At 58.1% G+C, this 57,671-nt stretch carries 51 protein-coding genes, 1 pseudogene and 2 riboswitches (1 of these 54 running past the window's edge); of the genes and pseudogenes, 11 read left to right on the top strand and 41 right to left on the bottom strand.

Going from position 1 to position 57,671, the window contains the following annotated elements; translation table 11 throughout:
• From glnA to liaF, 9 genes are all read right to left on the bottom strand, one after another.
• On the bottom strand, nucleotides 1-99 hold the start of the coding sequence (gene glnA / locus RWM61_RS01165; RefSeq protein ID WP_313996478.1) for a type I glutamate--ammonia ligase. 1,326 nt of this gene lie to the left of the window's left edge; the window shows 99 of its 1,425 coding nt (coding positions 1-99); the start codon lies at nucleotides 97-99; its stop codon lies beyond the left edge, outside the window.
• 268 nt (nucleotides 100-367) lie between these two features.
• Complete coding sequence (gene aroF / locus RWM61_RS01160; protein WP_313996476.1) at nucleotides 368-1,432, bottom strand: 3-deoxy-7-phosphoheptulonate synthase; 1,065 nt, start codon at nucleotides 1,430-1,432, stop codon at nucleotides 368-370.
• A gap of 374 nt (nucleotides 1,433-1,806) precedes the next feature.
• Nucleotides 1,807-2,760, bottom strand: coding sequence for a 4-hydroxy-3-methylbut-2-enyl diphosphate reductase (locus tag RWM61_RS01155; RefSeq protein ID WP_313996474.1), 954 nt, complete (start codon nucleotides 2,758-2,760; stop codon nucleotides 1,807-1,809).
• Nucleotides 2,761-2,796: 36 nt separating this feature from the next.
• Nucleotides 2,797-4,305 carry a HAMP domain-containing sensor histidine kinase gene (locus tag RWM61_RS01150; protein WP_313996472.1) on the bottom strand — a complete coding sequence of 503 codons (1,509 nt, stop codon included), beginning with the start codon at nucleotides 4,303-4,305 and terminating at the stop codon, nucleotides 2,797-2,799.
• Entirely contained in the window at nucleotides 4,305-4,997 is a 693-nt protein-coding gene (locus RWM61_RS01145) for a response regulator transcription factor (protein ID WP_313996470.1), read from the bottom strand. The genes RWM61_RS01150 and RWM61_RS01145 overlap by 1 nt, the downstream gene beginning before the upstream one ends.
• An 85-nt stretch (nucleotides 4,998-5,082) precedes the next feature.
• A complete protein-coding gene (locus RWM61_RS01140) occupies nucleotides 5,083-6,675 on the bottom strand; it encodes a trypsin-like peptidase domain-containing protein (RefSeq protein WP_313996468.1) in 1,593 nt (530 codons plus the stop codon).
• 230 nt (nucleotides 6,676-6,905) lie between these two features.
• On the bottom strand, nucleotides 6,906-7,571 hold the full coding sequence (locus RWM61_RS01135; RefSeq protein WP_313996466.1) for a response regulator transcription factor: 666 nt from the start codon (nucleotides 7,569-7,571) through the stop codon (nucleotides 6,906-6,908).
• Nucleotides 7,549-8,604 (bottom strand): sensor histidine kinase, encoded by a 1,056-nt coding sequence (locus RWM61_RS01130; RefSeq protein WP_313996464.1) that lies wholly within the window; start codon nucleotides 8,602-8,604, stop codon nucleotides 7,549-7,551. Before RWM61_RS01130 ends, RWM61_RS01135 begins: the two co-directional genes overlap by 23 nt.
• 7 nt (nucleotides 8,605-8,611) lie before the next feature.
• Nucleotides 8,612-9,661: a cell wall-active antibiotics response protein LiaF gene (gene liaF / locus RWM61_RS01125; protein WP_313996462.1), complete on the bottom strand. Its 1,050-nt coding sequence runs from the start codon at nucleotides 9,659-9,661 to the stop codon at nucleotides 8,612-8,614.
• 291 nt (nucleotides 9,662-9,952) lie between these two features.
• Between liaF and RWM61_RS01120 the strand changes: the two are divergent.
• Nucleotides 9,953-11,007 (top strand): annotated as a pseudogene (locus RWM61_RS01120) (ammonium transporter).
• 110 nt (nucleotides 11,008-11,117) lie between these two features.
• Here RWM61_RS01120 and RWM61_RS01115 read toward each other — a convergent pair.
• From RWM61_RS01115 to metA, 9 genes are all read right to left on the bottom strand, one after another.
• Nucleotides 11,118-11,489, bottom strand: a complete 372-nt coding sequence (locus RWM61_RS01115; protein ID WP_313996460.1) for a hypothetical protein — start codon at nucleotides 11,487-11,489, stop codon at nucleotides 11,118-11,120.
• 315 nt (nucleotides 11,490-11,804) lie between these two features.
• Nucleotides 11,805-12,320 (bottom strand): RNA polymerase sigma factor, encoded by a 516-nt coding sequence (locus tag RWM61_RS01110; RefSeq protein WP_313996458.1) that lies wholly within the window; start codon nucleotides 12,318-12,320, stop codon nucleotides 11,805-11,807.
• 116 nt (nucleotides 12,321-12,436) lie between these two features.
• Nucleotides 12,437-13,147: a 3D domain-containing protein gene (locus RWM61_RS01105; RefSeq protein WP_313996456.1), complete on the bottom strand. Its 711-nt coding sequence runs from the start codon at nucleotides 13,145-13,147 to the stop codon at nucleotides 12,437-12,439.
• A gap of 190 nt (nucleotides 13,148-13,337) precedes the next feature.
• A complete protein-coding gene (gene thrS, locus RWM61_RS01100; RefSeq protein WP_313996454.1) occupies nucleotides 13,338-15,275 on the bottom strand; it encodes a threonine--tRNA ligase in 1,938 nt (645 codons plus the stop codon).
• Between the two features lie 345 nt (nucleotides 15,276-15,620).
• A complete protein-coding gene (locus tag RWM61_RS01095) occupies nucleotides 15,621-16,553 on the bottom strand; it encodes a putative sporulation protein YtxC (protein WP_313996452.1) in 933 nt (310 codons plus the stop codon).
• 210 nt (nucleotides 16,554-16,763) lie between these two features.
• Nucleotides 16,764-17,900, bottom strand: a complete 1,137-nt coding sequence (gene mqnC, locus RWM61_RS01090; protein ID WP_313996450.1) for a cyclic dehypoxanthinyl futalosine synthase — start codon at nucleotides 17,898-17,900, stop codon at nucleotides 16,764-16,766.
• Between the two features lie 104 nt (nucleotides 17,901-18,004).
• Entirely contained in the window at nucleotides 18,005-19,198 is a 1,194-nt protein-coding gene (locus tag RWM61_RS01085; RefSeq protein WP_313996448.1) for a MalY/PatB family protein, read from the bottom strand.
• 6 nt (nucleotides 19,199-19,204) lie between these two features.
• Nucleotides 19,205-20,362 (bottom strand): PLP-dependent transferase, encoded by a 1,158-nt coding sequence (locus RWM61_RS01080; RefSeq protein WP_313996446.1) that lies wholly within the window; start codon nucleotides 20,360-20,362, stop codon nucleotides 19,205-19,207.
• Nucleotides 20,363-20,413: 51 nt separating this feature from the next.
• Entirely contained in the window at nucleotides 20,414-21,331 is a 918-nt protein-coding gene (gene metA, locus RWM61_RS01075; RefSeq protein ID WP_313996444.1) for a homoserine O-succinyltransferase, read from the bottom strand.
• 114 nt (nucleotides 21,332-21,445) lie between these two features.
• Nucleotides 21,446-21,549: riboswitch (SAM riboswitch) on the bottom strand.
• A gap of 519 nt (nucleotides 21,550-22,068) precedes the next feature.
• Here metA and corA point away from each other — a divergent pair.
• Nucleotides 22,069-23,004 carry a magnesium/cobalt transporter CorA gene (corA, locus tag RWM61_RS01070; protein WP_313996442.1) on the top strand — a complete coding sequence of 312 codons (936 nt, stop codon included), beginning with the start codon at nucleotides 22,069-22,071 and terminating at the stop codon, nucleotides 23,002-23,004.
• Between the two features lie 420 nt (nucleotides 23,005-23,424).
• On the opposite strand, the gene RWM61_RS01065 is transcribed toward corA, so the two are convergent.
• Nucleotides 23,425-24,705, bottom strand: coding sequence for an MFS transporter (locus tag RWM61_RS01065; protein WP_313996440.1), 1,281 nt, complete (start codon nucleotides 24,703-24,705; stop codon nucleotides 23,425-23,427).
• Between the two features lie 180 nt (nucleotides 24,706-24,885).
• Here RWM61_RS01065 and RWM61_RS01060 point away from each other — a divergent pair, with 180 nt between their 5' ends.
• The 3 genes from RWM61_RS01060 (at nucleotide 24,886) to RWM61_RS01050 (ending at nucleotide 27,850) form a co-directional block, all read left to right on the top strand.
• Nucleotides 24,886-25,788: a LysR family transcriptional regulator gene (locus tag RWM61_RS01060; protein WP_313996438.1), complete on the top strand. Its 903-nt coding sequence runs from the start codon at nucleotides 24,886-24,888 to the stop codon at nucleotides 25,786-25,788.
• A gap of 40 nt (nucleotides 25,789-25,828) precedes the next feature.
• Nucleotides 25,829-26,638, top strand: a complete 810-nt coding sequence (locus RWM61_RS01055) for a histidinol-phosphatase (protein WP_313996436.1) — start codon at nucleotides 25,829-25,831, stop codon at nucleotides 26,636-26,638.
• Nucleotides 26,639-26,911: 273 nt separating this feature from the next.
• On the top strand, nucleotides 26,912-27,850 hold the full coding sequence (locus tag RWM61_RS01050) for a cation diffusion facilitator family transporter (protein ID WP_313996434.1): 939 nt from the start codon (nucleotides 26,912-26,914) through the stop codon (nucleotides 27,848-27,850).
• 83 nt (nucleotides 27,851-27,933) lie between these two features.
• Here RWM61_RS01050 and RWM61_RS01045 read toward each other — a convergent pair whose 3' ends face one another.
• Complete coding sequence (locus RWM61_RS01045; protein WP_313996432.1) at nucleotides 27,934-28,335, bottom strand: DoxX family protein; 402 nt, start codon at nucleotides 28,333-28,335, stop codon at nucleotides 27,934-27,936.
• A 179-nt stretch (nucleotides 28,336-28,514) separates the two neighbouring features.
• Between RWM61_RS01045 and RWM61_RS01040 the strand changes: the two genes are divergently transcribed.
• A complete protein-coding gene (locus RWM61_RS01040) occupies nucleotides 28,515-28,823 on the top strand; it encodes a helix-turn-helix domain-containing protein (protein ID WP_313996430.1) in 309 nt (102 codons plus the stop codon).
• A gap of 96 nt (nucleotides 28,824-28,919) precedes the next feature.
• Here RWM61_RS01040 and RWM61_RS01035 read toward each other — a convergent pair whose 3' ends face one another.
• The 5 genes from RWM61_RS01035 to RWM61_RS01015 form a co-directional block, all read right to left on the bottom strand.
• Nucleotides 28,920-30,590, bottom strand: coding sequence for a glycerol-3-phosphate dehydrogenase/oxidase (locus tag RWM61_RS01035; RefSeq protein ID WP_313996428.1), 1,671 nt, complete (start codon nucleotides 30,588-30,590; stop codon nucleotides 28,920-28,922).
• 57 nt (nucleotides 30,591-30,647) lie between these two features.
• Entirely contained in the window at nucleotides 30,648-32,150 is a 1,503-nt protein-coding gene (glpK, locus tag RWM61_RS01030) for a glycerol kinase GlpK (RefSeq protein WP_313996426.1), read from the bottom strand.
• A 499-nt stretch (nucleotides 32,151-32,649) separates the two neighbouring features.
• On the bottom strand, nucleotides 32,650-33,426 hold the full coding sequence (gene sdhB / locus RWM61_RS01025) for a succinate dehydrogenase iron-sulfur subunit (protein ID WP_313996425.1): 777 nt from the start codon (nucleotides 33,424-33,426) through the stop codon (nucleotides 32,650-32,652).
• A 2-nt stretch (nucleotides 33,427-33,428) separates the two neighbouring features.
• On the bottom strand, nucleotides 33,429-35,186 hold the full coding sequence (gene sdhA, locus RWM61_RS01020) for a succinate dehydrogenase flavoprotein subunit (protein ID WP_313996423.1): 1,758 nt from the start codon (nucleotides 35,184-35,186) through the stop codon (nucleotides 33,429-33,431).
• Between the two features lie 24 nt (nucleotides 35,187-35,210).
• On the bottom strand, nucleotides 35,211-35,891 hold the full coding sequence (locus RWM61_RS01015; protein WP_313996421.1) for a succinate dehydrogenase cytochrome b558 subunit: 681 nt from the start codon (nucleotides 35,889-35,891) through the stop codon (nucleotides 35,211-35,213).
• Nucleotides 35,892-36,085: 194 nt separating this feature from the next.
• On the opposite strand from RWM61_RS01015, the gene RWM61_RS01010 reads away from it, so the two are divergent.
• Entirely contained in the window at nucleotides 36,086-36,988 is a 903-nt protein-coding gene (locus RWM61_RS01010; protein WP_313996419.1) for a LysR family transcriptional regulator, read from the top strand.
• 11 nt (nucleotides 36,989-36,999) lie between these two features.
• Here the strand turns inward: RWM61_RS01010 and RWM61_RS01005 are convergent, their stop codons facing one another.
• Together RWM61_RS01005 and RWM61_RS01000 are read right to left on the bottom strand one after the other, a co-directional pair.
• Nucleotides 37,000-37,671 (bottom strand): TrkA family potassium uptake protein, encoded by a 672-nt coding sequence (locus tag RWM61_RS01005; protein ID WP_313996417.1) that lies wholly within the window; start codon nucleotides 37,669-37,671, stop codon nucleotides 37,000-37,002.
• 17 nt (nucleotides 37,672-37,688) lie between these two features.
• Nucleotides 37,689-39,026 (bottom strand): TrkH family potassium uptake protein, encoded by a 1,338-nt coding sequence (locus RWM61_RS01000; protein ID WP_399537610.1) that lies wholly within the window; start codon nucleotides 39,024-39,026, stop codon nucleotides 37,689-37,691.
• A gap of 72 nt (nucleotides 39,027-39,098) precedes the next feature.
• A riboswitch (cyclic di-AMP (ydaO/yuaA leader) is annotated at nucleotides 39,099-39,287 on the bottom strand.
• A gap of 258 nt (nucleotides 39,288-39,545) precedes the next feature.
• Here RWM61_RS01000 and RWM61_RS00995 point away from each other — a divergent pair.
• The gene (locus RWM61_RS00995; RefSeq protein ID WP_313996415.1) at nucleotides 39,546-41,246 is read left to right on the top strand and encodes a CPBP family intramembrane glutamic endopeptidase; all 1,701 of its coding nucleotides are present in this window, start codon (nucleotides 39,546-39,548) and stop codon (nucleotides 41,244-41,246) included.
• Here the strand turns inward: RWM61_RS00995 and uvrC are convergent.
• Nucleotides 41,218-43,059, bottom strand: coding sequence for an excinuclease ABC subunit UvrC (uvrC, locus tag RWM61_RS00990; RefSeq protein WP_313996413.1), 1,842 nt, complete (start codon nucleotides 43,057-43,059; stop codon nucleotides 41,218-41,220). The genes RWM61_RS00995 and uvrC overlap by 29 nt on opposite strands.
• Nucleotides 43,060-43,307: 248 nt before the next feature.
• Here uvrC and RWM61_RS00985 point away from each other — a divergent pair, with 248 nt between their 5' ends.
• Nucleotides 43,308-43,454 (top strand): YqzM family protein, encoded by a 147-nt coding sequence (locus RWM61_RS00985; protein ID WP_313996411.1) that lies wholly within the window; start codon nucleotides 43,308-43,310, stop codon nucleotides 43,452-43,454.
• A gap of 90 nt (nucleotides 43,455-43,544) precedes the next feature.
• Here the strand turns inward: RWM61_RS00985 and RWM61_RS00980 are convergent, their stop codons facing one another.
• The 9 genes from RWM61_RS00980 to RWM61_RS00940 all read right to left on the bottom strand — a co-directional run bounded on the left by RWM61_RS00980 (nucleotide 43,545) and on the right by RWM61_RS00940 (nucleotide 52,051).
• Entirely contained in the window at nucleotides 43,545-43,754 is a 210-nt protein-coding gene (locus RWM61_RS00980; RefSeq protein WP_313996409.1) for a YezD family protein, read from the bottom strand.
• 33 nt (nucleotides 43,755-43,787) lie between these two features.
• Complete coding sequence (locus RWM61_RS00975) at nucleotides 43,788-44,855, bottom strand: ABC transporter ATP-binding protein (RefSeq protein WP_313996407.1); 1,068 nt, start codon at nucleotides 44,853-44,855, stop codon at nucleotides 43,788-43,790.
• Nucleotides 44,852-45,745: a sulfate ABC transporter permease subunit CysW gene (gene cysW / locus RWM61_RS00970; RefSeq protein ID WP_313996405.1), complete on the bottom strand. Its 894-nt coding sequence runs from the start codon at nucleotides 45,743-45,745 to the stop codon at nucleotides 44,852-44,854. Before cysW ends, RWM61_RS00975 begins: the two co-directional genes overlap by 4 nt.
• Nucleotides 45,746-45,757: 12 nt before the next feature.
• Nucleotides 45,758-46,594 (bottom strand): sulfate ABC transporter permease subunit CysT, encoded by an 837-nt coding sequence (cysT, locus tag RWM61_RS00965; RefSeq protein ID WP_313996403.1) that lies wholly within the window; start codon nucleotides 46,592-46,594, stop codon nucleotides 45,758-45,760.
• 31 nt (nucleotides 46,595-46,625) lie between these two features.
• Complete coding sequence (locus tag RWM61_RS00960) at nucleotides 46,626-47,768, bottom strand: sulfate ABC transporter substrate-binding protein (RefSeq protein WP_313996401.1); 1,143 nt, start codon at nucleotides 47,766-47,768, stop codon at nucleotides 46,626-46,628.
• A gap of 294 nt (nucleotides 47,769-48,062) precedes the next feature.
• Entirely contained in the window at nucleotides 48,063-49,016 is a 954-nt protein-coding gene (gene dnaI / locus RWM61_RS00955; RefSeq protein WP_313996622.1) for a primosomal protein DnaI, read from the bottom strand.
• 72 nt (nucleotides 49,017-49,088) lie between these two features.
• Nucleotides 49,089-50,597: a helicase DnaB gene (locus RWM61_RS00950; protein ID WP_313996620.1), complete on the bottom strand. Its 1,509-nt coding sequence runs from the start codon at nucleotides 50,595-50,597 to the stop codon at nucleotides 49,089-49,091.
• Between the two features lie 201 nt (nucleotides 50,598-50,798).
• On the bottom strand, nucleotides 50,799-51,680 hold the full coding sequence (locus tag RWM61_RS00945) for an alpha/beta hydrolase (protein ID WP_313996399.1): 882 nt from the start codon (nucleotides 51,678-51,680) through the stop codon (nucleotides 50,799-50,801).
• Between the two features lie 65 nt (nucleotides 51,681-51,745).
• A complete protein-coding gene (locus RWM61_RS00940) occupies nucleotides 51,746-52,051 on the bottom strand; it encodes a YuiB family protein (RefSeq protein WP_313996397.1) in 306 nt (101 codons plus the stop codon).
• 196 nt (nucleotides 52,052-52,247) lie between these two features.
• On the opposite strand from RWM61_RS00940, the gene hemQ reads away from it, so the two are divergent.
• Nucleotides 52,248-52,994 carry a hydrogen peroxide-dependent heme synthase gene (gene hemQ, locus RWM61_RS00935; protein WP_313996395.1) on the top strand — a complete coding sequence of 249 codons (747 nt, stop codon included), beginning with the start codon at nucleotides 52,248-52,250 and terminating at the stop codon, nucleotides 52,992-52,994.
• Between the two features lie 48 nt (nucleotides 52,995-53,042).
• Here hemQ and RWM61_RS00930 read toward each other — a convergent pair whose 3' ends face one another.
• Together RWM61_RS00930 and RWM61_RS00925 are read right to left on the bottom strand one after the other, a co-directional pair.
• Nucleotides 53,043-53,303 (bottom strand): hypothetical protein, encoded by a 261-nt coding sequence (locus RWM61_RS00930; RefSeq protein WP_313996393.1) that lies wholly within the window; start codon nucleotides 53,301-53,303, stop codon nucleotides 53,043-53,045.
• Nucleotides 53,303-54,499, bottom strand: a complete 1,197-nt coding sequence (locus tag RWM61_RS00925) for an NAD(P)/FAD-dependent oxidoreductase (protein ID WP_313996391.1) — start codon at nucleotides 54,497-54,499, stop codon at nucleotides 53,303-53,305. The genes RWM61_RS00930 and RWM61_RS00925 overlap by 1 nt, the downstream gene beginning before the upstream one ends.
• Before the next feature lie 319 nt (nucleotides 54,500-54,818).
• On the opposite strand from RWM61_RS00925, the gene RWM61_RS00920 reads away from it, so the two are divergent.
• The gene (locus RWM61_RS00920; RefSeq protein WP_313996389.1) at nucleotides 54,819-55,820 is read left to right on the top strand and encodes an NAD(P)/FAD-dependent oxidoreductase; all 1,002 of its coding nucleotides are present in this window, start codon (nucleotides 54,819-54,821) and stop codon (nucleotides 55,818-55,820) included.
• A 381-nt stretch (nucleotides 55,821-56,201) separates the two neighbouring features.
• On the opposite strand, the gene RWM61_RS00915 is transcribed toward RWM61_RS00920, so the two are convergent.
• Together RWM61_RS00915 and RWM61_RS00910 are read right to left on the bottom strand one after the other, a co-directional pair.
• Nucleotides 56,202-56,342 carry a sporulation histidine kinase inhibitor Sda gene (locus RWM61_RS00915; protein ID WP_313996386.1) on the bottom strand — a complete coding sequence of 47 codons (141 nt, stop codon included), beginning with the start codon at nucleotides 56,340-56,342 and terminating at the stop codon, nucleotides 56,202-56,204.
• A 251-nt stretch (nucleotides 56,343-56,593) separates the two neighbouring features.
• A complete protein-coding gene (locus tag RWM61_RS00910) occupies nucleotides 56,594-57,265 on the bottom strand; it encodes a YheC/YheD family protein (RefSeq protein WP_313996618.1) in 672 nt (223 codons plus the stop codon).
• Between the last annotated feature and the right edge of the window lie 406 nt (nucleotides 57,266-57,671).

The raw sequence follows: 57,671 nt of genomic DNA, 5'->3' as shown, positions 1-57,671 counted from the left end.
CGTAATGTGATGCGCGCGGCCCGAGAGATCCACGAAACGGAAGTCGACAAATTGAATGTTGTTTTCCTTGATTTTGTCCAAAACACTTTGAACTGACATCTAAAATTTCCTCCATTTCCGAACATTAACGGTAGTTAGAACGCCGAACGTTCTACTTTTTCTTTTTAAACTGTCACTATTATAGAACTCGTCACTTTACACCGTCAATACTTATGTCAGATATTTTTTACGGAAGTGTCAGCTATGCTAACAAAAGTTCACATTTTGTAGAAAGCCTTATTATATAACGAAAAAACAGCCTCTTGTCGAAGGAAAAATCATCCTTCGGGGAGGCTGTTTGATTCTGCCGTATCGGCATTTCCGAATGTTAGACCACTTTCCAGGCCGCGAATTTCTCCTTCGGCTCTTTGTTCGTATTAAAGGTTTTGCCGACGACGCCGGCGATCACTTCAAGCTCCTTCAGCAGCGCCGCGAATTGGTCCGGGAAGAGCGACTGGACGCCGTCGCCGGTCGCCGAATTGTCGGGATCGGTATGCATTTCGATGATCAGTCCGTTAGCGCCGGCGGCCACCGATGCTTTGGCCATCGGCTCCACCAGCTCGCGGCGGCCCGTGCCGTGGCTCGGGTCGGAGATGACCGGCAGATGGCTCAGGCTTTGCAGCACCGGAATCGCCGCCAGGTCAAGCGTGTTCCGCGTATATGTTTCGAAGGTGCGGATGCCGCGCTCGCACAGCATGACGTTCGGATTGCCGCCGGCCAGAATGTATTCCGCCGCATTGAGGAATTCGTCGTAGGTGGCGCTGAATCCCCTTTTCAACAGCACCGGCGTCTTGATCGTTCCGAGCTTGCGGAGCAGATCGAAATTCTGCATGTTGCGCGTGCCTACTTGCAGAATGTCGGCATACTCGGCGCAAACATCCACATATTCGGGCGTCATGACCTCCGTAATCGTGAGCAGCCCGTGCTTCTTGCCGGCCTCCGCCATCATGGCGAGTCCCTCAACCCCGATGCCCTGGAAGCTGTAAGGCCCGGTTCTCGGCTTGAACGCTCCGCCCCGCAGCACCTGACCGCCGGCCGCTTTCACCAGACGCGCGATCTCGTCGATCTGCTCCGGCGATTCGACCGCGCATGGGCCGCCCATCACGACAAGGTTTGGGCCGCCGATTTTCACACCCTTGATCTCGATGATCGTGTCATCCGGATGGAAATCCCGGCTCGCCAACTTGTACGATTTCGAAATTTTGATCACGTTCTCGACATGCTTCATGGAACGCAGATGCTCGGCGAGCGCCGGGTCGGCCTTGCCGATAATCCCGATCACCGTGCGGTCCGTGCCGCGCGATACGTGCGCCTGCACGCCCGCTTTCTCGATATGCCGCACGATCTCCTGGATTTTGTCTTCCGTTGCATCCGGCTTTGTAATGACGATCATCGTTGTTATCCCCTTTCGCACTTCAACGCTTATATGCTTTTAAGCTTTTACGCTTTTAATCATTAAAGCAATCATACGGGATAATGCGCGTCGCCGTCAAGAACAAAATATCTGACCTGCGTTTTGCAGGTTGCACGGCGGTGAAGAGCTACTCGGCTGTAATTAAGCGACGTTCGGACGCACTTTAAAAAGGTTGGCGGGAGATTGGAGGACAGCTATAGGACCGTAGGTGGCGAAGTTTTGCCGCATAATTAGCGGCGGTCGGCGGATCGGCGAAAGAGCTATAATTGTCCACGCGAAAAAGGCCGTGAACGTTTTCCGATCAGGGCCTTTCATTAAAGCTTGCTACCCCGGCCGCCGGCATCCAACCGCCGTCAAGACGTGGCCGACTTCTCCCGTACCGTCGGCAGCAGCTTGTTCATGTTGACTGTCCGGTTGACGTCCCAGGTTTCGGGCCGGTCATGGTCGTATTGCTCCAGATACGCGATCACTTCCTTCGTGATCGGGGTCGGCGTCGAAGCGCCGGACGTGACCGCAACCCGGGTGATGCCCTTCAGCCATTCCCGCCGGATCTCCGTAACGTCGGCCACGCGGTACGCCTTGACGCCGGCGATCTCCTCGGACACCTGCGCCAGCCGGTTCGAGTTGTTGCTGCGCGGGTCGCCGACGACGATGCAGAGCTGGGCCTGGCCGGCCTGCTCAGCTACCGCCTCCTGGCGCACCTGCGTCGCCAGGCAAATCTCGTTATGGATCTCCGCCGCGGGAAACCGCTCAAGCAGCCTGGCGATCAGATGCTTGATATCCCATTGCGACATCGTCGTCTGGTTCGTAATGATGATTTTGCCGGACGGCACCCGCAGCTTGTCGATTTCCTCTTCGCGTTCGATCAGATGCACATGCTCCGGGGCAATGCCGATCGCGCCCTCCGGCTCGGGATGCCCTTTCTTGCCGATGTAGACGACCTCATAGCCGTCGGCCACCTTCTCACGGATCAAATCGTGCGTCTTTGTGACGTCCGGACAGGTCGCGTCGACGACAGCGAGCCCTTTCTCCCGCGCTCTGAGGCGCACCTCGGGCGATACGCCGTGGGCTGTAAAAATAACAGTGCCTTTATCGATCTGATCGAGGATGTCCAGCCGGTTGGCGCCGTCAAGCGTAATGACGCCCTCCTTCTCGAACGCATCGGTCACATGCTGATTGTGCACAATCATGCCTAAAATATAAATGGGCCGCGGCAGCTCCAAATTTTTGGCCGTCTGCAGGGCCAGCACCATGGCGTCGACGACGCCGTAGCAATAGCCGCGCGGCGATATTTTAACGATTTCCAACGTGCCACCCGCTTTCTGGCCGGCATTCTGACAGGCTTATCCGTCCAGCCGGCCCGGTTGTTCCATTATACCCGAATCGTCCCGGGGAGGAAAGAATTCCGGCAGCCAGACGATGAACGTCGTGCCTTCCCCTTCCCGCGTTTTCACTTCAACCGAGCCGTTGTGCTCGTCAATGATCCATTTCGCGATCGAAAGGCCGAGTCCGGTGCCGGCCGTTTTGCCCCGCGACAGGTCGGCCCGGTAAAAGCGCTCGAAAATATAGGGAATTTCCTCGCTGTTCATGCCGATGCCCGTGTCCCGCACGACAATGCCGGCCTGGCCGTCGACCTTGATCGCCTTCAGCTCCACCTCGCCGGAGGTTGTGTACTTAAACGCGTTCTCGATGAAAATGAACACAAGCTGCCGCAAATAATCCGGGTTGCCGTTCACCATAAAGCCCCGCAGGGACGACAAATCGCCGACCAGCCATTCCGCCTTGCGCGGCAGCAAATGGGCCCGGCGGGCCACCTCCTCGACAAGCGGCAGCAGCTCCACCGGCTGCTTCTCCATCTCGTACCCGGCATCCGCGCGCGCGAGCGACAGCATATCCGCCACAAGCCGGCTCATCCGCTTCGCTTCCTCCGATATGTCACGCATCGCTTCCAGCGACAGCGCGGCCCGCTCGGGCTCCAGAATCAGGGAGACGCTTCCGGCCGAACCGGCCTCGATCGCCTTCAGCTCCTGCCGCCACATTTTCTCGAGCAAATCGATGTTGCCGCGGATGGTGGTCAGCGGGGTTCGCAGCTCATGCGAAGCGTCCGAAACGAACCGCCGCTGCGCCTTGTACGCATCGTCCAGCTCGTTATAGGTCGTCTCGATCCGCGCCAGCATGCCGTTGAGCGTATCGGTGAGCAGACCGATCTCGTCGTTCGGATCTCCTCTGGGAATGCGCATGCCGAGATTGGCGCCGTTCTCGATCCGGTTGGTCGCCAGAATGACGTCCTCGATCGGCCGCAGCGCCTTCCGGGCAATGAACAACCCGAGCGTGAACGCCAGAAAAATGACGACGATCGACGTGAAAATCAGGATCGTGCGCAATCCTTCGAGAAAGCGGTACTCGCGCTCGGTGCTGGCGGCGACCTGCAGCAGACCGATAACCTGATTGTTTTCTTCCAGGACGAGCGGCGTTTGATAGACCAGGAAATGAGTACCGTTCACCGTCATTTCCACGAAACCCGGTTTCGGGTTGCTCTGTAAAGAAGGGTAGGGCAGCCGGATTTTCGCTTCCCGAAGATTGCTGGACGGGACAACCGAATCGGTTACATAATTGACGATCTGCGCGTACATGCCTTCATAGCCGATCCGCACGGTCGGATTGATTTTGAAATTATTGAAATAATCGATGGATGAGCTTACGTCGATTCTGCGGACCTGATTGTGAATCTGCTGCTTCGTATCGCTGAACGTATTGTACCGGACGAAAAAATAAATCCCGCTGCCGAGCACGATCATCGTCACGGCCAGCAAGCAGGAGTACCATAACGTCAGTCTTAGCCGGATGGACATTACCCGTTCTCTCCCTTAAGCACATAGCCGGTGCCCCGGACGGTTTGAATCAGCCTCCGCGCGCCGCCTTCCTCCGTTTTCTGGCGGAGCATGGCGATATAAACCTCGAGCACGTTCGATTCCCCGCTGTAGTCGTAGCCCCATATTTTCTCCATAATCGTCTCGCGGGTAAGCACACGCCTCGGATTCTGCATGAACAGGTGAAGCAGATCGAACTCCTTGCTGGTCAGATCGAATACGCGCCCCGAACGGATCGCCTCGCGGGAGTCGAGATCGAGCACGAGGTCGTCAAAAACCAGCCGCGCCGCGCCGCCTTCGCTCTTCTCGCTTTTCCGCCTCAGCAGCGCGCGCACGCGCGCCAGAAGCTCCTCCAGCGCGAACGGCTTCACCAGATAATCGTCGGCGCCGGTGTCGAGCCCTTTGACGCGGTCTTTGATTTCATCCTTTGCCGTCAGCATGAGAACCGGTACGCTGCTGCCTCCCTCGCGGATGCGCCGGCACACCTCCCAGCCGTCGACATGCGGCATCATCACGTCGAGAATGACCAGGTCCGGCTCGGCCGCGAGCATCGTCTTCAAGCCTTCCAGGCCGTTCGCCGCCGTCGTCACCTCATAGCCTTCAAACGCCAGGCTGCGCCGCAGCAGCGACGTTATTTTCTCATCGTCGTCCACGACCAATATTTTTTGTCTCACCGACGTTCCCCCTTCAGCTACCACCATGGAAAAGAGCGCAGACGGCCGGCGGCCTGCCTGCGCTCCGCGTGCGAACAGCGTGCGGTTACTGCACCACGTTGAAATCGTTCTTGTTGCCGATTGTAATGACTACATCGATCGATTTGCCGTTGCGGATCACATTCATGGTTACTTTATCGCCTACTTTTTTCTTCTGGATGGCGGCGATCAAATCCTCTTTATTATTGTATTTTGTCCCATCCATGCCGACGATCACGTCATATTGGCGCAGATCCGCTTTGAATGCCGGCGAATTGTACGTAATATTGTAGACGATGGAGCCGTTCGTGTCGGCCAGTCCCAGCTGGGAAGCCATCTCCTCGGTAATATCCGACAGCGTTGCCCCGATGAACGGCGACGGCGCCTTCGGAACTTGCTTGTTCGCCTCAAGCGTGTCCAGGACTTCCTTGATCGTGGTGGTCGGAATCGCGAACCCGATGCCCTGCGCCTGCGTGCTGACCGCGGTGTTGATGCCGATGACTTCACCGTTCAAATTGATCAGCGGACCGCCCGAGTTGCCCGGGTTAATCGACGCATCGGTTTGCAGCAGGTTTTCATAGTTGCGTGTGCCTTGCGCATCCGGTATGGAGATCGGACGCCCCTTGGCGCTCAGTACGCCGACCGTCACCGTATGGTCGAAGCCGTTCGGGTTGCCGATCGCGACCACCCATTCGCCGACGTCGATCTCCTCCGAGTCGCCGATCGGAAGCGTCGGGAAGCCATCGCCTTCGATTTTCAGAACCGCCAGGTCCAGATTATAATCGTTGCCCAGAAGCTTCGCTTCAAACGGCTTATCGTAGCCTTGCACGGTCACCTTGATTTGGTCGGCATCCCCTACGACATGCTGGTTGGTCAGAATATAGCCGTCTTTCTTGTACAGGAATCCGGAACCGAGCCCGTTCGGCATCAGCTGGCCGCCGCCGTTCCCGCCTTGGTTCGGCGTCGGCGCGCTGAAATCATCCCCGAAAAACTGGCGGAAGAACGGATCGTTGAAAAGTCCGTCTCCGCTGCCGCCTCCGTTGCCGCGGCTCCGTACATAGGTCTCGATCTTGACGACCGCCGGGCTGGATTGCTCGAAAATTTTGGCGATATTGTTCGGACGCACAATGTCGAGCGCGTTGGAAACGGGCTCGGAGCCGCCATTCTTCGCCGTCGCCGCCGAAGAATTGCCGCCGCTTGCCGACTGCCCCTGAGACGCCAACGCCTGATCGGATGAAAACCAATTCATTCGATCGGACGCGACCGTCAGGCCGCCGAGCACGAGCACGCCGGCCATGAACGACGCGAACATCGCCTTGAACGAGGTCCGCTTTCTTTCCCGCACCTGCCAGTTTTTCGTCGCCGCGTGCGACGGCTGGACAGGCGAATACACCGGTACGGCCTTCGGCGGCGTGATGTCGACCGGCCCTTGGGAAACGACCGCATGGCCGTTCTGGCGCTCCTGCTCCGCGCGCCCTCCCGGCGCCGTCCCCTCTTGCTCTACATGCGAGGACTTAAAAGGCCCGTAAGAATAGTAATAGGACGGCTTTTGCGTGTCATCCGTTTCGTCCCGTCCGTTCGTATCGCGCTCTCCGTTAGCCTGGGAGCTTTGCTTCCCGAAGAAATCGTCGAACGGATTTTTTTTGTTCTGATCGTCCATGCCGCTCTCCTCCTTGACTTGTATATGAACATCGCTGGTCGACTGATCGACTGATCGCTAAAACTATCATGCACAATCTACATTAAACCAATCTTAAAAAAATTATAAACGGAAATAAAAAAAGGGAAACCCGTTTCTTGTCGACACGGGCGCCGTCTCCTTGCCGCGCGTTGTCTTTTGCAGGTTTGCCCGTTGCCTTTCGATTATGTATGAAAAAGTTCTTTGCACGCTCAGCTCGAGCGTACCCAACCTTTGCGGTGGGCATGAACGGCGAGCTGTGTCCGATCCTCCAATTCGCACTTCATCAGCAGGTTGCTGACATGCGTTTTCACGGTTTTGATGCTGATATGCAGCTCTTCGGCGATTTCTTTGTTGGAGCGCCCCTCCGCGATCAGATACAGCACTTCCTTCTCGCGCTCCGTCAGCCCTTCGTCCGCGCCTTGCGCCGTACGCCGGCGAAGACCGCGCGTCAACGCCTGCGACACTTCGCCCGTCATCACCGGCATGCCCTTGACGGCGCCGTTCAACGCATAGATCAGCTCCTCCGCCGATACGGTCTTGAGCACATAGCTGACCGCGCCGGCTTCGATGGCCGCAACCACCTTTTCGTCCTCCAGAAAGCTCGTGAGCAGCACGATCTTCATGCCGGGCTCCTCCTGAAGCACCGCGCGCGCCGTCTCGACGCCGTCCATCTTCGGCATCATCAAATCCATCAGAATGACATCGGGCTTTTCCTCCGGCGACATGCTGCGCAGCAGACGCATCGCTTCTTCGCCGCTGCCCGCCTCGGCCGAGACGCGGAACTTCGATTCCAGCATCAGATAGGTTCGCAAACCCGCCCGCACCATATCGTGATCGTCCACGATCATAATTTTATATTGATCCGCTGCGCTCATTGTCTTCCTTCTCCTCTTTCGCCAATTTCGGAATCGTCACTTTCACCCGCGTTCCCGCGCCCGGCTTGCTGATGATTTCCCCGTCTCCGCCGAGCTTCCGTGCCCGCTCCCGCATCGTGGACAAGCCGTAGGAACCGGCCTTGACCTGATCGGCCCTGAAGCCGGTTCCGTCGTCCTGCAGCGTCATCACATACTGCCTTTCCGTCTCCGCGAGGAGCAGCGACGCTTTCTTGGCCCCGGCATGCTTGACGACGTTGGCCATCGCCTCCTGGATAATCAGAAACAGCTGATGCTCCTTCGCATCGGACAGCGTGCCCGCAACGCGCCAGCCGAGCTCGCCCTGGATGCCGTTCAGCCGGCAGTAATCCGGAAACCACTTATCGAGCGCCTCGTGCAGGGAACGGCCTTCCAGCTCGAGCGGTCTCAGCTGGGCGATCAAGCCGCGCATCTGCTTCTGGGCCATCGCCGACATATGAATAAGCTGTTCCATGACGCTTTCCGCCCGCTCCCGGTTCATTTCGAGCAGCTTGGGCAGCGAGGAAGCCGACATATGAATGGCGAACAGATGCTGGCTGACCGTATCGTGAAGATCTCGCGCCAGCCGCTTCCGCTCTTCGAGCACGGCCGCCTCGTTCGAGGCGGCCTCCCGCAGGATATGCTCCTCGCCCGCCTTCTGGAGCCACTGCATGCGCTGCTCCAGCGCTGCCGCCATTTCATTGAATTCATGATAAGCGGCGGTGAACGACCTCGCTCCCGCCTCCGGGATGCGAACCGCCAGATTGCCGTGCGCAACCTGCTTTACCGCCAGGTGCATCGAATCGATCCGGCGTTGTATGCGCTGGGCGGCCCAATAGCCGAAACCTGCATTGACAAGCAATAAAGCAACCGAGACGGCCGTCCATATCTCTGCGAGCGCCATCCCCGCTCCTATGAAGACGACGCCGACGTACATAATGAGAAGGGACAGCAGCGAGGAGCCCAGGAACAGAAAGATGAGCTCCCACTTGTTGCTGCGCCAAAACCGGACCATCATCCGGCGGTCACCCCACTTTGGTCACGCGGACGTCGCCGATGAACGTGCTGACGATCAGCCGGATTTTTTTGTCGGTATCGTAATAGTAAGGCGTCTCGACATTCATATTTTTGAACAAACCGCCCTCCCGCTGCTCCAGCACCGTAGCGTCCCCGAGAAAGGCGCTGGATACGACCTGCACGCCGACCTCGTAATCGTTCGGGATGAACACCTTGACGTCGCCGATGAACGACGAAATCGCGATCTTCGTCTCGCCGTATGGAATTTGGGCCTTCGTTAAATCGAGAACGGTGTCACCGATGAAATGGGAAATGTTCATCGGCTTCAGCTCCCAGTGATCATGGCCAAGATGGATATCGCCGATGAAGCCCGAGCGCGTCAGCGCCTTCGGATCGTGATTCCACCATTCCACCCGCGCGCAGCCATGCCGGTGGCGGGAACGCTCGCGGAGGTCGCGTTTATAATCGCGGTAATCGCGCCGTTCATACCGGTTCCCGCCTTCATTTGCGTCCCGGCCTGCCGCTCCCGTTCCCGGCGGCTCGCCTTGCCGCGGCTTGTTGAATTCCGGCGCCGGAGGCACGGGCTGGTGTTCGGGCTGGGGATCGAGCGGGTTCGGATGGAGCGGCGGCGCCGGAGGGACCGGAGGCCGGGGCGGCGCATAGGTCGTATGCGGAAACGCCTTCCAGCCCTCGTCGCCGTCGTGCGGCTTTTTCCGCTTGGGCTTCAACATCATGCTCAGACCGAACACGATCAGCGCGACCGGCCACAAATATGAAATGATATCGCCGATCGACCAGTCGAACCAACCGAGGTTGCGACCGAGAAAAACAAACCCGACGAGCGTCATAATGATTCCCCATGTTGCCGCCCCGCTTCCGTAGCGCCTGCCCACCGCCATATTCTGAAGCCCGAATACGATCAGGATCGCCGGCCAGAACAGCGATATCGCCTCGCCGATATCGAAATCGAGCAGGCCGGCTTGCCTTAACAGAAACCCGACGCCCAGGGCAGCGATAAGCAATCCCCAGAATATCCGCTGAAAGAATTGTTCATTCATCATAACCATCCTCTGCCGCTTCGTGCTATTCCCAGTATAGCCGAAGGCGCAACAACGGTAAAAGGGTCGAGCGATTGAAACCTGTCTCGGTCTCGGGACGGAGTAATTGAAAGGGTATACGGGAAACCTTGTAAGAACGGCAATAATTCCACTAAATATATCTAACATATCGTGTCATGTAATGGCCTGATTTCATTGACAGCGTTTATAGGACGACTTTATAATGGGATGCGGTTGATAGATGCACGAGAAAATCTAACATGACGAACGTTTCAAAGGGGATGGACAAGAATGGATTTGCAAACGTTGTCGCAAGGCCTGGACACGATTTGGGTCGTCTTGACGGCAGCTATGATCTTGCTGATGGAAGGCGGCTTCGCCTTGCTGGAAGCCGGCTTTGTCCGGCAAAAAAACGCAGTCAGCATTATTATGAAAGTGTTCGTTGACATCACGTTCGGCGCGCTTGTTTTCTATTTGCGGGGCACTGGGTATGGTCCGTCGGCGGCTGGCTCGGCTCGCTCGGCATGATCGACTTCGCGGGCTCGGCTGTTATCCATGCGCTCGGCGGCTTTTCGGCTTTGGCGGCCGCGATGTTCATCGGACCTCGCATCGGCAGATTTTCGCCCGACGGCAAAGTGAATATCGTGCCTCCGTCGAATCTGCCGCTCGCATCCGTCGGAGCCTTCATTCTCTGGTTCGGCTGGTTCGGCTTCAACGCGGGAAGCACGCTCAGCGCGACCAACGGCTCGATCGGCCACATCGCCATGGCCACGATGCTTGCCGCGGCCGCCGGAGGCGCAGCCTGCATTCTGTTTACGATGCTCCGCTACAAGAAAGCGGATCCGCCTATGGTCATCAACGGTTCCCTCGCGGGACTCGTCGGCATCACGGCAGGAAACGCATTCGTTTCAGACGGGGCGGCAATCCTGATCGGCGCCGCAAGCGGCGTGGCCATGGTGCTGGCTACAGAATACCTGGAAAGCAAGCAGATCGACGATCCCGTCGGCGCCTTCGCCGTGCACGGCGTCAGCGGAAGCATAGGCACGCTAGCGGTCGGATTGTTTGCCAAACCGGAACTCACCGAAGGAATCGGCAAAGGCTACGCAGGCTTGTTCTACGGCGGCGGCTGGAGCCTGCTCGGCGTGCAGGCGCTCGGTCTCGCCGTCGTCAGCGTCTGGGGTTTCGCGCTCACCGCGGGCTTCCTATGGCTGATTAAACGAATAACGCCCGTTCGCGTGTCCAAGGACGAGGAGCTTGTCGGCCTCGATGTCGGCATTCACGGCGTACCCGCCTACAGCCAGGAGCACGACTTCCTCGATGTCAAACGGCTGACCGGCGGCCAATAAACAATCGCTTTCGGCAAAATGAAAACCGCTGAAGCCATCCGGCTCTCAGCGGTTTTTGCGCTTGGTACAGAAAAATCCGCTCTTAGGGGCGGATTTTCACGACATGTTTCCTATACCTCTATCATTTCCTCGTTAACGGGAACGACATCGGACGGCGAGGAGCTGTCCAGAATTCGCCGGGCATGTTCGATGTCCTGGCGAAGCGCCCGGACCTTCTCGAGCGGCTTCTTTACATAATGAATATATTCGACCGCCAAATGGTGGTCGGGCTTTTTGCCCGAAAGCAAGCGGCGCAGCGACGACATCGATTGATAAGCCCGCTCCTCCGCCTGCCGGCGTTTCTCGTAGCGCTGCACCATCTGCTCGATATCGGCGATCTCATTTTCCTTTTTGGCGATATAGGCTTCCAGAAACGGATAGACATCCGCCGCCTTGCGATACTTAACGTGTGATGGGGCGATATAAAAGATGGGATCAGTCATGCGATATCTCCTGTCTCACCATGTAATATTTTTTAACACTCCTATTGTATCGCATAATTGCGCTTTTGAACATCCCCGGAGCAATAAAATATTTTATGCGCAATCACCTGCCGGCAAGTCGGGGAAACAAAGCGAAACCCGTGTCTATTCGCAAGAAAGACACGGGTTTCTCGTAGAAAAAGGGACGCATTGTCCCTCTCCATCAGCCGACCGCTTGTACGATGAAGGCATCAAGCGGCTAGAAATCGGCGTATGGGGCTGGTCGCCGGGAGGCTTCCAAGGTTCGTTTCCCAATTCCTATACGGCAATGACCGCTCAATACGGATACACCGGATCGTCCCTCAACCGCTCGCGCGTGCGGTGAATCTTTGCTTTTACCGTGCCCACCGGCATATTGAGCGCGTCGGCGATTTCCCGGTCTTTAAATCCGTAATAAAATTTATACAAAATCAGCGTCCGCGTCGTCGGATCCAGGCCGCCCAGCAGCTCGGATATCTCAAGCAAAAGCTCCGCCTCGCTTGAGCAGGCGTAACGCTCCCCGGTTTCGCGAATCTCGCACGGCTGCGTCCGGCCCGCCACCTTGTTGACGTTCACCGCAATATTGCGCGTGATCGTCTTGGCCCACGCCGTCAGCTTGCACCCCTCCCGCAACGAGTCCTGATGGGAGAGCATCCTCACCCAAGCCTCCTGCACCACATCGTGCGCATCCGACTTGTTGCGGACGTTCGAGTAAGCTACCCGAATCATATGGCTATAGAGCTCCCGCAGCGCGGCCTCCTGCTCAATCCAATCCTTGCCCGGCGGATCTTCGCCGCCCTGTACTGATGACATCGACAGATCCCCCGCAGTGACAACGTTTACAAAATCTATTCTCTCCATCATCATATCACGTTTTCAGAAAAAGAAATTCACCCCGCGGAACTATCTCCTCAAGGTGAATTTAGTCTTTAAGACTCAAAAATATGGGCAGGAATGGTTCTTTGGACGGATACCACCCGATTCAATTCCTTAAGCCACGATTCGTCCAGCTTGCCTTCGCCTTTCTTGAGTACGTCGACGTGGACCTTCCGTTTGCCCCACAGCCGGTACACCTGCCTGGTCGTCTCGAAGTAAAGGTCGATCTTGTTGCCCTTGATCGCGGAGCCGGTATCCGCGACGATTCCGTATCCGTATCCGGGAATGTACATCAGCGTTCCGATCGGAAACACCTTCGGATCGGCGGCGATCGTCGAGACATGGTCTCTGCGCACTTTGACGCCGGAGCGGGTAATGCCGTACCCGGGCATGCCCGGCTTTTTACCCGTCGATTCCAGTCCGGCCGTATAGCCTGTAGCCGTGACGCGAACGGTTTGAATCGGCTTCGGCTTATGTATGACCGCCACCTTCGCCTTCACGTCCGCGTTCTTTGCCGTACCGAGCGCGGACCGGCGAGTCTGCGGGGCCGGCGGACGCTGTGGCCGCATGATGGGCCCGGATTTGTAGGCCGCCGCCACGATCGGCGGTTTCGGCCCCGCCTCTTGCCCGGCGATGGCTGAGGAGGCCGGCGCGGCCGGCTTCCTGATGCTTGCGGTATGCGCCGTGCCGACAATGACGACGGCGACCAATAACGCAAGCAGCATATTCAGGCATCGCGCGGAAGCGATAGAGCTTGACGACATGTGGATAATCTCCCCCTTAAACGGAGGTTACCCCGATGCGCCAAGCTTTATTCAGTTTTGCCCGCATTTCCGCCGGATAACTCGCTAATGTTGCAAATTAGAGGGGAATTGCAGACCGTTATCGACATCAATACCAATCTGCGCCAAAACTCCGTTCGGCAAGTCTGTGAAGCGAAGCCGAAGTGGAGGTTTACACCCGTTTGGCCGCAATCTCGTCAGCCAGCAGCGCCAGCGTTTCTTGAACGGGCCTGGCCCCGAGATCGCCTTCGCCGCGCTTGCGCACCGATACCGTTCCGCCGCTCTCCTCATTCTCGCCGACGATCAGCATATACGGAATTTTCTCAAGCTGCGCTTCGCGGATTTTGTAGCCCATCTTCTCGTTGCGCAGGTCGGATTCGGCCCGCACGCCGCCCGCGACCAGCTTTTCTTCCACTTCCTTGGCGTATGCCTCGTAAGCCATCGATACCGGAATGACGCGGGCTTGAACAGGCGAAAGCCATAGCGGCAGCGCGCCGACGAAATTTTCGAGCAGGAAGGCGGTCATCCGTTCCATCGTGCTGATGATGCCGCGGTGGATAACGACCGGGCGGTGTTTTTTGCCGTCTTCGCCGACATATTCGAGCTCGAACCGCTCCGGCAGCAGGAAGTCGAGCTGCGCCGTCGACAGCGTCTCCTCTTTGCCGAGCGCGGTCTTGATCTGGACGTCCAGCTTCGGCCCGTAGAAGGCGGCTTCGCCTTCGGCCTCGAAATACGGCAGCCCCAGCTCGTCGACGACCTCCTTAAGCATACGCTGCGACATTTCCCACATCTCATCATTCGGGAAATATTTCTCCGTATCCTGCGGATCGCGGTACGACAGGCGGAACCGGTACTCCTTGATGCCGAAATCCGCATAGACCTGCTGAATCAGCTGCACGACGCGGGCGAACTCCGACTTGATCTGATCCGGCCGGGCAAAAATATGCGCGTCGTTCAGCGTCATTGCACGGACACGGTGCAGGCCGGTCAGCGCGCCGGACATCTCGTACCGGTGCATCGTGCCGAGCTCGGCGATCCGGATCGGCAGGTCGCGGTAGCTGCGCATGTCGCTCTTGTACACCATCATATGGTGCGGGCAGTTCATCGGACGGAGCACGAGCTCCTCGTTGTCCATCTGCATCGGCGGGAACATATCCTCCTGGTAATGCTCCCAGTGTCCGGATATTTTGTACAGCTCCACGCTGCCCATGACCGGCGTGTACACATGCTGGTAGCCTAACCGCTCCTCCAGGTCGACAATGTAACGCTCAAGCGTGCGGCGAACCTTGGCGCCGTTCGGCAGCCAGATCGGCAAACCCTGGCCGACTTCCTTCGCGAACGTGAACATGCCGAGCTCTTTGCCGAGCTTGCGGTGATCGCGCTTCTTCGCTTCCTCGAGAAAATGGAGATGCTCATCCAGCTGCGCCTTCTTGGGGAAGGCGGTCCCGTAAATGCGCTGCAGCATCTTGTTCCTGGAATCGCCGCGCCAGTAGGCGCCCGCCAGGCTGAGCAGCTTGAACGCCTTGATCCGTCCCGTCGACGGCAGATGCGGCCCGCGGCACAGGTCGAAAAACTCGCCTTGGTCATAGATCGTAATGACCGAATCGGCCGGCAGATCCCGGATCAGTTCCAGCTTCAGATTGTCGCCGAGCTCGGTGAAGATCGCCGTCGCCTCGTCGCGGCCGACCACACGGCGCCGGATCGGCAGATCCTCCTTGACGATGCGCTCCATTTCCTTCTCGATCTTCTCGAGGTCCTCGGGCGTAAGCGACTGCTCCATCTCGATATCGTAATAGAAGCCGTCCTCGATCACCGGACCGATCCCCAGCTTCACGTTCCTGTCGCCGTACAGCCGCTTGATCGCCTGTGCCATCAGATGCGCTGTGCTGTGGCGGTAAACCTCCAGGCCGTCCGCGCTGTCTAGCGTCACGATTTCGAGCGCCGCATCCTGCTCGAGCGGCGCATACACATCGACAACCTTGCCGTCCACCTTGCCGGCGACCGCGTTTTTTCGCAAGCCGGGGCTGATCGAGCCGGCCACCTCCTCGACCGTCGTGCCCGCCGGATACTCCCTCACGGCGCCGTCCGGAAATTTCACTTGAATCGACATTTTCACAACCTCCTCCATAATGAAAGAAAACAAAAAAAAACACACGTCCCGATAGGGACGAGCGCTTGATCACCCGTGGTTCCACCCTCATTCGATACGTCCGGCGCATGAAGCGGCCGAGGCACGTATCCTCGAGCATCCCGTAACGGGGATGAACCGGCGCGGCTTACCCACCGTCACCCGAAGGAGACCGGCTTCAACCGCACAGCTTCAAAGGGGTATTTCCGCCAGTGCTCTCGGAAGGAAATTGCAGCCGGGTCTCCTCTCTCTGGACCGCGCACGGGGCCGAAACATGTCTTTGTCGTCGCTGATGAACCCCATTATAAACCGCTCCGCGCACAGCGGTCAAGTGGAACGGCGGTCTCCCGGCTTGAACGCACCCTCGAAGAACGTTACGCACGAACGGCAGCCCGTACAGACGGTCACGCGCCGGTCGAAAATCGCTTCAATCGTCCGGATGACGGACAGCTCCTCCTGCCGCGTATGAATGACGATGCGCTCCGGCGCAATCGAGATCAAGTGGCTCACCACCATGTCCTCGACATTCATTTCGGACTCGATCATCTCGGCCACGATCCGGTCGACGGGCCGGCTCTCGATCGGCTCGTACCGCTCGTCATACAAGGTGAATTGGCTGTCCTGCACATGCATCAAATGGACGACGGGCACTTTTGTTTCCTGCAAGCAAACGAAATACCGGAGCAAGGAAATGAATTCCTGATATTGTTTGTCCATCACGAATTCATCCACCGCATATTCGACGATCTCCCTCAGCTCCTCCCGATAGGAGGCAAGCCGGAATGTGATGTAACCGTCCAGATGGATGCGCGGCTGCTGCTTCAAAAACGCTTCCAATTCACTCGCCACCTTCCGCTTGCGTCTGCCGCGGCTGTCGGCGGTGTGGCCGTTTTCCTCGGAGGAGCCGTTGCCGTACAAAAACTGCCGGCAGTGCCATACGATTTTATCGAGATCCTCGTCCCGTTCATAATGGAACTGCTTGCGGGCGATCGAACGAAGCAGGACGGCTTCCGACTCGAGCAGCACATATTCGGCCATCCCGACCGCCGCGTGCCTGAGAACGGCAGCCCGGCTTTCGCCCTCGGAACAGCCCCCGCGGCGATCGACATACCGCAGCCGGCCCGAATCCGAATCGACCTCCCATACGCCGGAATCGGAGGAGAGACTATGTAAATCCGCGAACGCATCGGACAAACAGCGGGTCAGACGGGACATTTTATCTTCGGAAGAGGACGTCAGGGTAATCGAAAATACCTCCATACGCTCACTCCTTTCCGTAACAGTATATGGTCGCGGATGGAGGGATATACGAAAGCGGAAGTGGCAAAATCAACCCGAAACGCCAGCGAAAAATGGCGGCCGCCGTTTGCTTATTGCGGGGCAGGCATCACGGAGCGGTCCTCACGGTTCCGGCGCCAACCGAACGAAAAGCCCGCCACCGTGAGGCGGCAGGCATGAACGAGCTCCGATTCAGTTCTGCATGACGAAATCCTGGCCGACGTCGTCCGTTTCGCGGTAAACCTTCAGCAGCTCATAGCGCGTATTGCGCTGCGCCGGAATTTTGCCGGCCTCGCGGATAAGCTCCAGAATAAGGCCGATATTGACTTTGTGGGTCGTGCCCGCGGCCGACACGACGTTCTCCTCGATCATCGTGCTGCCGAAATCGTTGCAGCCGTAACTCAGCGACAGCTTGCCGATCTCGGGTCCCATCGTCACCCAGGACGACTGGAAGTTGTCGATGTTGTCGAGCGTGATCCGGCTGATGGCCAGCGTCTTGAGGTACTCCTCGGGCGTCGCCTTCTCGCGCTTCATGTTCGTGTTGTCCGGCTGGAACGTCCACGGGATGAAGGCGAGGAAGCCTGCCGACGCGTAGCCGTTCGCCAGGCACTCGTCCTGCGCGTCGCGCACCCGGTGCAGGTGCAGGGCCCTTTCCTCCATCGACTCGCCGAAGCCGATGACCATCGTCGCCGTCGTATTCATGCCGATCCGGTGGGCCGTCTTCATGACGTCCATCCAATCCGTCCACGAGCCCTTCAGCTTGCTGATCCTGCGGCGGGTCCGGTCGTCGAGAATTTCCGCGCCGCCGCCCGGCAGAGAGTCGAGCCCCGACTCATGCAAGGCGCGCACGACCTCCTCCAGCGTAAGACCGCCGGATACGTCCTTCATCTTATGAATTTCCGCCGGCGAGAACGAATGCATCGTAATGTCCGGAAACCGCTGCTTGATCGCGCGCAGCAGATCGGTGTAGTAGGTGAACGGCAGGTTCGGGTTCGTGCCGCCCTGCATCAGTATTTCAGTTCCGCCTACCTCTATCGTTTCCTTGATTTTAGTGAAAATCGTCTCGTCCGGGAGCACGTAGCCCTCCGCCGAGCCCGGCGGCCGGTAAAACGCGCAGAAACGGCAGTAAACGTCGCACACGTTCGTATAGTTAATGTTCCGCCCGACCACGAACGTCGCGATCGGCTGCGGATGGCGCCGCAGCATGAGCCGGTTGGCGACATGGCCCATTTTCTCGATCTGATCCGATTCGAACAGCGCTGCGGTATCCTCCACGCTGAGTCGTTCTCCAAGCAAGGCTTGCTCCAGTATGCGGTCCACTTGGCTCATTTCGTTCGGACCCTCCTTCTCCCGGGGAGCCTTCCGCTCCCTGTCTGCCTCATCGCGTTGAGACTTACTATAATAAGTATATTAACACAAAAAGGCCTGCTCAGTCACCTGAGAGGCCCGGATTCGCGAACCGCTTCGGCGAAGCGTTCAAGCGCCTCGACCAGAATCGAACGCGGACATGCGAGATTGACGCGAAGATACCCCGCACCCTGCCTGCCGAACACCGAGCCTTCGCTGAACGCGACGCCCGCCCGCTCAAACATCAGCCGCTTGAGCTCCCGCGGATCCTCCGAAACGGCTCGGCAATCCATCCATACCATATACGTGCCTTCCGGCCTGATCGGCTTTACTTGCGGAATATGGCGCTCCACATAATCGAGCAGCGTCCGCAAATTGCCTTCCAAATAAACGAGCAGCTGGTCCAGCCACTCATCGCCGTGCGTGTAGCTGCTGACGACCGCGGTCAGGCCGAAAAAGCTTTCCATGTGCAGCGACAACGTCTTCAGCGCGCGATTGTATTTCAGCCTGTGCGCCTCGTTCGGTATAATGACGGACGCCGCTTGCAAGCCCGCCAGATTGAACGTCTTGCTCGGCGCGATGCAGGTAATGGAAGCCTGCGCGAATGCGTCCGAGACGGAAGCGAACGGCGTATGGCGGTGCCCGCCGAATACGAGATCGTGGTGGATCTCGTCGGCGACCACCAGCACGCCGTACCGGAGGCAGATGTCGCCGAGCCGCTCGAGCTCTTCGCGCGTCCAGACGCGGCCGCCCGGGTTGTGAGGCGAGCACAGCAGCAGCAGCTTGGCCCCTTCCGCCGCCTGGCGCTCAAGCAGCTCGAAATCCATTGTGAACCGGCCGTCGCGCTCAACGAGCGCGTTGTCCACGACGGTGCGGCCGTTCATCCGGATCACGTCGTAGAACGGATAATACACCGGCGATTGCAGAATGACGCCGTCTCCCGGCTCCGTAAACGTCTGGACGATGATGCTGAGCGCAGGCACGATGCCCGGGCTTGAGCTGATCCATTCATGCTTGACGGTCCAGCTGTGGCGGCGTGACAGCCAGCCGGCGACCGCTTCATAGTATTCGTCCGTCCGGATCGTGTAGCCGTATATGCCCTCCTGCGCCCGCTTCGTAATCGCCTCGACCACCTCGCGAGGCGGCTCGAAATCCATATCGGCGACCCACAGCGGCAGAATGTCGGCGCGGCCGAACAGCTTCTCCGATTGGTCCCACTTGTAGGAGGCCGTGCCGCCGCGCGCGACGACCCGGTCAAAATCATATTGACGGCTTGCCATGTCCGATCACTCCCCGATTTCCCGTGCGGCCGCGTCGAGCGCGCCGCCAAGATCCTCAATCAAATCATCCGCATGCTCGATGCCTACGGAGAACCGGAGAAGACGGTCGTCCACGCCGATCTTGCGGCGGATTTCCTCCGGAATGTCCGCATGCGTCTGGACGGCCGGGTACGTCATCAGCGATTCGACGCCGCCGAGGCTCTCGGCGAACGCAATCAGCCTGATGTGGCGGAGAATCGGCTCGACATACCGGGCATCCTTCAGGCGAAATGAGAAAATGCCGGTATTGCCCGACGACTGCCGGTTCTGCACCTCGTGTCCCGGATGGTGGGGCAGCGCCGGGTAATACACCTCTTCGACCGCCGGATGCTCCAGCAGAAATTCCGCCAGCCGCGTCGCGTTGTACTGGTGGCGCTCCATGCGAAGCGCCAGCGTCTTCATGCCGCGCATCAGCAGCCACGAATCCTGCGGCCCGAGCACGGCGCCGATCGAATTATGGAGGAAAAACATCCGCTCCGACAGCTCCTTGCCCTTCGTGACGATCAGGCCCGCGAGCACGTCGTTATGTCCGCCGAGGTATTTGGTCGCGCTATGGATGATGATGTCCGCGCCGAGCTCGATCGGGCGCTGGAAGAACGGCGTGAGCAGCGTGTTGTCGACGATGACGAGCAGTCCTTTGCTTCTCGCCCATTCGCTGACCCGCGCCAGATCGGTGATCATCATGAGCGGATTGGTCGGCGTCTCGATCAGAACCGCCTTCGTGTTCGGCCGGCGAAGCGACTCCAGCCCGTCGAGATCGTTCGTGTCGACGTAGGAGGCGGTCACGCCGAAGCGCGACATGATTTTCTCCAGCAGCCGGTATGTACCGCCGTACAGATCCAGCGATACGAGCAGGTGGTCCCCCTGGCCGAACAGCGCGAAGATCGTCTGCAGCGCCGCCATGCCCGAGCTGCAGGCAAAGCCGGCGTCGCCGCTCTCCAGCTCGGCCGCGGCCGCCTCCAGCACGGAGCGGGTCGGATTTTTCGTCCGAGAGTAGTCGAAGCCCGTGCTTTCGCCCAGCTTCGGGTGGCGGAACGCGGTCGCCTGATAAACCGGGTAGCTTACCGCTCCGGTTACGGGTTCGTTTTGTGATCCGATCTGTGCCAAACGGCTTTCGATTTTCATGAACGGATGCTCCTTCATCGTTTAGTATTTTCCGTGCTGCCGGGCGGCGGCTCAGATGCCGGCTCCCAGATCGTAAGGCGTCTGCTGGTACACATAATAGTTCAGCCAGTTCGAGAACAGCAGGTTGGCGTGCGCGCGCCACGAGGACAGCGGCAGCCTCGCCGGGTCGTCGCCCGGAAAATAGTTTTTCGGCACGTCGATGCGCAGCCCCTTGGCCTTGTCGCGGTCATACTCCCATTTCAGCGACAGCGGATCGTACTCCGAATGGCCGGTGACGAAAATTTGCTTCCCGTCCTTCGACGCCACCAGATAGACGCCCGAGTCCGGCGATTCGGACAGCACCTCGAGGCTGTCGACCTTGTCGATATCCGAACGCAGCACATCCGTATGGCGCGACTGCGGGACGAAGAAAAGCTCGTCGAAGCCGCGCAGCAGCGGTATGTTGCGCTTCACCACCGTGTGCGGGAACACGCCGAATATTTTCTCGGGCACGTCGTACTTGGGGATGCCGTAATGGTGGTACAGCCCCGCCTGGGCGGCCCAACAAATATGGAACGTCGAGGTGACCGAGCGGCGGGACCAGTCCATGATGTCCTTTAATTCTTCCCAATACGTCACTTCCTCGAACGGCAGGTGCTCCACCGGCGCGCCGGTGATGATCATGCCGTCGTAATACTGGTGGGCGATATCGTCGAACGTTTTGTAGAAAGACTCCAGATGCTCAGCGGACGTATTCTTGGAGGTATGGGTCTTCGGATGGAGCAGCACGACCTCCACCTGCAGCGGCGTATTGCCGATCAGGCGCAAAATCTGGGTTTCCGTCGTCTCCTTCGTCGGCATCAGATTCAGAATCGCGATGCGCAGCGGTCGGATATCCTGGTGAAAAGCGACCGACTCGTCCATGACGAAAATGTTCTCGTTTGCTAAAATTTCTTTGGCCGGCAGGTTGTCCGGAACTTTAATCGGCATGCAGGCTCACTCCTTTGTAAGATTTGGCATCGCATCAAAAGCTTGAAGGGAGAGAGCAGAAAGAAGACCCTCTCTCACAGAGAAAGGGTCGGTTGGCTTATCACTCATGTCCCTCTCTCATCTCTCAGAAACGAACGTTTCCGCAAGAATTAGCACCGTGCTTATCGCCGGTTGCCGGGCTTCATCGGGCTAGTCCCTCCGCCTGCTCTTGATAAGAAAGAAAGTATTTAATTGTCCTCGAACTTTCGTTGCTTTTTAGTGTACCTCATTCCGCAATCCCCGTCAAGAACACGGAACACGGAACGGCGCATCAGCGCTGCATGAACACGCGCAACACGAACCGCCTCTGGCCGCGGGCGGCCCGCTTTTTCGGCGTCACCTTCCCCCGCCAGGGCGAATACACTGGCTGTAGGCGCCCGGTTCCCCTTTTTCATGCTTGTATGGAGCGGACGGGCGGGAGTATACTAGACAAGGATTGACACGCTTTTCGCCTTCGGGCGGGTGTCGAAAATGACGTTAAAGGAGTGCTTGCGATTATGGAAGGCGACCGATCCGCACCCGACGGCTGCTTGTACATGTGCATAACCGGATATCGTCCGGGTCAGCGGAAGCCGGCCATGACCGCGCTGCTCTTCATGCCATCGTGAGCGCAGCCGCGTGAATAGCCGTCACCCTCGCTTCCCGCCGATATCCGCGGTTCTTGGGCAATTACGGATGAGCGAGAGGAGTGAACGCGGATGAAAATCCGGCTGGTGAACAACGGCGTATTTACGGTGGAGGAAGACATTCAGGCCGCGCTCGTACCGCCGATCGAAGGGTTCTATTGGATCGACGCGGACGTGGAGGATCTGGCCGTGCTGCAGCCGCTTTTCGGGCTGCATGAGCTGGCGGTAGAGGACAGCATGACGGAAGAGGAGCAGCGTCCCAAAATCGAAGTGCACGACGGCCATTATTTTATCGTCATCAACAGCATCCGGTTCGACGACGAGGAAATTTTTCTGCGCGCGTTGAACATTTTTCTCGGACGCCACTATATCATTACCGTGACCAAGCAGAAAATCAACGAGCTGCGCGCGGTCAAGCCGCTGCTTCTGGAGCAAGAAGTCAACCGGCCCGACCGGTTTCTTTATCATATCGTCGACCTCGTCGTCGACAATTATTTCGTCGTTGGCGACCGGATTGACGCCCGCATCGAGAAGCTTGAGGAGGACATCCTCATGCACACGAAGAAATCGCACCTGGAAGAAATTATTGGCTTGCGAAGCGAGATTCTGTGGCTGAAAAAGGTGCTCGGTCCGCAGAAGGAGGTCATCGCCGCCCTCAACAAGCGCGACCTGAAGCTGATCGACGACCAGCTGCAGAAATATTTCCACGACATTTACGAGAACGCCGTGAAAATCGCCGAGGCGTTCGAGACCTACCGTGACCTGATGGGCAACTTGCGCGAGGCGTACCAATCGAGCCTGGCGGGGCGCGCGAACGAAATCATGCGCGTATTCACCGCGCTGACCACCATTTTCATGCCGCTGACTTTCCTGACCGGCATATACGGCATGAACTTCGACTACATTCCCGGCCTTCGTACGCCCGGCGGCTCCATCATCCTGCTGGGGTTCATGCTGGTGCTCGGCTTCGGCATGTACTACTTTTTCCGCAAGAAGGATTGGCTGTAGTCTGCTGCTGGAAAGCCGGTCCGGCGCCTAATGGCGCCGGGCCGGCTTTTTGCGTTGCGGAACGGTTAAGACGATAAGCGCACGCCGCGGGTTTCGTGTGCCGCTCGGTTCGCCCGTTGCTGCCGCCCGTTAGCGGCACGCGATGCCGCTAACGGGAGTATTATCCGCCATTTGGACGCGTTAGCGGCACGCGGTGCCGCTAACCCGCCGCCCGCACCGGTTTCGCCCGTTACTGTCGTCCGTTAACGGCACGCGGTGCCGCTAACGGGGCGATTTTCCGACATTTGGGCTGGCTAGCGGCATTTCGTGCCGCTAACCCACCGCCCGCCGCGGTTTCACGCGTTGCTGCCGCCCGTTAGCGGCACGCGATGCCGCTAACGGACGGCCCGCGCCAGTTCGCGCGTTTCCGCCGCGAGTTTGTCACACCGGCACGCCCGGTTCGTGCGCAAGCGCTTCGCGCCGCCCCTGCGCGAGATCGACGCGCGTGAGCAGCCAAATGCCGATGACGAAAAAAGCGATCAGCGATACGATCGCCAGCCGGCTTGAGCCCGTAATCGTCCCCGTCACCGCAAATACGAACGGTCCCGCAATCGACGCGAACTTGCTCGACAGGCTCAAGAAGCCGAAAAACTCGCCCGACCGCGACGGCGGAACGAGATTCGCATAGATCGAGCGCGCTGTCGCCTGACTGCCGCCCTGCACGAGTCCGACCATAATCGCGAGCGCATAGAAATGCGCGGCCGTCGACATAAAATAACCGAGCACGACGATCAAGACGTATACGGCCAGCGAGACGTACAGCGCGCGCTTCGCCCCCGCCTTGACGGCAAACCGGCCGAACAGAAGCGTGCTGGGGAACCCTACGAACTGCGTGATCAGCAGCGCGATAATCAAATGGCTCATCTCGATCCCGATGCCGCTGCCGTACACGGTCGCCATCAGAATGATCGTATTGATGCCGTCATTGAAAAACCAGTACGCAAGCATGTATTTCATTAATTGCGGATAACGGCGGATATTGCGGAACGTTCGGGCGACATTGCCGAATCCGGTGCGGACAACCGCGCCGAGCTTCATTCCCCGGTTGCGCGGCCGGTCCTTGACGCTCCGGAACAAGGGAATCGAGAACAGCAGCCACCATATGCCGACAGTCACGAACACCAGCTGCGTGGCCGTCGTCTGGTCCGGGAAACCGAGCATCTCCCAGCCCTGGATCATGACGACGTTGACCGCGAGCAGCAGCCCGCCGCCGATATAGCCCATGGCATAGCCCTGCGCGCTGACCTTGTCCCGGTTCTCCAGCGGCACCAGATCCGTAAGCAGCGCATCGTAAAACGTATTGCCCCCGGCATAGCCGACCGTGCCGATGATGACGAGCACCGAGGCCAGCAGCCAATCGCCCTCACCGATGAGCGCCGAAGCAACGCTGGCCAAGGCGCCAACCAGCATAAACACGCCGAGAAACCGCACCTTCGAGCCCCGATAGTCGGCAATGGCGCCGAGCACGGGAGACAGCAGCGCCACGAGCAGCGTGGCGACCGTCTGCGTGAAGCCCCAATAATTTTCAGCCGTATTGTCCGCCAAACCCTTGCCCGCGACCGATTCGTAAAATACCGGCATGACCGCCGCCAGCATCGTCGTCACAAACGCGGAATTGGCCCAGTCGTACATGATCCAGGCCCGTATCGTTTTTCGCTCCATTCGGTCCCTCCTCCATCGATCTCTTGCCAAGCGAAAACATTCGACATCCCTCGCGCCAATCCTGCCGCATCCGCGCACAGGCGGCGGCCAAATTGCCGCGGGCAGGCGGATAGCCTATAATAATACATATATGCCGTTAGGGCGCAACCATGAGGCGAGCGGCCAGGGGAGTGATTGACGTTGAACATCAGCCAGCTTGAAACGCTACTGACCATCTCCAAGACGATGAGCTTCCGCAAAGCCGGCGAGCTCCTCAACCTGACTCAGCCTGCCGTATCCGCGCAGATCAAAAGCCTGGAAGACGAGTTCAAGACGGTGCTGATCGACCGGAATCAGCCTGTGACGCTGACCGACCGCGGCCAGGTGTTTCTGGAGCACGCCGAGCGCATATTGGCGATCGTCGAGGAGCTCAAGCAGAAGCTGTCCGACTTGAACGAAACGCCGCAGGGCCATATCGTCCTCGGCACGACCTCGTCCTTTGCCATTCAAATCCTGCCGCGTGTTCTCTCATACTTCCAGAACCTGTTCCCGTTGATCAAGACGACAATCCATTCGATGCCTTCTTCACAGGTCATGGCCAGCGTGGAGAACGGCTCGATCGATATCGGCATCACCTATCTGTCCGAGCGCAATCCGAACCTGTTGACCTCGGTGCTTTATTACGATACGTTCGAGCTGATCGTATCCCCCGACCATCCGCTCGGCGGTTCAAAGCATACGACCGTGGATAAGCTAAAGGACATTCCGTTTATCATGCTTTCCCCGGATACGCTGGCAAGAAGGTTCGTCGACCAGTTGTTCCGCAAGTACGGCATTGAGCCCAACATCGTGATGGAGCTGTCCAGCAGTGAAGAAGTCAAGCGGATGGTCGAGATCAACCTGGGCGCGGCGATCGTCTCCAAGCTGTCCATTGCGGGCGAGCTGAAGCGGGGGTCGCTGCGAATGATCAAGGTTCCGGAGCTCGAAACGACCCATCCGGTCGGCGTTATCTACAAATCGGGAAGATATTTGAATTCTGCGATGCAGCAGTTTCTCAGCGATTTGAAAGGCATGCCGGAGCATCAATTCGTCAGCAGCGAATAGAGGCTTCGAGCTTGACTTACAAGAAGGAGGCGGCAGCCGTTTGAAATTCGACCTGCACACCCACCATTTGCGGTGCGGCCACGCGGAAGGCACGATCGAGGACTATATCCGATCGGCGATTGAAGCCGGCTTCACCGCTATCGGCATATCGGATCATTCCCCTTACTTCGCGCATGAACTGGACCGGCCCCAGCCGCGGATTGCGATGGCGCGAAGCGAGTTCGCCGGCTATGTGAACGAGATTTTAAGCCTGAAGGAAAAATATCGGGACCGGATCGAGGTGCTGCTCGGCGTCGAATCCGATTTTTTTCCGGAGCATGCCCACGTTTACCGGACCGCATACGAGGCGTACCCTTTCGATTACATTATCGGTTCCGTGCATCAGGTGGGCGGCGTCAGCATTTTCAACCGCAATCGGTGGAAGGGGCTGTCGGAGGCAAAGCATGTCGAAGAGAAAAAGAGCTATTACCGGCTGATCGAGGAGTCGGCTCGAAGCGGGATTTTCCAGGTGCTCGGCCATATCGACGCGATGAAGGGCTATTATCCGGCCTTCTCCGATATCGCCGCGCACGATGCGATCGACGACGCCCTGAAAGCGATTGCGGACAACCGCGTCGCAATCGAGATCAACACATCGGGCTCAACGAAAGACTGCGGCGGCTGGTACCCGGCCGACGCCATTCTGGAGCGCGCGCTTCATTTCGGCGTCGACGTCACGTTCGGCTCGGATGCGCATCACCCGGGGCGCGTCGGCGAGGATTGGGAGCTTGTCCGGCAGCGGCTGAAGGAAATCGGGTTCCGCCACTGGGTATTTTACCGGCAGAAACGTCCCGTCACGGTGCCGTTGTAACCGCATGGGCCCCCATGCCATATCCTAAAATAATCCCCAAAAAGTGAAGCGAAGCGGTGTAGCGAATTCCGATTACTTTTGGGGACCCCCTAAGGATATAAAATAAGTAAAAAAGTGGACCCCGCCGCGAGCGGCTGGGTCCCAATAAGGTATATAAAAAAGGGGGTCTTGCTTATTATAATAGCCTGCCAATGTGAAGGTGCCGTAACAGGACCATTTCATTTGTGTAACAAATGTCCGATTGGGTGCGGCGCAACGGAAGGGGTGTGAACCGTGTACGACTATCATCATCTCGGCCACGTCAAGGAACAGACCGCTTCAAAACGGACGTTATGGATTGCGCTTTGGCTTACGCTGTTTTTCACCTTGGTCGAAATCGTGGGCGGGCTTGCGAGCAATTCGCTCGCGCTTCTGTCCGACTCGGCCCACATGATTTCCGACGTTATCGCGCTCGGCCTCAGCATGACGGCCATCTATTTGGCGTCGCGTGAGCCCGACGCCCGTTTCACTTTCGGCTACCTGCGCTTTGAGATCATCGCCTCGTTCCTCAACGGGCTGACGCTGGCGGTCATCGCCACCGGTATTTTCATCGAAGGCGTCCGGCGGTTCGTCAATCCGGAGCCGGTCAATTTTCAGCTGATGCTGATCATCTCCTCCATCGGCCTGGCCGTCAACATCGTGCTTACCGTCGTGCTCAGCCGAAGCATGAAGGAAGAAAAGAACCTGAACATCCAGAGCGCCTTGTGGCATTTCATCGGTGACCTCATCAGCTCGATCGGCGTCATCGTCTCGGCGCTGCTCATATTCTTGACCGGCTGGCCGGCCTTCGACCCGCTCGTCAGTCTCATCATCGGCGGCATCATTTTCACCGGCGGCGCCAAAATCATCCGGCAATCCTATCTTATTCTTATGGAATCGGTGCCCGAGAAGTTCGACCTCGACGCCATCCGCGCGGACCTTCTGGCGCTCGAAGGCGTCGAGGATGTGCACGAAATGCACCTGTGGGCCGTATCGACCGATCATTATTCGCTAACCGCCCACGTGTTTGTCAACGAAAATATCCAGCCTTACTGCGTCATTCTCGCCATTGATGAAACGCTGCGGAACAAGTACAACATTAAACACTCCACCATCCAGACCGAACACGCCGTCATTCATCCGCATGGAGAATACGGACGGCAGTTCCTGAAAGAAAAGGAACTGCACGGCTGACGTACGGCATGTATGCCGGTCATCCGCGTTCGATATCCTTAGTATGTCACATTTTCAGCCGAGACGCATCTTTAAGCCCCCGCTCAGTCGGCCATCATCGCGTCAAGCGAGTATTCGCCGGCGCCGGAGAGCGCGAGGCCGACTGCGACGACCATCAGCACCAGATTATATTCATAGCCGTTCTGTGTCACCCACAGGCCGTTGGCTCCGTGAACCTTAACGATCGCGACCAGCATGCTGACCGCGATCAGCGCCGCGCCTAACGGCAGCAGCAGCCCCAGGCCGAACAGCAGCCCGCCGATTACCTCGGCCAAACCGGCTGCCAGCGCCGCCGCCACGCCGGGCTTCATGCCGATCGAATCGAACCAGCCTCCCGTGCCTTTCAAGCCGTAGCCTCCGAACCAGCCGAACAGCTTTTGCGCGCCGTGACCGATAAACAGCAAACCGACAATGACCCGAATAATCAGAATCCCCATATCTTCCATCTCTTTCTCCCTCTCCTTACGGATGAATGTTTTTTCTGTAGACCAATAATATAATAAGTTACTTACTTTAGTCAAGTATATGATTATTTTTTTGTCTTCAGCCGTATTTGTCGTTTTTTTTCTTACTTTTTGCAGCCCTGCGTGATACAATATAGTTACTTAAAGTGGGGTGATAACCGGTGGACTACTCAAAAATGTGCCCAAAATACGAATCCGCTGCTGAATTGCTCGGCAAAAAATGGACGGGACTTATTATCCGGGTGCTGCTTGGAGGACCGAAAAGGTTCAAGGAGATCAAGGAGCAAATTCCGGAGATGAGCGATAAAATGCTGACCGACCGCATGAAGGAGCTTGAGGTTCTTGATGTTGTAAAGCGCAACGTCTACCCGGAAATGCCGGTGCGGATCGAATACGAATTGACGAAAAAGGGACTCGGGCTCGAGCCCGTGATCGAATCCATCCAGCAATGGGGCGAAGAGTGGATGTAACCCGTCCGCGCCGCCCTTCGAAAATAAGACTGCGCCGGCGCCGAAAGCGCCCGCGCAGTCTTTTTGCTTTCCCGCCGGGATGTTCACCATTCGCCATCACTCGAACGCGACCGCCGCCATGCACTGCTCCAGGAAGCTTGCGTATACGCGGCGCGTCCTTTCCTGCCCCCACTGCAGCTTGGCTGCCATTTGCTCGCCTACGAGCTCAAGACGCGCCGCCGCCGTGTTCCGGTCGAACAGCAGCATCCCCGTTCTGCGGATGAAAAAATCGTCCGGACCGGTGCACATTTCATCCGTCATGCCATAATCGGCCTCCGCCAGCAGCAGCGCCATGCCAAGATCGGGCTGGATGCCGGCATGCTCGGACGGACGTTCCCGAACACGAGCCAGCACTTCCCCGGCGTTCACTCCATACCGATAAACCAGTTCCTTCACTCGCTCCCTTCCCGCCCATTGACCGATATCCGAACCGCACAAGCCCTCGATAAAGGACGGTATCGCTTCGGCCGAGCCGAATTCGCCGCCGGTCAGCACGATTTTGTCGGTATGACATCGTTTGGCGATCTTTCCATACTCCCGGCTCAGTTGAGCGGCAACCAGATCCACGACGCGCTCCGCCATTTTCCGGTAACCGGTCAGCTTGCCGCCCGCGATCGTAACAAGACCCGAGGGAGACACAAATATTTCGTCCTTGCGCGACAGCTCCGACGGTGACTTGCCCTCCTCGTGTATCAACGGCCGCAGGCCGGCCCAGCTCGACGCGATGTCTTTTTCCTTCAGTTGCGAATCCGGGAACATATGGTTCACGGCGTTCAGCAGGTAAGCTGCGTCGTCCGCCGTGACCGCCGGCTTCTCGAGATTCCCGTCGTAATTCGTATCCGTGGTGCCGATATAGGTGGAGCGTCCGCGCGGGATCGCAAAAATCATGCGTCCGTCCGGCACGTCGAAGTAGACGGATTGCTTGAGCGGCAGCCTTTCATAGGGAACGACAAGATGAACGCCTTTCGTCAGATGCAGACGCTTGCCCGATAACGATTTATCCATACTGCGAAGCCGATCCGCCCAGGGACCGGCCGCGTTCACGACTTTCGCCGCCGTGATCCGGTAGGAGCCTCCGCCGATGAGATCGGCGACGTCGGCCCCGGCCAGCTTGCCGCCCTCATAAATCAGCTCGGCCGCTTCGGCGTAGTTGACGCACAGGGCGCCAAGCCGGCTCGCCGTTTTCATCACCTCGATCGTCAGGCGCGCATCGTCGGTCCGGTATTCGACGTAGAGGCCGCCGCCCTTCAAAATATCGCGCCGCAGCAGCGGTTCGGCTTGCCCGGTCTCCTCCTTGTCCAGCATGACGCGCCGTTCCTTCCGGCTGACGCCGGCCAGTCTGTCGTACATCCACAGCCCGACGGAGGTCGCCCATTTGCCGTAAGTTCCTTGCTCGACCAGCGGCAGCAGCATTTTCTCCGGGATGACGAGGTGGGGGGCGTTCCGGTATAAAATCGCGCGCTCGCGGCCGACCTCCCGAACCAGCTTGATTTCGCCCTGCTTCAAGTATCGGAGACCGCCGTGGATCAGCTTCGTCGAGCGGCTGCTCGTGCCCGCGGCGAAATCCTGCTTTTCCACCAGACCGACACGCAGCCCGCGCGATGCCGCGTCCAGCGCGATACCGGCGCCGGTAATGCCGCCGCCGATGACCAGCAAATCGAGCTGCGCTTTCGCCATACTCTCCAGCCTGGACGTTCGTTCCGTTGCGGAAAACGGTATAGATTGCATACGGCTCTCTCTCCTAATCGTAAAAGCGTCTGTCGGCAAGTTGCGGCGCGGCGGGTATTATTCCTCGTCCTTCTCCCAATCCATCGTCCGTTTGACCGCCTTTTTCCAGCCCTTGTACAGCTTCGTGCGGACGGCTTCCTCCATATCGGGAACGAATCTGGTTTCGTTGCCCGAATTCGCCCCCAGCTCCGACCGGCTCCAAAAGCCGACGGCGATTCCCGCCAGATAGGCGGCGCCGAGCGCGGTCGTTTCGGTCACTAGCGGCCTGCATACTTCCACGCCCAGCATGTCGGCCTGGAACTGCATCAGCAGGTTGTTGGCGGTCGCCCCGCCGTCTACGCGCAGCGACTGCAGCTTAAGCCCCGAATCGCTCTCCATCGCGCCCAGTACATCCTTCGTCTGATAGGCGAGCGAGTTCAGCGTCGCCCGGACGAGATGGCCCTTGTTGGAGCCGCGCGTCAAGCCGAAAATCGCGCCTCTTGCGTACATGTCCCAATAGGGGGCGCCCAGGCCGGCGAAGGCCGGCACGACGTAGACGCCGCCGGTGTCGGCGACCGTGCTCGCATAATATTCGGAATCCGCCGCCGAATCGATCAGCTTCAGCCCGTCGCGAAGCCACTGAACGGCCGCCCCCGCGATGAAAATGCTGCCCTCCAGCGCATACTCCACCTTGCCCTCGATCCCCCACGCGATCGTCGTCAGCAGGCCGCACTTGGAGACAACGGCGCGCTCGCCGGTGTTCATCAGCATGAAGCAGCCGGTTCCGTAGGTGTTTTTGGCCATGCCGGACTTGAAGCAGGTTTGGCCGAACAACGCCGCCTGCTGGTCCCCGGCCGCCCCGGCGATCGGAATTTCCGCGCCGCCGAACGTGTGCTCATCCGTCACGCCGAACAGGCCGGACGAAGGCTTCACCTCAGGCAGAATGGAGACGGGAATGCCGAGCTCCTGCAGCAGCTTTTCATCCCAGCCAAGCTCCTTGATATTATAAAGCATCGTTCGGGAAGCGTTGGAGTAATCCGTCGCATGCGCCCGGCCGCGCGTCAGCTTCCAGATGAGCCAGGTGTCGACCGTTCCGAAAAGCAGCTCCCCGCGCTCGGCCTTTTCTCTCGCCCCCTCCACTTGGTCGAGCAGCCATTTCACCTTGGTACCCGAAAAATAAGCGTCCGCGACGAGTCCCGTATTCTCCTTGATATACGGCTCAAGCCCCCGCTGCTTCAACTCATCGCAAATGCCTGCCGTTCGGCGGTCCTGCCACACGATCGCGCGATGAATCGGCTTGCCCGTATGCTTATCCCAAATGACGACCGTTTCCCGTTGGTTGGTGATGCCGATCGCGGCGATTTCCTGCGGACGGGCGCCGACGCGCTCGAGCACCTCGCGCGCCACCCCGCTCTGCGTGGCCCATATCTCCATCGCATCGTGCTCGACCCAGCCTGGCTTCGGGTAGAATTGCGTCAATTCCTTCTGCGCGATCGCCGCGATGCCGCCCGTCTTGTCGAACAGGATCGCCCTTGAGCTGGTCGTCCCCTGATCAAGCGCCAGCACATATTTTTTATCCATATATGACCTCCGTCCGCCATGCTCATCGCAACTTCTCGATATTCTCATATATAACGGATCAAGCCGGATCTGTAAACCCTTACAGCCATCGTTTCCTCTGTGCACAGGGCGCATTCGGCGAAAAAGCGGCATTTCATTGGATAAAATCCATGATATGGGGTCAAAAATAGGACGCTTCCGCAGCGATTCCATTAAGCTGAGTTGCCGAAACCCGCAAACAGCACTATAAAAACGCCCGGACAACCGTCCGGGCGATAGGTTACTGGTGTTCATCTTTCCGCTTTTATCTCTTGGAGTTTAGTCCCCCAGCTGCTTTTCGATCCCTTGGGGGGTTAATCCCAAGTTGCTTTTTCGATCGCTTGTCTCTTAGATCTTCAACCTGCAGCGGAGGTTGTTCGGGGGCAGAGCGGCTTATTTGTGGCCGTTTCCACCCTAGCATGGGCTTAGTGAATCAGGAAACGGACGCGAAACGGAGCGAAGCACCCGAACAACCGGAGCCCTACATGCCCAGCCATTTCTTGAACATGTGCTTCGTCGTATCCTTGTTGATCGCCGCGATCGACGTCGTCAGCGGAATGCCCTTCGGGCAGGCGCGCACGCAGTTCTGCGAATTGCCGCAGCCCTCGATGCCGCCGTCTTCCATCAGCGTCTCGAGCCGTTCATCCTTGTTCATCTCGCCCGTCGGATGGGCGTTGAACAGCCGCACCTGCGAGATCGCCGCAGGTCCGATGAAGCTCGTCCGGTCGTTTACGTTCGGGCAGGCTTCGAGGCAGACGCCGCAGGTCATGCACTTGGACAGCTCGTACGCCCATTGGCGCTTCGTCTCCGCCATTCGCGGGCCCGGGCCCAGATCGTATGTGCCGTCGATCGGAATCCATGCCTTGACACGCTTCAGCGCGTTAAACATCCGCTCGCGGTTGATGACAAGGTCGCGAACGACCGGGAACGTGCGCATCGGCTCCAGGCGGATCGGCTGCTCCAGCTTGTCGATCAGCGCCGAGCAAGCCTGGCGCGGCTTGCCGTTGATGATCATCGAGCAGGCGCCGCACACTTCCTCGAGACAGTTGGACTCCCAGCAGACGGGCGCGGTATGCTTGCCGTCGGCGTTCAACGGGTTGCGCTGAATCTCCATCAGCGCGCTGATCACGTTCATGTTCGCGCGGTACGGCACTTCGAACGTTTCCGTATAAGGAGCGGTATCGGGACTGTCCTGACGGGTGATGATGAACTTGATCGTTTTGTTGGCCGCAGCCGTAGCCGTAGTTGTCTCCGCCATCGTTATTCTCCTTTCTTCTTGTCGCTCGAATAGTCGCGTTTGCGCGGCTTGATCAGCGAGACGTCGATATCTTCGTAGCTGATCTTCGGGCCCTCCGGCGTCCAGGCCGCCTTCGTCGTTTTCATGAATTCGTCGTCGTTCCGGTCAGGAAATTCCGGCTTATAGTGCGCGCCGCGGCTTTCGTTGCGCAGCAAGCCGCCAAGCGTCATCGCCTCGGCCAGCTCCAGCATGTTCCACAGCTGGCGGGTAAAGGCGACGCCGGCATTGTTCCAGCGCGCCGTATCGTTGATGTTGATCTTCGCATAACGCTGCTTCAGTTCCTTGATCTTGTCGATCGTCTCCTGCAGCTTGTTGTTGTAGCGGACGACCGTCATATTGTTCGTCATCCACTCGCCGAGCTCCTTGTGCAGCACATACGCGTTCTCGGAGCCGTTCATCGCGAGGATCGACTCGTATTTCGCGGTGTGGCGCTGCTTCTCGCGATCGAATACGGACGACGACACATCTTCGGCCGACTTCTTCAGCCCTTTGATGTATTCGACCGCTTTCGGCCCGGCCATCATGCCGCCGTAGATCGCCGATACGAGCGAGTTCGCGCCGAGGCGGTTCGCGCCGTGATATTGATATTCGCACTCGCCGGCCGCAAACAGGCCGGGAATGTTCGTCATCTGGTTGTAATCGACCCACATGCCGCCCATCGAATAGTGAACGGCCGGGAAAATTTTCATCGGAATCTTCCGCGGGTCGTCGCCCATGAACTTCTCGTAAATCTCGATAATGCCGCCGAGCTTCACGTCCAGCTCCTTCGGATCCTTGTGCGACAGGTCGAGGTAAACCATGTTCTCGCCGTTGATGCCGAGCTTCATATCGACGCACACCGCGAAAATTTCACGGGTCGCGATATCGCGCGGCACCAGGTTGCCGTACGCCGGGTATTTCTCCTCAAGGAAGTACCACGGCTTGCCGTCCTTGTACGTCCACACCCGGCCGCCTTCGCCGCGCGCGGATTCGGACATCAGGCGCAGCTTGTCGTCGCCCGGAATCGCCGTCGGGTGGATCTGGATGAATTCGCCGTTCGCGTAATGGACACCTTGCTGATACACGGCGCTCGCCGCGGTGCCCGTATTGATGACGGAGTTCGTCGTTTTGCCGAAAATGATGCCCGGGCCGCCCGTTGCCAGTATAACCGCGTCCGCCGCAAACGAATGAATCTCCATCGAGCGCAGGTCCTGCGCCGACACGCCGCGGCATACGCCGTCGTCGTCGAGCACGGCGCCGAGAAATTCCCAATGCTCGTACTTCGTGACAAGGCCCGCCGTCTCCCAACGGCGTACTTGCTCATCCAGGGCATACAGCAGCTGCTGGCCGGTCGTCGCGCCCGCGAAAGCCGTACGGTGATGCTTCGTTCCGCCGAACCGGCGGAAATCGAGCAGTCCTTCCGGCGTCCGGTTGAACATGACGCCCATCCGGTCCATCAGGTGGATGATGCCCGGCGCCGCTTCGCACATCGCCTTGACCGGCGGCTGGTTGGCAAGGAAGTCCCCGCCGTAGATCGTATCGTCGAAGTGCTCCCAGGGGGAGTCGCCCTCACCCTTCGTGTTGACCGCGCCGTTGATGCCGCCCTGCGCGCATACCGAGTGGGACCGCTTGACCGGCACGACGGAGAACAAATCGACGTGCATGCCCGATTCCGCGGCTTTGATGGTCGCCATCAGGCCGGCAAGGCCGCCGCCCACGACGATGATTTTATTTTTAGCCATTTCGCTTCGCTCCTTGTTCGCAGACTATCCGATATTGGCGAGCGTCCGCAGCGTCTCGGCCGCAGCGCCCGCTTCTTTAAATTCATCGCCCCGGAATGCCATCAGCGACGCCAGGAACATGCCCGTTACAATGACGAACACAACCATCCAAAAGTAGGACGAAATTCGTTGCGCCCGCGGGCCGACCGTGATGCCCCAGCTGACGAGGAACGCCCACATGCCGTTGGCGAAGTGGAACACCGAGGCGACGACGCCGATCATGTAGAGAAGGAAGAAAAAGTTGTTGCTGACGATCGCGTTCATCGTCGCTCCGAGATCCCCATACTCAATATTGCCGAGAAACACCTGAATACGAGTCTGATAAACGTGCCACGCAACGAAAATGAACGTGATGACGCCCGAGATCCGCTGCAGCGCGAACGCCCAGTTGCGGCCGTATTTGAATTGGCCCGTGTTGATATCCGATTGATAGGCGATATACAAGCCATACACACCGTGAAACAACAGCGGCAGCCAGATGCCGACAATCTCAAGCACGATCAGGATCGGCAAGCCGTTAATGAACGAGACGGCTGCCTTGAAGCCTTGCGCCCCTCCCTCAACCGCCGAGAAGTTCGTCAGCATATGGCTGATAATGAACATGCTAAGCGGTATCACCCCAAGCAGCGAGTGAATTTTGCGCGAGTAATACGAATTTCCTTTCATGACGTAAGCGTTCTCCTTTCCGACTGGACAAGCGTTGTGTGAGCCACCTTACATTGTACCCCCGCACCCGGGGAGCGTCAATGCAAGGTTCGACACAGAAATGCCACAGTTCCCATGCTACTCCTTTTTCGCTTATAATGGAACTGCTTATTTATTATAATGACTTATAACTTTTATGCATATAGGAGGCCGTTATGCTGGAGGAGCTTCACATTTTCGCCACCGTCGTCGAACAGTCCAGCCTCAACAAGGCGTCGTCGCTGTTAAATTTGTCACAACCCGCGCTGTCGCGCAAAATCGCAAAGCTTGAGGAGGAGCTCGGCGCCATGCTGTTCAGAAGGGTCGGCAAACGGCTCGAGCTGACGCGGATCGGGCAATTGACCTACGATTATGCGCTTGAGGCTCGCCGGCGGCATTTCCGCTTTCTGCAGACGATCAGCGGGGAAGGGGCTCCGGGACGCACTTCGATTCTCATCGGCGCGAGCCTCACGACCCTTCAGACGACGCTGCCCGACCTGATTCAGATGATGACCGAGTCGCATCCCGAGGTGGACATTAAAGCCGTCACCGGCAAAACGCATGAAATCGTCTCGCTCGTCCGCGACAAGAAAGCCGACATCGGCATCGTCGCCTCCCGCATCGACGATCCGGCGCTCTATTGCGTGCCGCTGTTCGACGATCATCTGGAGCTTGTCCTGCCCAAAGGGCATTATGTAACGGATGCGGGGGCCGGCTCGATGAGCATCTCCGACCTGAACGGCCTTCCGATGATCCTGTTCGCCAAAGGCACCTGGTACCGGATTCTGACGGATGAGCTGTTCGCCAAATATGAGCTGAAGCCGGACGTGCGAATGGAAATCGATTCGTTCGAGGCGATCCTTCGACTCATGCATACGTGCCGGGCGGGCACGCTGCTGCCGAAATCGTACATGCGCGAGCGGCTGCTGGAAGACAACGACCTGACCGTCGTGCCGGTCAGGGAACTGGAGGAGACGAAACGGACCACGTCGCTCATCCATCCGGAGCCCGACGGGATGAACCCTTCCGTCAAATTATGGGTCGAAGCGATCGCGGCGTTCTTCGCGCGCGGCAATTAGCCGGGGCGATGCTACCGCGATTTCGCGGCGACGGAGCCCTCGAAGGCATCGATCTGATGATTCGTGCCGATGACGACCATGACATCCTTCTCCTGCAGCGTATCCGCCGCCGTGGGCGCGATGATGACGCCGTTCTTTTTGTTGATGGCGACGATGCTGCAGCCGAATTTGGCGCGCGGATTCAGCTCCTTCAAAGACATGCCGTCCAGGCATCGCGGCACGGCAAGCTCGGCGATCGTGTAATCCTTCGACAGCTCGATATAATCGAGCAGATTCGGCGACACGAGCTGATGCGCGACGCGAACCCCCATATCTCGTTCCGGATAAATGACGCGGTCGACGCCGATTTTCTCCAGCACGCGGCCGTGCAGCTCGCTCATCGCTTTGGCCACCACCTGCTTCACGCCGAGGTCCTTCAACAGAATGGCGGTCAATATGCTGGCTTGAATGTCGTCGCCGATCGCCACGACGCCGCAGTCGAAGTTGCGGACGCCGAGCGAACGCAGCGCTTCTTCATCTGTGGAGTCCGCCGCTACGGTATGCGTCAGCACTTGGCTCATTTCATTGACGATTTCTTCATCCATATCGATGCCGAGCACTTCATAGCCGAGCTCGACCAATTCCTTGCCCAAGCTGGAGCCGAAGCGGCCCATGCCGATGATGACGAATTGGTTCTTTTTCACGTTGTCCGATCTCCATTCTATCCGATGATCATTTTGCCTTCCGGATGGCGGTACAGCTCTTTTTCCGAACGCGGTCCGAGCGCATAAGCGAGCGTCAGCGGACCGACCCGGCCGATAAACATGGTGAGGGCGATAACGGTCTTCCCGAAGTCGGTCAACTGCCGCGTCAGCCCGGTATCCAGTCCGGCCGTGGAGAAGGCGGACACCGTCTCGAACAGCAGCCGGATGAACTGGCGGTCCTCAATCGCCGACAGCACCATGGTGACGGCGATGACCAGCGCGAGCGACAGCATCGTAATCGTCAACGCTTTGTAGATGCGTTCCCGGGCGAGGCGATGCTTGAACAGCACGATATCTTCCTTGCCGCGGATCATCGCGATGACCGCGCCGATCAGCACCGTAAACGTCGTCGTCTTGATCCCCCCGCCCGCGGATCCCGGCGATGCGCCGATAAACATGAGCATGACGATGAAAAATTGCGTCGCCTGCCGCAGGTCTGCGACGATGACCGTATTGGAGCCGGCCGATCTCGCCGATACGGATTGAAATAAGGATGCCCAGATTTTGCCGTCCCAACCGAGCGGCTGCAGCGTGTTTATATACTCGAAGATGAATATGACCGCGGTCCCGATCGCGATAAGGGCGGCCGACATCGACAGCACGACTTTGGAATGCAGCGTAAGCCGCCTTTTTTTTCGGTAATCCACCAGGTCCGACAAGACGACGAAACCCAGCCCTCCAAGTATGATTAACCCGATTGAAACAACGTTTACAATCGGATCGTCGACATAGCGGGTAAAACTGCGGAAATCGCCCAAAATATCGAAGCCGGCGTTATTGAACAGCGACACGGAGTGGAACAACCCGTAGTACGCGGCTTGCCCCAAAGGCATGTCGACCGCGAAGCGGACCGTAAACAGCACCAGGCCGGCCGCTTCGATCGCCAGCGAATAGAAGACGACCCGCCGGATCAGCCGGACGATGCCTTCCATGCTGCTCTGATTCATCGCTTCCTGCAGAATGAGCCGTTCCCTGAGCGAAATCTTGCGTCGCAGCACAAGGGCGAACAGCGTGGCCATCGTCATGAAGCCGATCCCGCCAATCTGTATAAGAAGCATAAGGATGATCTGGCCAGGCATACTGTAGAAGGTGCCCGTGTCCTCGAGGACCAAGCCTGTCACGGTAGTGGCCGACGTCGCCTCAAACACCCCGTGCAAATACCGCTGGCCCTGGCCGTCGGCCGTGGCGAATGGCATCGACAGCAGCAGGCCGCCCAGCAGGATGATCAGTGCGAACCCGGTAACCAGAATTCTCGGCGGCGACCAGTTCGATATTGAAAACAAACGTTTAAGCACAACCATCACCCCGGGCCGTAATCGGAAATGAAGCATAAAAAAAGCACTGGAAACCCAATGCCGTGTGCGTATGAGTCCTGTCCCGACAAGCCTACGAGGTTAGCTGACGGATTCGGGCGCGAACAGGCCGCCCTATCCCGGCAAACGGTACGACCGTCCGCCCGGAATTCACCCCATGCCGCTTGCAGCCCGCTGTTGCGTCGGTATGCGGCGGCATTATGGTTCCCCCGTTTTCAACAAGAAATTCGGCTTCTATGCGATTGTAGGTTAAATAAGACCGACGCCTATGATTATAGTCCGATCGCAAGCCGTTTACAAAAGGATAAATCACTTAAAGACGGGCAAACTCGATCATAATCCGCTTGTTTTCCGATATAAAGTCCGGTTTGCTTCGATTATCGGTTCATTATCTCGGCTCGTTTCGGGAATCCGGGCCTTGCGTTGGTGTTTCTCACGCAAAATATGATAAGGTACATGTAGACGTGAGACCGATCGGAAAATGTGAGAAGAGGTGTTGCCATGCAACAAGCGAACATCGAACCCCGCTGGCATGTGGTATACGGTTTGGGGACCGTCTGCCTCGCCGTCTTTCTGCTGTTTCAAGTGATCCCCTCCACGGCAAGCTCGTTCTTCAGCTCCGAGAGTCCGGACGTGATCGGGGAAACCGCGGCCGAGCAAAAAGCGTCCTCCTTCGTGCGGACGAACTTCGGCGGAACGGTGTTGTCCGCGGCGGCGGTTCACCAATCGTCCAAGCTGCTTACCGGTTATTTAGCGAAGGAAAAGCTGACCGACGCCTACGATGAACGGTACGGCGGAGACTATCCGCTCGATACGTATCAGGTGGAAGTACGCAGCACAACAGGGCAAGAAGACCGGATAACGAGAATACATTTCGTGAACGTACATATGGAAACCGGCGCCATCGTGGCATGGAATGAAGTAAGTGGCGGCCCCGAAGCCGATCGGGCGCCGCTGCCCTACGATGCGGCGGTATTGGCCGCCAAAGCGTTCGCGGAGCAGCGCGGATTCCGCGGGCGGGAGCTCCAGGTTCGCGGCCCGGCTGACGGCGGTTTCGAACGCGACCAAGCGGTCGTGATCGACGTCCCCGGGGCAAAGGCGGGAGACGCCCGGCTCGAGCTTCGCATTCTGGCGGCGAAGTCGCCCGATGATTCGGTAACGATCGTCGACTACAAGCCGGCTTTCCAGGTTCCCGACACTTACACTGCTTATGTGGAGCGCCAGGATCGCATCGCGTCGCTCATGACATTTGCCGGATCGCTGGGCGGGTCGCTTGTCCTGTTTGTGCTCGCCATCGTTTACGCCGCCCTTGCGCGCAGGCATACCTCCTTCCTGCGCGGATTGGTGCTCACCGCTTTGTTCCTCTTGTTCTACACGGTGAACAATCTCAACATGTACGACGGCATCCGCGCGGGTTTCGGGGAAGAGGCAAACGCCAAAACGATGACCGACGTCGGAATCGCCGTCCAAATCGTATTCACCCTCGGCATCGCGGTGTCCGTGTATTTCTCGCTCGTCGGCGGCGACGGCCTGTGGCGCCGGATGGGACGCAATCTGTGGGTTCGCCGCGGCGAACCCGGGTTCGGCGACCATGTATGGAAGGCGATGAAGCTCGGATACTGGGCCGCCTTCATCTTCCTCGGGCTGCAGACGCTCATTTTTATCGTGTTGGAGAAAGGCATGGGCGTATGGGCGACCAGCGACGTCACGCAATCTCCGCTTAATTTCGGAATTCCATGGCTGATCCCGCTGATGGCGTGGGCCGCCGCCATTTCGGAGGAGGCGGTGTACCGGATGTTCGGCATCGCCGTGTTCACAAAGTGGTTCCGCAGCACGGCGGCGGCCGCGATCATACCAACGGTTGTCTGGGCGCTTGGCCACGTGGCATACCCGATCTATCCGTGGACCACCCGGCTTATCGAGCTTACGATACTCGGCTTGCTTTTCTGTTACCTGTTCGTGAAGTTCGGTTTCGCGGCGGCCGTTTTCGCCCACGCGGTCATCAACAGCATCCTGTTCTCCATGCCGCTTATCTTTATGGGTACGCCGGTCAATGTAACGGCAGGCCTTGTCTACATCGTGCTGCCGGTCGCCGTCGCCTGGATTATCCGCTGGTACGACCGCAAGTTCACGCCAAGAAATAAAAAGGGCCGCGCTCCGCACGGCGATGCGGTCACGGCTCCTCCCGAAGCGTTTCAATAATGTGCGCGGCGAGCTTGTCGCCGATCGAGAGAGGCCTGAAGTCTTCGACCGAGGCCTCTTTCATTTTTTTGAGCGACCCGAAATGCTTCAGCAGCATCTTGCGCCGCTTTTCCCCGATGCCGGGAATGGCGTCCAGCTTGGAGGCGACCATCGATTTCGCCCGAATGTCGCGGTGGAACGTGATCGCGAACCGGTGAACCTCGTCCTGGATCCGCTGCAGCAGGTAAAATTCCTGGCTGTCCCGCGGCAGCGGCACGATCGCCGGCGGATCGCCGGTCATCAGCTGCGCCGTTTTATGCTTCGCATCCTTCACAAGTCCGCATACCGGGATGAACAGCCCGAGCTCGTTCTCCAGCACGTCGACGGCGGCGCCGATCTGTCCCCGGCCTCCGTCGACCACGATCAGATCAGGCGGCTGCAAGCCCTCCTTCAGCACGCGCTCATACCGGCGGCGGATCACCTCGCGCATCGTCTCGTAATCGTCCGGCCCCCGGACGGTCTTCACCTTGTATTTGCGGTACTCCTTCTTGTCCGGCTTGCCGTCCGTAAACACGACCATCGCCGATACCGGATCGGTGCCCTGGATGTTGGAGTTGTCGAACGCCTCGATCCGGCGTACCGACGCCAGGCCGAGATGGGCGGCAAGCCCGTCCGACGCCTTCACGCTCCGCTCCTCGTCGCGCTCGATCAGCTTGAACTTCTCGTCGAGCGTCACCTTCGCATTGTTCATCGCCATCCGGACGACGTCCTTCTTTTTGCCGCGCTGCGGCGCCAGCACCTTGACCTTGAGCCATTTCTGCAAAGCGGCGCGGGCATCCTCGACCTCGCCATCGGCCGCAGCCTCATCGGAACCCTTCTGCTGCAAGGAGCCGTCCTGCATGGACGGAAGGAAAATCTCCTTCGGCAGCGCCGGATTGTCGCTGTAATACTGCGTCACGAACGACATGAAATCGCCATACGGCTCGCCGTAGTAGGGGAACGTCGTCGCATGCCGTTCGATCAGCTTGCCCTGGCGCATGTACAGAATTTGCACGCACATCCACCCTTTGTCGACGGCAAAGCCGAAAATGTCGCGGTCAAGCGAATCGGCCAGCGTAATCTTCTGCTTCTCCATGACCGCATTGATGTTCAGGATCTGGTCGCGGTATTCCTTCGCGCGCTCGAATTCAAGCGCTTCGGCCGCCGCCTCCATTTTGCTCTGCAGCCGGGCTTTCACCTCGTCGTGCCCGCCGTTCAGGAACCGGCTGATCTCCTGCACCATATCCTCGTACACCGTTTTGTCGACCTTGAATTCGCACGGCGCTACGCATTGGCCGAGATGATAGTACAGGCACACCTTGTCGGGAAGCGTCTTGCATTTGCGCAGCGGGTACAGCCGGTCCAGCAGCTTTTTGGTCTCCTGCGCGGCATAGGCGTTCGGATAAGGGCCGAAATATTTGCCTTTGTCCTTGACGACGCGGCGCGTAACCTCCAGCTTCGGATGCGCCTCGCCGGTAATTTTGATATAGGGAAACGATTTGTCGTCCTTAAGCAGGACGTTGTATCGCGGATGATATTGCTTGATCAGATTGCACTCGAGAATGAGAGCCTCCATGTTGCTGGAGGTCACGATGTATTCGAAATCGCGGATCTCCGACACCAGCCGCTGGGTCTTGGCGCTATGGCTGCCCGAAAAGTAGGAGCGGACGCGGTGTTTAAGCACCTTCGCCTTGCCTACGTAAATGACGGCGCCTTCCCCGTTCTTCATCAGATAACACCCGGGCTGGTCCGGAAGCAGCGCGAGCTTGTTGCGGATGTTGTCCGTGTGTTCCATTGTCCGCTTCCCTCCCATCCTTTCTATTGTAGCACAGCACGGCGCTTTTTGAAGCGGGAACGCGGCTCCGGCCATGCGGCCCGGCGGCGCAATCTCCTTATTTTTGTCACAAACCGCACGCTTTACAATTGTTCCCGCGGTTCGGTATAATGCTGAGGAGAGCGTGCATCGCATATGTGATTTCAAGACGCCTTCAGGCGCCGGCAGCGGCGGTGGAAAGGACCGTCTTTTCAAGGAGGACCTTGCCCATGGACAACGTACAAGACCCGCGCAACCACGTGAACGAAGAGCCCCGCAACGATTTCATGGATACGGCAGTGGGCTTCGGCGTCTTTTTCGGTTTCATGTTGGTCGTATTTGCCGCAGCCGTGATCATCAAATTCGCCATTTCGTAACAAGCGCACTACAATCGGACACAAGGAAGCCCCGAAAGCTGCCGTTAACGGCGGCTTTCGGGGCTATTTTCGTGTCTGGACTCCCGCCCGCTATTTCGCATCGCGCAGCCGGTCATCGCCGATCGGCCTCTTCTGCTGCGGCGAAGCCGCCTGCTGGTCGAACCGTTTACGCTCCGTGCGTTCGATCTGCACGATGCGCCCGTCATGAACGGTGATCAGCACCGAGCCGTACTCCAGTCCGTTTACCTGTCCGACGATACGTTCCGCCCATACATCATCGACTTCCACCGGTTTTGCCATTGGCGAGTCTCCTCCCATCGGAATCATCGGAATTTAGATATGAACGGGCATAGGATCGATTTTGAGCGGATTTTCGACGATGCAAGCCGAGCCCCGGTCCAGCACGTACAGCCTGTGAACGAGCACCGATACTTCATCGCCGGATCTCATCGGCTCCCCGTCGAGCGAGCGGCGCGAAGGCAGCAGGTTCCCACCTGCCTCCACCTCCAGCTCCAGATAGGCTCCCCGAAAAAATACGTGCCGCACAACCCCTTTCTCCGAGGCCGAAGGGAACGCGATCTCCCCGCCGCGTCCCACTTCCACGAATTCGGGCCGCACGATCGCCGACAGATGGCCTGTGCCGAAAGCGACGTCCTCAAAGCCGCGCAGCCGATCCGGATTCGGCAGCAGCCGCGATTCGCCGATGAAGCCCGCCACGAACGGCGTCTGCGGCAACTGGTAGATGTCCATCGGCGTTCCCTGCTGCTCGAGCTTGCCTTGCTGGATGATCAGCATCTCGTCCGCCACCTCGATCGCCTCGTCCTGATCATGGGTAACGAAAATCGCTGTAATGCCGAGCCGCTCAATCAGCGATTTCAGCCACGTGCGCAGCTCCTTGCGCACCTTGGCGTCGATGGCGGCGAACGGCTCGTCGAGCAGCAGCAGCTCCGGCCCCGGGGCCAGCGCCCGGGCGAACGCAACGCGCTGGCGCTGGCCGCCCGACAGCTGATGCGGATAACGGTGCTCGAATCCTTTCAGGGCCGTCAACACGAGCAGCTCCTCCACCCGCCGCGCAATCGCCGCCTTTTTCTCCTTCTTGACCGAAAGCCCGAACGCGATATTGTCGTAAACCGACATATGGCGGAACAACGCGTAGTTCTGGAACACGAATCCGATTCCGCGGTACTGCGGCGCAACGGAGTTGACCCGCCGGCCATCGATGATGATATCCCCGGTGTCCGGTGTTTCCAAACCTGCCAGCATGCGCAGCAGGGTAGATTTGCCGCCGCCGCTTGGGCCGAGCAGTCCGATCAGCTTTCCGCGATCGATCTTAAAGCTGACGTCGTTGACCGCCAATTGACCGCCGTACGATTTGCTGACATTTCTGACCTCGATATTCAATGCCCTGCGCCTCCTTCGGCTTCCTTATTTCCCTGCGCGGTTTTCCATTCCACCAGGCTCTTCACGACCAACGTGACGAACGCCAGCAGCACAAGCAGCGAAGCAACTGCGAACGACGCGGTAAATTGATATTCGTTATACAAAATCTCGATGTGCAGGGGCAGCGTGTTCGTTTCGCCCCGGATATGCCCGGATACGACCGACACGGCACCGAACTCGCCCATGGCGCGGGCGTTGCACAAAATAATGCCGTAGAGCAGCCCCCACTTGATGTTGGGCAGCGTCACCCGCCAAAAAATTTGCCAGCCTCCCGCGCCGAGACTTGCCGCCGCTTCCTCCTCCTGCACTCCCTGCGCCTGCATAAGCGGAATCAGCTCGCGGGCGACGAACGGGAATGTGACGAACGTGGTCGCCAGCACAATGCCCGGCAGCGCGAAAATGATGCCGATGCCCCGTTCATCCAGCCAGGGGCCGAAAAACCCTTGGGCGCCGAACAGCAGCACGTAGATGAGGCCGGAGATGACCGGCGATACGGCAAACGGCAAGTCGATCAAGGTGATGAGCAGATTTTTGCCGCGGAACCGGAATTTGCCGATCGCCCATGCGGCCGCAACTCCGAATATGGTGTTGAGCGGAACCGCGATCGCCGCCGTGAAAATCGTCAGACGCAGCGCCGCTAAGGCGTCCGGATCGTTGATCGATTCGGAGAACGTCCCGAACCCTTTGGACAACGCCTCGATGATGACCGACAACAACGGCAGCAGCACGACGAATGCCATAAAGAGCAGTGCGATCGTGATGAGCAAAATCCGTACCGGCCGCGATTCGTTCACATGCCGGGGTCTGGCGGAAGCTGCATCCGATAAACGAACGGTAATGGCGCCTGCCATGGGAATGCCCCCCTATTCCACGGCCGCAAAGCGGCGGTTGGTCCGCCACTGCAGGTAATTGATCAATAGCAGCATCAGGAACGACACGACCAGCATGACGACCGCGATGGCCGTCGCTCCCGCGTAGTCGTACTGCTCGAGCTTCGTCATGATCAGCAGCGGGGCGATCTCGGTCCGCATCGGCATGTTGCCGGAGATGAACACGACCGAGCCGTACTCCCCGACGCCGCGGGCAAAAGCGAGCGCGAAGCCGGTAATGAGCGGAGGAATCAGTTCCGGCAGAATGACCTTCCGGAACGTTCTCCATCGGAAGGCGCCGAGCATAACGGCCGCCTCCTCCGTTCCCTTCTCCAGCTCCTGCAGGACGGGCTGCACCGTCCGCACCACGAACGGCAGCCCGATGAAAATCAGGGCGATTGTAATGCCGAGCGGCGTATAGGCGACCTTGATGCCTAAGGGCTCCAGCAGCGAGCCCATCCAGCCGCTCGGCGCGTAGATCGCGGTGAGCGCGATGCCGGCAACCGCCGTGGGGAGCGCGAACGGCAAATCCACGATGCTGTCAACAAGCTTTTTGCCCGGAAACCGGTAACGCACAAGCACCCAGGCGACCAGCAGCCCGAACACGGCGTTTACCAGCGCCGCAGAGAAAGCCGTAACAAAGCTGATCTTGTAGGAGGCGAGTACGCGTGGATCGGTCACTGTGCGCCAGAATGCTTCCCAACTCATGCCGCTAGTGCGGATGAACACGCCGACCAGCGGAATGATGACGATCACACTAAGATAAAATATCGTAAAGCCGAGAGACAGTCCGAAGCCGGGCAGCACGCTTTTGGCCTTGGAACCCTTCATGTAAGGTCAGCTCCTTTTAACGGCCCAGGTTTCAGGAACCCGGCGTATAAATTTGGTCGAACACGCCTCCGTCGGCGAAATGCTTTTGCTGCGCTTCCGCCCAGCCGCCGAAATCGCCGTCGATCGTCAGCAGCTCAATGTCCGCGAACCGGTCCTTGAACTGCTCCGCCACCGATTGCAGGGTCGGGCGGTAGAAATTTTCACCGATAATTTGCTGCGCCTCCTCGGTATAGAGGAAGTCCAGGTAGGCCTGCGCGACCTCCGCCGTGCCGCGCTCTTCTGCCACCTTGTCGACAACCGCAACCGGCGGCTCCGCCAAAATGCTGATCGACGGCGTCACGATTTCGAATTTGTCTTCGCCGAATTCCTTCAGCGACAGGTACGCCTCGTTCTCCCATGCCAGCAATACGTCGCCGATCCCGCGCTCGACGAACGTCGTTGTGGACCCGCGTGCGCCGGAATCGAGCACCGGTACGTTTTTGAACAGCCGTCCTACGAACTCCTGCGCCTTCGACTCATCGTTGCCGTTCTGCTTCAGCGCATAGCCCCATGCGGCCAGGTAGTTCCAACGCGCGCCTCCGGACGTTTTCGGATTGGGCGTGATCACCTCGACGCCCGGTTTGATCAAATCGTTCCAGTCCTCAATGCCTTTCGGATTGCCTTTGCGAACGAGAAAAACGATGGTCGACGTATACGGCGAGCTGTTGTTGCCGTACTTCGATTGCCAGTCGGCCGCAAGCAGCCCTTTCCCGGCGATGGCGTCGATGTCGTAGCCGAGCGCCAGCGTCACGACGTCCGCTTTCAATCCGTCGATGACGGCGCGGCTTTGCTTGCCGGATCCGCCGTGCGACTGCTTGATCGTCACTTCCTGGTTTTTCTCCGCTTTCCAATAGGCCGCGAACGCCTTGTTGTACTCGACATAAAGCTCGCGGGTCGGATCGTACGATACATTCAGAAGCTCTACCGGCTTCAGAGGCTCGGCAGCCGCGCCGTTGCCGTTCTTGCCGTCCGCGGACGTGCCGGACGTTTCGTTCACCGTGCCGCTGCTTGCGGCCGGGCCGTTGTTCGCTGCTGCGCCGTTGTTCGTGTCGGCGTTGTTCCCGCCGCAGCCGGCCGCAACCAGTGACAATACGAGGATAAGGACAACCGTGCGAAGCGATTTGATGGTTTTCATTTCAGATAGCACCCCTTGTTTTGGTGGTCGGTGAAATCAGAAACCTTTCGCTCCGGTTGACCGGTCACTAAAATTAATAATTCCTACCTGTTTAGTTGGTTATGACTGCATAATAGCAACGGCCAGGCCCGGATGTCAATGGTTTTTTTAAAGAAATCTCATAACATCTATAAGGATTTTTTATAAATCATAATCCCTCGCATGCTGAGGCGCAAAAAAGAAGCCGTATTCCGCCAGCCTCAGGCTGTGAATACGGCTTGCTTTCAAGTAAGCGTCTATGATGCGTTTGCTTCCTTACCTTCCTCGCTTGTTCTCCCCGTTCACCCAGACCTTCTCGACGAACGGCCGGATGCGGTCCATGACTCGCTGGCCTTTATGCGCTTCGTCGCCGTCCTTGTTCGTGAAGCTGAAATGCCGCTCAAGCGCCTCCAAGTCGTGATTGGACGTATAGAACGTCGGCTTCCGGTTCATCCGGTAATTCAGAATCGTGCCCATTACATGGTCGCGCACCCACGGGTTCAGGTTCTCGGCCCCGATATCGTCGAACACCAGCAAATCGGTCTGCTTCATCAGCTCGACCGTCTCCCGAAGCCTCGCCGGCTCGTCGAGCATCGCCTTCAAATCCTCGACGAATTCAGGCATATAGACGATCACGCCGGACAGTCCCGCCTTGGCGAGCTCGTGCAGCATGTAGCACATCAGGAACGTTTTGCCCGTGCCGAAATGGCCGACCAAATACAAGCCCTTCTGCTGGAGACCGCGCTCCTTCGTCGTTTTGATATAGCTGAACAGCCGGCCGACGGCCAGCATCCGCTCGGGATCGGTGTTCATAATATCGTCTGCCGAAAACCCGCCGTGCAGCGACGATTCATCCACATAGAAGCTGCGTATCCGTGTACGAATCGATTGCTCCGTCTGCCGTGCCGCCAGCTTGGCGCAGGGGGCTTTCCGGTCGTACAGCTGCACGCTGCCGTTCAACGTTTCGCATTCCAGCACCGTGTAATGCCCCTGAAAGTCGTTCGGGCAGCGCTCCAGACCCGGACACGCCGCGCAATGGCCCTGCTCCTTCACGTATTGGTAAACCCGATTCAGATTGATTTTGATATCGCGGTTGTCCAGCTCGGGATGCTCCGCCCTGAACTGCCGGACGAGCGGATCGGCCAGAAGCTCCGCCATGAGTTTGTCCGCCTGCGCGTTCATGCCGCCGCCTGCCGGCCACGATTTCAGCACCTCGCCCAAAGATTCCACTGTAATCACCCCCATGATTTCCGACATTCGCTTCCCGCATGAACTTCGGAAGCTTCGCCGCGGTTGCGCCTTCTATTGACCGTCCAGCTCCTTGGCGAGCCGCCGGATTTCCTCCAATTCCTCGGCCGACAGCTGCTGCCCGGTCGTCCTTTTCTCCACGATCGGGATGGCGGGCTTTCGCGAAGCCCCGCGGCTTCGACCGCTTTTGCCGCCGCCTATGTATGCCCCGGCACCTCCGCCGGCCCCCGCTTCCTTCTTCCGCTTCTCGACATGTGTCTGCTCGCGGACGTAACCGACCGCCTTCTCGAACGTGTCGACGCCCTTGACCAGCATGTTGGACACAACCGCTTCAATGAACGTCTTCGTGACGCGCTGCGCCTCGTTCATGCCCAGCACATAATGAATAAGCACATTGATCACCGCTCCCGGCAGCCGGTAGCTGAGATCGATGCGTTCGAACTGCCTGTCGAGCCATTCGGGAACCGTTCCGGGAAAAAAGCGCTGCAGAAAACGGGTATGCGGCTCATTGCGCATCAGCATGTTGTATTGCGGCATATCGCATCGGCCCGCAAGCTGTGCCGGAACCTCAAGCTGAAACTCGGCGCCTACGGCAACCTCCTCCACCGTCTCCGCTTCTGCGGAAGCCGTCGTTCCCGCACGGGCCATGACGCGCTTGCGGTCTTCTTCCCGCTTCCGGTCCTGCCTGTACATGCTCGCGGCTTTGTTCTGCAGAGTGTCCAGCAGCAGTTCGCCGTTCGCGCCGAACACGCCGTCCTCATCCAGGAGCCTGCACATGTCGGCGGCGGACAAGCCGTATTTGTAAGCGACGTAATTCACGCTCGCCATTCCTTCCTCGTCTCCGCGCAGCCGTTCCACATGGGAGCGGTTAGCCGAATTGCGCGGAAAGCGCAGAATCAGCTCCCCGTACGGAATGCCGCCTGCCTGCGGAGCCGCGGCGCCCGCGGCCGGGGCCGCCTGACGGGCGGGCGCCACTTCGGCAAGCGCCTGCTCCAGCTCCTCGTCGGAGGTCCGGGCGTTCAGCCTGAACAGCTCGTAGAACGGAACCGAAATATTTTCCTTGACCGGCTGGGCCTCCGCAAGCTCGTCCGGCTCCGCGGCATAAAATTGCTCCCGCAAGGCGAGCACCGCATACTTGCCGATTTTATCGCGCAGAAACAGCGTCAGATGCCCCGTACGGAAAAAATCGGCCGGCGACAGCGGCGGCTGCAGTTCGTATTCGTATACGACGTCCTCGCCGCCCGGCACGGCCATCCGCGACGTCTGGAGCAGGCCGACGGCCTCCAGAATCGACGCCTGCTCGGCAAGCCGTTTGCGGCCCGCATCGTTCATCTCAATGCCGAGGCTCAGGAAAAGACGGCGCTGAGGATCGAGCGGCGAATAGCCTACCCGACCCTCCGGCACGTGCTGATAGAGCAGTTGATAGAAAGACGCCGCGACCGCCCCTACCATCGGCTGATAGACGAGATTGAGCATCTTCAGATCCAGGGCGCTTAGCGAAAAATCGCGAAAAATGTAATATCGGTGATGTTCGGTAAACCGGTGCACGTGATCCATTCGCATCATTCAAAACCCCATCCAGGTGCTTGTCCGGCCACAACTTAAGGCGAAAACGCCGGACGTTTGCCGACAAGCCACCCTGCATACTTTCTACTATTCTATCATAAAATAGCGGCCCGCTGTGTTAGAAAACGCTGAGCTGGCGCTCAAGCAGAAAACGGCACACCCCCCGCTCGGGAATCGTGCCGTTTCCTGTCGATTCGCTTACAAATCCTGCGGGTTGCCGAACGCGGCCTGCCGCTCGGACAAGACGCCCATCTCGAGCAGCTCGTGATCAAGCGCCTCGCGCTCGAAGAATGAATCCGCATTGCCTTGAACCTCGAGCTTGGCGATCCAGGTACGGATCGCAGCGGCCGTCTTGTCCGGGGCTTTAGTGGGAAGCTGATGCCGGGCACCTCTGACCAGGTACAGCTCGCTGACCGCCAGATGCTCATGCAGCTCGCGGGCATATTGCACGAATTGCGGGTCGTCCGCGCCGCAGAGCAGCAGCACCGGCGCCGCGATTGCCCGGAGGCGATCGATACAGGAATAGCCGATGCATGAATCCGAGTATTCCTTGAACCGTGCCGCGTTGCCTTCCATCCCTTCGTTGTGAAGGACATGGAAGGTCGTGCGGCTGTCCGCATTGCCCAAGGCGATCGGCAGCACGACCGCTTCCTTGGCGCGCAGCCGATTGCCGATGGAAGCGGCCCGCATCAGCCCGCGGTTTCTCGTGTCGCGGAGTTCGGCCGCGCCGGAGAGGATAATCCCGCCTGTGAACCGGTCGGGATGCGTGATCAAAGCTTCCAATGCGGGCATGCAGCCTACGGAATAGCCCAATACATAGCCTTCCTCCACATCAAGCCGGTCCATAACCTGCTTGATGTCCTCCACGATCAGCGGTACGGTAAGCCGGACGTCTCCGGCCTTGCTGTGGCCGTGTCCGCGGACGTCGATCGTCACGACCCGATGGTCCTGTGCCAGATCGGTCCGCAAATAATTGAATACTCGGCTTCCCAGGAACGGCGGGTGAATCATCACGATCGCCGGCCCGCGGCCTTCAATGTGGTAATGGATATCGGTCCCGTTAACGTGAACATGCGGCATCGCGCAACACCTCGGCAGTCGTATTTTACCGCCTTTAGTATGCGCATGCCGCATGATCCGAATCATTAGAACATTTTGTAACCGCCGAGCCGCAGCTTGCGGATCGTCCAACCGCTCATATACGCGCCGATCAGCGCGCCGATCGCCACCAAGATGTCAACGGCCCCGTATGCCGTCAGATTCTCCGTGAAGCCGAGCTCTTTATTCCATGTAAAGTACATGCCCAGCGGCACCACCACTATAATAAACAGGTAAATCGGAAACCAGGTCGTTTTGATCAGCATATTCAGAATGAAGCCGATGCCGAACATCATGACGAAAAACAGCAGCATCATCACGAAAACCTGGAGAATCGCCATCACGACTTCCATGTTTGGTCTGTCCCTTCCTTCCATCCTTGCGTTAGCGTGAATTTCTCTTGTAGTTTAGTAGATGGCCGCCTTGAAGTCAATTGATTGCGCCAATTCATTGCGCCGATTGTCACAAGTCGGACATTTGCCCCCTTTTTTCCGTTGCGTTACAATGGGAGCAGTTCATATTCGTACGTAAAAAGGAGAGACAACGACGATGAGTGAAGTGGCTCAAACGCTGGAAGGCTGGTATGCCCTGCACGATTTCCGCACGATCGATTGGTCCGCGTGGCGGCATGCGGAGGAATCGGAACGCCGTCAGGCTGCGGACGAGCTTCAGTCGTTTCTGAAGGAATGGGCGGATGCGGAATCGTCCCAAGCAGGAAGCACGGCCGTTTACAGCATCGTAGGGCAGAAGGCGGATTTCGTCTTCATGCATTTGCGCGAAACGCTGGAGCAGCTGAATGCGATCGAGACGGCGTTCAACAAAACGTTGTTCGCGGAATTCACCGTTCCGGCACACTCTTATGTGAGCGTGGTGGAGCTCAGCAACTATATGGGACAGCCCGGCTCGGACCCGATGGAGAATCCGGAGGTAGTCGCCCGCCTGAAGCCGATTCTGCCGAAGGCGAACCATATTTGCTTCTATCCGATGAACAAGCGCCGAACGGGCAACGACAATTGGTACATGCTGAGCATGGAAGAGCGGCGCGCGATGATGCGCAGCCACGGCATGATCGGAAGGCAATACGCCGGCAAGGTCAAGCAAATCATCACCGGCTCGGTAGGCTTCGACGACTGGGAATGGGGGGTCACGCTGTTCGCCGACGATCCGATCCAGTTCAAGAAGCTGGTGTATGAGATGCGCTTTGACGAGGTCAGCGCGCGCTTCGGCGAATTCGGCGAGTTCTATGTCGGCAATTTGCTGCCGGCCGAGAAATTTTCCGCCATGCTGGAGCTTTAAACGAGCAACGAAAAGGCTGTTGTCCGGCAAATGGACAACAGCCTCTTTTTATGCATCGTCTTCATCCACGCCGTCGCCGGAGCGCTTGGACGCGAGATACTCCGCGGTTGCGCGGTCGCGCTCGCGGCCTTTATCCTTCAGTCTCTCGATAGCCGGCTGGATGAGTGCATCGACTTCCTTCTGCACCGTATAAGCCAAATCGTACCGGCTCTGCGATTCGAGGTATGAACCGACCTCCATCAACGCGTTGTATCGGTCAAGCTCATCCCGTGTCAACAGGCCCCGAACTTGTACGCTGCAGTGGCGCATCAGAAAAATTTGCCTTTGCGCAGCACAAGCGGGATGCCGCCTATGATGAACAGGTACCGCAGGTCGACGAGCTTCTTCAGCCAAGCGGCGACGCGGCCTTTGTATTTTTTGCCGAACGCGATGCCGACGGCTTCGCCTTTGCCGAGGGATGCCACAACGCCTTTGTTGCTGAACTCGAATTTTTTCAGCGGCTGGTTGCGGATCGAAGCGACCAGGTTATGGGCGCAGGTCACGCCCTGCTGCATCGCGATTTGAGCGGTCGGCGGATACGGACGGCCTTCCGGGTTGAACATCAGCGAGTTGTCGCCGATGATGTAAATATTCTCATGGCCGGGCGCGCGCAGGAATTCGTCGACCTTGACGCGGCCGCGCATCGTTTCAAAGCCCGCTTCTTCAATCAGCCGATTACCGCGGATGCCGCCGGTCCAGATAACGGTCTTCGATTTGATTTCTTCGCCTTCCCCGACGACGACGCCGTCCGGCGTGCACTCTTTGATCGCCGTGCCGATCTTGAACGTTACGCCCTTCTTCTTCAGCACTTCCACCGCGTATTCGACCAGCTCCGGATCGAAGCCCGGCAGCGCGGTCGGCGCCGCTTCGATGTTATAGATCTTCACCAGCTGCGGATCGACGTCGTACTCGCGGCAAAGCTCCGGAATGCGGTCGGCCAGCTCGCCGATAAATTCGATGCCCGTGAAACCGGCTCCGCCGATGACGAACGTCAGGTAATCGGTACGGTGCGGCTCGCGCTTGTACTTGGCGAATTGATAGCTGATATGCTCCCGGATCAAACGCACGGAGTTGATGCTCCGAATATTCATCGCGTATTCGCCCAGGCCGGGAATGCCGAACGTTTCGGGCTCGCCGCCGACACCGATAACAAGGTAATCGTAAGAAAGCGTACCGTCCTCAAGAATGACCTTCTTGTCCTGTGTGCGGATCTGAACGACCGTCGATTTCACGAAGTCGATCTTGAATTCATCGATCAGCTTCGAGATGCTGACGCGTGCATTCTCCGGATTGTCCGTTCCGGCCGCCGGCATGTGCAAATGCGTCGTAATATAGTGATAATCGTGCTTGTTCACGAGCGTAACGTCCGCTTCGTTGTAATTCAATTGCTTCTGCAAACGCAGCGCAGTCAAAATGCCTCCGTACCCGGCGCCGAGAATGACGATTTTCGGTATGTTGCTGCTCATCTGGGATCCCTTCCATTCCTTGTCTGTTTGTTTGTGAAAAATAACACAAACGAAGCTAAAAATAAGTGTTTCCGTTAACTTGCGCCGTGCGACATGCCTTTATGAATGCCCGCCTATTGCTTTCGCACTACCCGACGATAAAGGTCAAAAACGGATCATCCGAAATATACATTGAAAATGATATAAGCTTTTCATGAAAAGTTCAAGTAAAAAATATACGAATTTGTTTAGAAAACCATACAAAAAAATGATTTCCCGCACATTCACGGGTTGGGTATAATAGTAAAAGTGATTTAAAGCCTATTTTGGAGGTGTCGAGTTGAGCAACCAACAGCAAGATTTACCGATTAAGGATATCGTCATTATCGGCGGGGGACCGGCCGGCATGTTCGCCGCTTTCTACGGCGGAATGCGGCAGGCTTCCGTCACGGTTATTGAAAGCATGCCCCAGCTTGGGGGACAACTGGCCGCCCTGTACCCCGAGAAATACATCTACGATGTTGCAGGATTCCCGAAGGTGACGGCCCAGGAGCTGGTCAACCAGCTTAAGCAGCAAATGGATCTTTTTCAGCCGACGGTATGCCTCGAAGAGAAGGTTGCAAAGGTCGTCAAAAAGGACGAGCGGCTGTTTGAGATTCATACGGATAAAGCGGTACATACGGCCAAAGCCGTCATCATTGCGGCCGGAGTCGGCGCGTTCGAGCCCCGCAGGCTGGAGCTGCCCGAGGCTGCCCATTACGAGAAAACCAACTTGCATTACTTCGTCAGCGATCTCCATCGCTTCAAAGGCCAGAAGGTGCTGATCAGCGGCGGCGGCGACTCGGCGGTCGACTGGGCGCTCATGCTGGAGCCGATCGCGAAAAGCGTAACGCTCATCCATCGGCGCGACAAATTCCGGGCCCATGAGCATAGCGTAGAGAACCTGATGAACTCGAAGGTCAATATCCTCACGCCCCGGGAAATCACAAAGCTAAGCGGAAACGGACACATCGACAAGGTGACGATTGAAGACGTCAAAACGAAGGAACGGACGGAGCTTGAGGTCGACGCCGTCATCGTCAACTTCGGCTTCGTCTCCTCCCTCGGGCCTATCGCCGAATGGGGGCTGGACATCGACAGCGGCTCGATCGTCGTCGATTCGCGGATGGAAACGAGCATCCCGGGCATTTTTGCCGCAGGCGACATCACGACCTATCCCGGCAAGCTCAAGCTGATTGCCGTAGGCTTCGGCGAAGCTCCGACGGCGGTCAACAATGCCAAGGTGTACATCGATCCAGGCGCCAAGCTTTCTCCCGGCCACAGCAGCAATATGAAGCTGTAAGGGCCGGCCGGTCAAGTAATAGAACGGCAAGCAAAGGGTATCCTATCCGTGCGGTGATGAAGCGGTGCGCCGAATGGCGGCCGCGGCCGGAGGAGGATACCCTTTATGTTGTGTCCGTTATGCAACGGTCTGCAAGAGTTGGACGCCCGATGTCCGTTATGCCGATCTGAGTTGGAAGACGGCGGCCGTCCCTCGGATTGGTCCGGACCCTATGCGCCTTATATGCCCGATGCGGAACCGCTTGGGTCTGCCCCGTCGTCCTCCGCGGCAGCTTGTACGCATCTCGCATACTGTGCCGGCTGCGATTATTGGTGCGAGCTGTCGATTGCAGCGGAAGCGAACGGTCGTTGACAATCGAACGCCGTCGCCGCTTCGACCGGATTAAGCCCCGATCCGCAAGTCGGGCTTCAAGTTGCGTCTTTGCATTTCGGCTGCCAATAGCCGGATAAAGGCGGGATCCAATTTAAGCTGAACCGCGGTATAATACGATTCCAACAGCATGTCGTCCGACAGAATCTCCACAGTCGCACACCCTTTCCTTTTTCTTCCCCATCATCTTAGCATGTCCGAAATAGCGGAACAAGCGTTCCGGTTATCCACACCTTCCTGTGCACACACTGTGTATAACATGTGGGCAATCGTCGAAAAATGCGGTGCGGCTTTGGGGATGTTGGGGATAGGGTTATACACAGCCTATTTCCGTCGAGCCGCTATAAAAAAGTTTAATGAATATTCGGGAACCTATTATTCTTTTGTATTGCAACCGTTCTCACTTATTGGGGGCGGGTATTGACCTCAAAAATCCAAATTTTCCCCAACCGGTCGATGCCGTAATCGAAGCCAAGCTGTCCGATGCCCGGATACCGGCTTTCCAGTACGGCGGTGGCAGCCCTCGTCAGCGCCCGCATCTCGCTTTTCTTGCGGGACACCATACGGCGCGACAATGAACGGCCGATCCCTTCGCGCGCGCTCAGCAGTGTTCCCCCTCTGCACAGATTCGTGACGAACAGCCCTCGGCGAGCCAAACGGCCCACCATGGCGCGAATGACCCACGTGTCCCCGAGCTTGACATGCTTGACGCGGTAGTCGATCGGACGGCCTGCGATGGTCGCCAGCCGGATGCCTCGCTGGATGATGTACCTTCTGCCTCTTTGTCTGCTCCGCAGTGCACGCAGCAGGCCCTTGAACGAGTTGAACCGCCGTTGCGTCGCGTAATACGTATACGTGTATGTTCCGCCCTCCCTGCTCACCTTGATGACTCCATGCCCGCCCGCGCCCCTTACAGGCTTGATCACCACGATTCCGTAAGCGAACAGCATGCTGTGCAGATTCGGGCCGGAGAACAATCGGGTCGGAGGGATATGGGGAGCGATTCGCGGATGGCTGAGCAGCGCCGCGGTTTTCGCCCATTTGCTCGCAAGCTGTCTGCCTTGTCCGTTCAGGATGCCGTTCCCCCCCTTTCTGAACTCGTCGGTTAACCGCACAACATATGTATATGAAGGGGAGACTTCCGTCTCTTGGATGATTAACCTTGGCACACCGCCCCTTTTATGCAAAAAAGCCGCCCTCGGAAAGGGACGGCTGGTGATTTCCAAATCAAACCACAAATGAAAAATGACCTCCTACTGTAGGAGTCCTATGCGCCTGGCCGCATTTGCTAAATCTACTGTCAACTGCTCCATGTGTTGAAGAGTATACAAACCATCAATCATCTTGTTGTCCCAAAGAGCAAAGATGCGCTTAAGATCCGACTGTCTTGAAAGCCAGCCAATACCATCGATAACCGCGTAAATATATGGCTCTTCGCGCTACTGGGTGGGTAACTGCCACTTCCATAGAATGCTAACCCCT

Source organism: uncultured Paenibacillus sp., from assembly GCF_963515335.1.
Classification (GTDB): domain Bacteria; phylum Bacillota; class Bacilli; order Paenibacillales; family Paenibacillaceae; genus Paenibacillus_I.
Note: the sequence above shows the minus strand (reverse complement) of the source record. Positions and strands in the feature narration are given on the sequence as shown.

Excerpts from the sequence above, each read along its gene's own strand:
- aroF (WP_313996476.1), bottom strand. The coding sequence starts at position 1,432 with ATGATCGTCATTACAAAGCCGGATGCAACGGAAGACAAAATCCAGGAG.
- RWM61_RS01150 (WP_313996472.1), bottom strand. The coding sequence starts at position 4,305 with ATGTCCATCCGGCTAAGACTGACGTTATGGTACTCCTGCTTGCTGGCC.
- RWM61_RS01140 (WP_313996468.1), bottom strand. The coding sequence starts at position 6,675 with ATGGACGATCAGAACAAAAAAAATCCGTTCGACGATTTCTTCGGGAAG.
- RWM61_RS01135 (WP_313996466.1), bottom strand. The coding sequence starts at position 7,571 with ATGAGCGCAGCGGATCAATATAAAATTATGATCGTGGACGATCACGAT.
- RWM61_RS01130 (WP_313996464.1), bottom strand. The coding sequence starts at position 8,604 with ATGATGGTCCGGTTTTGGCGCAGCAACAAGTGGGAGCTCATCTTTCTG.
- liaF (WP_313996462.1), bottom strand. The coding sequence starts at position 9,661 with ATGAATGAACAATTCTTTCAGCGGATATTCTGGGGATTGCTTATCGCT.
- RWM61_RS01115 (WP_313996460.1), bottom strand. The coding sequence starts at position 11,489 with ATGACTGATCCCATCTTTTATATCGCCCCATCACACGTTAAGTATCGC.
- RWM61_RS01110 (WP_313996458.1), bottom strand. The coding sequence starts at position 12,320 with ATGTCATCAGTACAGGGCGGCGAAGATCCGCCGGGCAAGGATTGGATT.
- RWM61_RS01105 (WP_313996456.1), bottom strand. The coding sequence starts at position 13,147 with ATGTCGTCAAGCTCTATCGCTTCCGCGCGATGCCTGAATATGCTGCTT.
- thrS (WP_313996454.1), bottom strand. The coding sequence starts at position 15,275 with ATGTCGATTCAAGTGAAATTTCCGGACGGCGCCGTGAGGGAGTATCCG.
- RWM61_RS01095 (WP_313996452.1), bottom strand. The coding sequence starts at position 16,553 with ATGGAGGTATTTTCGATTACCCTGACGTCCTCTTCCGAAGATAAAATG.
- mqnC (WP_313996450.1), bottom strand. The coding sequence starts at position 17,900 with ATGAGCCAAGTGGACCGCATACTGGAGCAAGCCTTGCTTGGAGAACGA.
- RWM61_RS01085 (WP_313996448.1), bottom strand. The coding sequence starts at position 19,198 with ATGGCAAGCCGTCAATATGATTTTGACCGGGTCGTCGCGCGCGGCGGC.
- RWM61_RS01080 (WP_313996446.1), bottom strand. The coding sequence starts at position 20,362 with ATGAAAATCGAAAGCCGTTTGGCACAGATCGGATCACAAAACGAACCC.
- metA (WP_313996444.1), bottom strand. The coding sequence starts at position 21,331 with ATGCCGATTAAAGTTCCGGACAACCTGCCGGCCAAAGAAATTTTAGCA.
- corA (WP_313996442.1), top strand. The coding sequence starts at position 22,069 with ATGAAAATCCGGCTGGTGAACAACGGCGTATTTACGGTGGAGGAAGAC.
- RWM61_RS01065 (WP_313996440.1), bottom strand. The coding sequence starts at position 24,705 with ATGGAGCGAAAAACGATACGGGCCTGGATCATGTACGACTGGGCCAAT.
- RWM61_RS01045 (WP_313996432.1), bottom strand. The coding sequence starts at position 28,335 with ATGGAAGATATGGGGATTCTGATTATTCGGGTCATTGTCGGTTTGCTG.
- RWM61_RS01035 (WP_313996428.1), bottom strand. The coding sequence starts at position 30,590 with ATGCAATCTATACCGTTTTCCGCAACGGAACGAACGTCCAGGCTGGAG.
- glpK (WP_313996426.1), bottom strand. The coding sequence starts at position 32,150 with ATGGATAAAAAATATGTGCTGGCGCTTGATCAGGGGACGACCAGCTCA.
- sdhB (WP_313996425.1), bottom strand. The coding sequence starts at position 33,426 with ATGGCGGAGACAACTACGGCTACGGCTGCGGCCAACAAAACGATCAAG.
- sdhA (WP_313996423.1), bottom strand. The coding sequence starts at position 35,186 with ATGGCTAAAAATAAAATCATCGTCGTGGGCGGCGGCCTTGCCGGCCTG.
- RWM61_RS01015 (WP_313996421.1), bottom strand. The coding sequence starts at position 35,891 with ATGAAAGGAAATTCGTATTACTCGCGCAAAATTCACTCGCTGCTTGGG.
- RWM61_RS01010 (WP_313996419.1), top strand. The coding sequence starts at position 36,086 with ATGCTGGAGGAGCTTCACATTTTCGCCACCGTCGTCGAACAGTCCAGC.
- RWM61_RS00995 (WP_313996415.1), top strand. The coding sequence starts at position 39,546 with ATGCAACAAGCGAACATCGAACCCCGCTGGCATGTGGTATACGGTTTG.
- uvrC (WP_313996413.1), bottom strand. The coding sequence starts at position 43,059 with ATGGAACACACGGACAACATCCGCAACAAGCTCGCGCTGCTTCCGGAC.
- RWM61_RS00985 (WP_313996411.1), top strand. The coding sequence starts at position 43,308 with ATGGACAACGTACAAGACCCGCGCAACCACGTGAACGAAGAGCCCCGC.
- RWM61_RS00980 (WP_313996409.1), bottom strand. The coding sequence starts at position 43,754 with ATGGCAAAACCGGTGGAAGTCGATGATGTATGGGCGGAACGTATCGTC.
- cysW (WP_313996405.1), bottom strand. The coding sequence starts at position 45,745 with ATGGCAGGCGCCATTACCGTTCGTTTATCGGATGCAGCTTCCGCCAGA.
- cysT (WP_313996403.1), bottom strand. The coding sequence starts at position 46,594 with ATGAAGGGTTCCAAGGCCAAAAGCGTGCTGCCCGGCTTCGGACTGTCT.
- RWM61_RS00960 (WP_313996401.1), bottom strand. The coding sequence starts at position 47,768 with ATGAAAACCATCAAATCGCTTCGCACGGTTGTCCTTATCCTCGTATTG.
- RWM61_RS00950 (WP_313996620.1), bottom strand. The coding sequence starts at position 50,597 with ATGCGAATGGATCACGTGCACCGGTTTACCGAACATCACCGATATTAC.
- RWM61_RS00945 (WP_313996399.1), bottom strand. The coding sequence starts at position 51,680 with ATGCCGCATGTTCACGTTAACGGGACCGATATCCATTACCACATTGAA.
- RWM61_RS00940 (WP_313996397.1), bottom strand. The coding sequence starts at position 52,051 with ATGGAAGTCGTGATGGCGATTCTCCAGGTTTTCGTGATGATGCTGCTG.
- hemQ (WP_313996395.1), top strand. The coding sequence starts at position 52,248 with ATGAGTGAAGTGGCTCAAACGCTGGAAGGCTGGTATGCCCTGCACGAT.
- RWM61_RS00930 (WP_313996393.1), bottom strand. The coding sequence starts at position 53,303 with ATGCGCCACTGCAGCGTACAAGTTCGGGGCCTGTTGACACGGGATGAG.
- RWM61_RS00925 (WP_313996391.1), bottom strand. The coding sequence starts at position 54,499 with ATGAGCAGCAACATACCGAAAATCGTCATTCTCGGCGCCGGGTACGGA.